Origin of the sequence: Allobosea sp. OK403, from assembly GCF_900113835.1 — a bacterium.
Classification (GTDB): domain Bacteria; phylum Pseudomonadota; class Alphaproteobacteria; order Rhizobiales; family Beijerinckiaceae; genus Allobosea.
This window is the reverse complement of sequence record NZ_FOQV01000002.1, coordinates 56,999-111,762: the sequence shown is the minus strand read 5'-3', so window position 1 is coordinate 111,762 and position 54,764 is coordinate 56,999. Positions and strand designations below refer to the sequence as shown.

Sequence of the window (54,764 nt, the reverse complement as noted above, 5' to 3'; positions counted from 1 at the left end):
CTGCGCCGATGGCGTCGCCGGCCTCGTTCGTCACCTTTTCGGGCGCCAGGAAGACGGTCGGCCGGCCCTCGCGTGGTACGATGGCGTAGCCCAGCGGCAGCGGGGTGTGCTCGACATCGCCGCCGCGGATGTTGAAGGTCCAGGCCAGCGCATGCGGGTCCGAGACCACGAGCGCATCGACCCTGGCCTTGGTGAGCGCCTCCTGGATGCGGGCGAGCTTGCTCGCCGTGCTCTCCCCGGCGAAATCGGCGCGATGGGCCTTGACCGGGGCAGCGGGCGGGGCAGGGCGGTCGCTCCAGAGCGCGTCGATCGGGTTCGCCTTGAGCGCGACCAGCGTGCCGCCGGCTGCCGCGGCGCCCTTCTCCAGCTTGATGACGCCGTCGACGGTGTGGAGCCAGGGATCGTAGCCGAGCTTGCCGCCTGCCGGCAGGTTTGCCTCGATCCAGCGCTCCAGCGGCGTGTCCTCCAGCTTCGTCGGTGTGACGATGGCGGTGTCGGTCTGCTCTGCCGACTGGATTGTGTAGCGCCCATCAACGATCAGCGCTGCCTTATCGGCCAGCACGATGGCGTTGCCGGCCGAGCCGGTGAAGCCCGTCAGCCAGGCGAGGCGCGCCATATGCGCCGGGACGTACTCGCCCTGATGCTCGTCGGCGCGCGGGATGATGAAGCCGTCCAGGCCTTGCGCCGCGAGCGCGCTGCGCAGAGCGGCAACCCTGGGGGCGACCTGGAAGGGATCGCTCGGTTCCGAGAAGGACTGGAAGCGGCAGGCGGCGGGCGATTCGGTCATGGCGGGTCCGGAAGCGGTGGTTTTGGCCATGGTCGCGGCTCGGGCCTGCGAAAGCCAGCGCAAAAGCGGCGTTCGCCTGTGCTTTCTCCGCAGGCCATGGCGGCCTCGCGATTGAGCTTGCTGCCTCTTTGTTATGCGAAAATCACGATCGTTAACGAAACAAGCCCAAGTGCATGCATTCTGTGCATATCTCGCATCTGCGAAATCCCCTTTTCGCAACTGCGAAGAAGGCCCACTTTAGTCGTATAAGAGAACGAGGAAGCGACCGGGACTGTCCTTCGTTTGAATGAGGAGATGGACCTGTGACCTATGTGTTGAACAACACCGCCGTTCTGCCCGCTTCCGAGGCTGCCGCTCCGAGCAGCCCGAGCTTCTGGCAGCGGCTCTTCGCGGCGCTGGTCGAGAGCCGCCGTCGTTCCGCCGCTCGTGAGCTGCGTGCGCGTTCCTACCTGATCAACGAGGCCGAGATCGTTCTGGGCGGTTTTCCGCAAACCGCTCTCAGCAACGACACCAAGCTGCCTTTTAACCGCTGATCCCAGCCATCCCTGATCTCGCGCGCCGGCTTCGCGCCGCGCTGCGCAACATTGGACAATGATCATGATCGCCATCGTCAAGCACGTCTATGAGTGGGCCATCGACACGGCCAAGTTCACCGCCGCCGTCTGGCACGATGCCCGCTCGATGCAGGCTGAGGCCGAGGCCAAGTACGGCCATATGGGCTTCTGAACGGGAAGGGCGCTCCTTCTGCTATGCCGGCCGTCTGACGTGGCGCGCTGCGCTTCCGGTGCTCACGGACAAAAGTCCGCTCCGCTCCGGTTCTCGCGCACCGCGCCATGCGACTCGGCCTAGCGAAGGATCGCACCTTCCCTCGCGCTTCAGCATTCTTCTCGCCTATCGAAGGCGGCGTGGCCTGGGGGCTGCGCCGCCTTTTTTCATGACTAGCGTCGCCCAGCCCTCGCGCAGCGACTGGTGGGCGAGATAGAGGCCCTGATGCCGGTAGGTCGAGACGACGCCGGCGACATCCATCGCCAGCAGGCCCGACAGGATCACCGTGCCATTGCCCGAGAGGGCCCGGGCGATCGAAGGCGCCAGGCGCTTCAGCGGGCCGGCCAGGATATTGGCAAAGACCAGGTCGAAATGGCCTGGCCGGTTTGCCTTGGCATGGCGCAGGCCCGGTGCGACATAGAGGTCGAGCCCGTGCGGGGCGTGGTTGACGCGGGCATTATGCGCGGCGACCTCGACCGCGACGAGGTCGATATCGCCGGCAACGACCTTGCGCTTGATCTGCTTGGCCAGCGCCAGCGCCAGGATCCCGGTGCCGGTGCCGACATCGATGGCGTTGCGCGGCCGGCGCTGCTTTAATTCGGCGTCGAGCGCCAGGAGGCAGCCCGCCGTGGTGCCGTGATGGCCGGTGCCGAAGGCGAGCGCGGCTGGAATCTCGATGCCGACATCGTTGATGCGCACCGCGTCGCGATCATGCTCGCCATGGACGAGGACACGGCCCGCACGCACGGGCTTGAGGCCGTCGAGACTGGCTGCGACCCAGTCCTGCTGGTTCACGGTCGCGAAGGGCGTGCTGTCGATGACGTCGCCGACGATCGGCCGCAGCATGTCGCGCACGGCCTCTTCGTCGGGGTGGGTGGCGAAATAGATCTCGACCTTCCAGGGCGCGTTCAGCGAGAGCGTGGTGACGCCGCTCTCGATCTCGAAGGCGGAGATCGCGGTTTCGGTCGGGTCGAAGACCTCGCCCAGAAGTTCCGTCAGCGCGCGCGCCTTCTCGCCGCTGGTGGAAAGTTCGAGGACGGTCGCGACCGTCGATGGCAGGAGACCTTCACGCATGGGCCGGCCTTAGCAGTCCAAGCAGGGATTGTCATCGCCACTGCCGTCATTGCGAGGAGCCTTGGCGACGAAGCAATCCAGAGGCCGTCGAGCGAAACCTTCTGGATTGCTTCGCTGCGCTCGCAATGACGGAGTGGCGGCGTCTCAATGCAGGCCGTTCAGCATGGCGAATACGCCGGCGAGATTGCCGTTCTCGGCGGCGAAGCGCAGCGGCTTGCAGCGCTCGACGATAACTTCGTGGGCGTCGGCTTGCGTTTCCAGGATCGTCATGACCTCGGCGATGAAATCGGCCAGCGGCATCGCCATCGGATCGACCGTCTGTTCGGGCCCGCGCAGCTCGGTCTGGACGTAAGGCGGGGCAAGCTCGATGACTTGGGTCGAGCTGCCCGCAAGCTGCGCCCGCAGCGCCATCGAATAGGAATGTATCGCCGCCTTGGTGGCGCTGTAGGTCGGTGTCACCACCATGGGCACGAATGCCAGTCCCGAGCTCACGGTCATCACGGTCGATTGCGGCTGCCTCAGCAGATGCGGCAGCAGGGCCGCGGTCAGCCGGATCGGCCCGAGCAGGTTGGTGACGATGGTCTCCTCGGCGATGGCGAGGTGGTCTTCCGTCGCGGTAACGTCTTCGTCCTTCATGATGCCGGCATTGTTGATGACGACGTTCAGCGCGGGGAAGCGCACGACCGCGTCACGAGCAAACGCCGCTATGTCCGCCTTGTCCTGGATGTCGAGCACGATCGATGCCATCCCCGGATTGGCCGCGGTGACCTCGTCGAGCAATTGCTCGCGGCGGCCGGAGATGACGACCTGGTTGCCCCTGGCATGCAGCGCCTCGGCGAGCGCCCGGCCGATGCCCGAGCCGCCGCCGGTGATGAGGATGGTGTTGCCTGTGATGTTCATCGCCAAGTCCTTTCGCAAATGCGCCTTTCATGGTTGCGCGGACAAGAGCTAGGCGCGATGCTCTCCAAACGAAAGAAGGCACCCAAAAGTTCTATAGGCACCAAAAGGAGAGTGTCAGATGCGCACGATACGCGACACGGTCGCGGCCATGCAGAAGCAGGGCGGCTTCTCCCATCCCGAAGTCAGCCCGGCGGTCGAGGCACTGGTACGCGATGTGATCGCCCAGGTCGCGGATAAATGGACGATGCTGATCCTGGAGGCGCTGGAGGAGCACGGCACACTGCGTTTCACCCAGATCGGTCGGATCGTCGGCGGCATCAGCCAGAAGATGCTGACCAAGACGGTGCGCCAGATGGAATGCGACGGGCTGATCACGCGCAAGGTCCATCCGGTGATCCCGCCGCATGTCGACTACACGCAGACCGAACTCGGCCGCGAGCTGACGGCGGCGTTCTGCGGGGTCTGGGTCTGGGCGGAGACCTATTACGCGCAGGTGGAGGCGGCGCGCGCGGCGTTTCGGGCGAGGGAGGGGCGGTGAGCGGCGGTCGGTTCCGTTCGGAAACGAGCCGTCATCCCGGGCAAGCGAAGCGCAGACCCGGGATCCATCGTAGAGTTCCGGAGCCCTCCGATGGATCCCGGATCTGCGCGGCGGAGCCTGTCCTTGGGCCGATCGAAGATCGGACCCGGGGGCCGCTTGTCCGGGATGACGGGCTGGTTCCGAGGCTAGGTGACATGCGCTAGGCTGACGTTCCGAGCCGAGTGTAGAAGCGAGATAGGTTGTGCTGTCGCATATCGTCTTGAGCACGAATGATTTCGAGCGAGGCTTTCGCTTCCATGCGGCACTGTTCGAGGCGCTCGGCCACAAGCTCTGGTTCTGCGATCGCGCCAAGCCCTTGGCGGCCTGGCAGCCGCGCGATGCGCCGCGCCCGTACTTCTTCCTCGCAACACCCTTCAATGGCGCGGCGGCCGATCCGGGCAACGGCCAGATGATCGCCCTGCTGGCGCCAAGCCGCGCGATCGTCGATCGCTGCCATGCCGAGGCACTGGCGCATGACGGGACCTGCGAAGGGCAGCCGGGCCTGAGGCCGCATTATCACGCCAATTATTACGGGGCGTATTTTCGCGATCCGGATGGCAACAAGCTTTGCGTGTGCTGTCATGAGGCAGAGGCGTAACCCCGAACGGGCCGGCCGAGCGCCTGCTCACCCCGCCTTCTGCACGAAACTATCCAGCACCATCTTCCGTCCGGCCTTGTCGAAATCCACCGTCAGCTTGTTGCCGTCGACGCTGGCGACGGAGCCGGGGCCGAATTTGACGTGGAAGACGCGCGCGCCGGCGTCATAGGCTGATGAGCCTGTCGATTTGGCGGTGAGTTCGCCTTCGATCAGCATCGGGCCGCGCTGCCGGCCGCCGCCGAAACTGCCTGAGCCGAAACCGCGTCCGCCGCTATCGGAGAAGCCCGAGCCGCCGCCCGAGCCGGCCTTGGCCTTGTTCTCCTGGGCACGCTGCCAGCCCGGCGTGTTGTAGGAGGAGCCGAAGCTCTCCATGCGGTCGAAGCGCGAGGCGCCATAGCCGCCCTGGCTGTAATTGGAGGCGGCCTGGACGACCTCGACATGCTCTTCCGGCAATTCGTCGATGAAGCGGCTCGGCAGGCTGGATTGCCAGAGGCCGTGGATGCGGCGGTTCGAGGCGAAATAGAGTTTGAGCCGCTTGCGGGCTCGGGTCAGGCCGACATGGGCGAGGCGGCGTTCCTCTTCCAGCCCGGCGCGGCCGCTCTCATCGAGCGCGCGCTGGTTGGGGAAGAGGCCTTCCTCCCAGCCGGGCAGGAAGACGGTGTCGAACTCAAGCCCCTTGGCGCCGTGCAGCGTCATGATCGAGACGCGCTCGGCGGTTTCGCCGGAATCGGCGTCCATCACCAGCGAGACATGCTCGAGGAAGGCCGGTAGGTCGGGGAATTCGTCGAGCGAGCGCACGAGTTCCTTGAGGTTTTCGAGCCGGCCGGCGGCATCGGCCGAGCGGTCTTTCTGCCACATCTCGGTATAGCCCGACTCCTCCAGCACGAGCTCGGCGAGCTCGCCCTGGGGCATGTGCTCGGCCCTGGCCGACCAGCGGCCGAAGGCCTCAACCAGTTCGCGCAAGGCGGTTCTGGCCTTGGGCTTCAATTCGTCGCTCTCGACCACCATGCGGGCCGATTGCAGCAGCGAGACCTGAGATGCGCGGGCGTGGTTGTGCAGGATCTGGATGGTGGCGTCGCCGAGCCCGCGCTTGGGCACATTGACGATGCGCTCGAAGGCAAGGTCGTCGGTCGGCGAGACGACGCAGCGCAGATAGGCCATGGCGTCGCGGATTTCGGCGCGCTCGTAGAAGCGCGGGCCGCCGATGACGCGATAAGGCAGGCCGAGATGGACGAAGCGGTCCTCGATTTCGCGCATCTGCGCCGAGATGCGCACCAGGATCGCGATCTCGGAGAGGTTATGGCCGTTGCGCTGCAGGCTCTCGATCTCGTCGCCAATCAGCCTGGCTTCTTCCTGGCTGTCCCAGGCGCCGGTGATGGTGACCTTCTCGCCCTCAACATCCTCGGTACGCAATGTCTTGCCGAGCCGGCCCTCATTGCGGGCGATCAGTTTTGAGGCGGTGGCGAGGATATGCCCGGTAGAGCGGTAATTGCGCTCCAGCCGGACGACTGTGGCGCCGGGAAAATCGTGCTCGAAGCGCAGGATGTTGTCGACCTCGGCGCCGCGCCAGCCATAGATCGACTGGTCGTCGTCGCCGACGCAGGCGATGTTGCGCCGGCCCTGGGCGAGCAGCCGCAGCCAGAGATATTGGGCCGTGTTGGTGTCTTGATACTCGTCGACCAGGATGTAGCGGAAGCGCTCGTGATAGGTTGCGAGAACGTCGGGATTGTCGCGGAACAGCGTCAGGCAGTGCAGCAAGAGGTCGCCGAAATCGACGGCGTTCAGGGTCTTCAATCGCTCCTGATAGGCGTGGTAGAGCGCGCCGCCCTTGCCATTGGCGAAGACGGCAGCCTCGCCGGGCGGGACATCCTTGGGCGCGAGGCCACGGTTCTTCCAGCTATCGATGAAGCCCGCCAGCATGCGGCCGGGCCAGCGCTTCTCGTCGATATCGGCGGCCGCGATCACCTGCTTCATCAGGCGGATCTGGTCGTCGGTGTCGAGGATGGTGAAATCCGAGCGCAGGCCAAGCAGTTCGGCATGGCGGCGCAGCAGCTTGGCCGAGATCGAGTGGAAGGTGCCGAGCCACGGCATGCCCTCGGCGACCGGGCCGACGAGATGGGCGATGCGCTCCTTCATCTCGCGCGCCGCCTTGTTGGTGAAGGTCACCGACAGGATCTGCGAGGGGTAGGCACGGTTGGTCGCGATGAGATGGGCGATGCGGGTGGTCAGCACGCGCGTCTTGCCGGTGCCGGCGCCGGCCAGCACGAGCACGGGGCCGTCCGTCGCCTCGACGGCGAGGCGCTGCTCCGGGTTCAGTCCCGCGAGATAGCCAGCGGCGGGAGCCGCCGCGGCGCGCGCAGCAAGGCCGCCGGGGCGGGGCAAGGGGGCGGAGGTGGTGTCGTGGTCGGACAAGGGGCGCAGCGCTCGATCGTGATTCGTTCTGGCGTCAATATAGGGTGTTGTGCGGCGGATTGCTGGACAAGACGGATGGGCGTTGAATGCACCGTCGAATCCTTAGTCAGGATGCGTGCCGATGACCATGGACACCGCCCCCCGCTATTCCACTTATGAGGTCACGAACCAGGCCCCGCCCTTGGCCGATTACGATGCCTTCGCGGCCGATCCGGTGCTGCAGGCGGCGATATCGGCTTTTGCTGCGGATTGGGCCAGAGACCGTCTGCATGAGACCGGGCGCTGCGTCGGCTCTGCAGAGGTGCAGGAGCTGGCTCGGCTCGCCAACCGCTTCACGCCGGAGGCGCGTACGCATGACCGCTTCGGCAACCGCATCGACCAGATCGCCTTCCATCCGGCCTGGCACGAATTGATGGGCCTGACCATCGGCCAGGAGACGCATGCCCTGTGCTGGAACCGGCCCGGGCCGGGCGCCCAGGTCGCGCGTGCGGCGCTGCAATATCTCTGGTACGGCGCGGAAAGCGGAATCTGCTGCCCGGTCAGCATGACCTATTCGGCGATCCCGATCCTGAAGCAGGATGCGGCGCGCTGGGCGGAATGGGGCTCGCTCATCACCTCCAACGCCTATGACAACCGGCAGGGACCGGCCGCGACCAAGACCGGCGCCACCGTCGGCATGGCAATGACGGAGACGCAAGGCGGCTCGGATCTGCGCCAGACACAGACGCTCGCCAGGGACAATGGCGACGGTACGCATTCGCTGTTCGGGCAGAAATGGTTCTTCTCCGTCCCGCATTCCGACGTCTTCCTGACGTTGGCGCGCACGGCAGAAGGCGTCTCCTGCTTCGTCGTGGCGGGCTGGCTGCCATCGGGCGAGCGCAACGGCATCGCGATCCAGCGCCTCAAGGAGAAATGCGGCAACCGCTCCAACGCTTCGTCGGAAATCGAGCTTCGCGGCGCGATCGGGCACATGCTGGGCGAGCCGGGGCGAGGTTTGCGGACCGGACTTGCGATGAACCACAACACCAGGCTCGACATTGCCGCCGCCTCTGCCGGGTTGATGCGGCAGGCAGTGGCGCAGGCGGCGCATCACTGTGCACACCGACGCGCCTTCCAGCGGGCGCTGATCGACCAGCCGATCATGCAGAACGTCCTCGCCGATCTCGCCATCGAGGCCGAGGCTGCGGCCTGGCTCGCCTTTCGACTGTTTGCGGCGGTGGACCGGCAGGAGAGTTCGGAGAGCGAGCGCTTGCTCGCGCGGATCGGCGCACCGATCGCGAAATACTGGGTTGCGAAGCGCACGCCGGCCGTTCTGGTCGAGGCGCTGGAATGCCATGGCGGCAACGGCTTCATCGAGGAGCACGTGATCGCGCGGCATTATCGCGAGGCGCCGCTGAACTCGATCTGGGAGGGTTCGGGCAACGTCATCTGCCTCGATGTGCTGCGCTCGCTCGAGCGGGAACCGGGCGCCCTGCCGGCGCTGCAGGACGAATTGCGCGCCGCCAAGGGCGCCGACCGGCGTTATGACGCGGCACTCGCCGCGCTGGACAGTGCGCTGCCCGAACTCGTCCGGCAGGAAGGCCAGGCGCGGCGGCTGGTCGAGCGATTGGCGCTGTTGCTGCAGGCGTCATTGCTGCTGCGCCATGCATCGCATGAGGTCGCGGACACCTTCATCACCAGCCGGCTGGATGGCGGCTGGTCAGGGCATTTCGGCGATCTGCCGACGGGCGTGGATGCGGGGAGCCTGGCGCGGCGGGCGGTGCCGGTTCTCAGTTAAGGCGCGGGTAGCGTGGGGAACCCTCTCCCGGAGGGAGAGGGCAGGGTGAGGGGTCGGCCATTAGACGCCTTGGCCGTGACCTGACCGCTGCCTCGCTGTGGGGGTAGTGCCAAACTGGTCGAGGGGCCTACACCTCACCCCTGCCCCTCTCCTTACAGGAGAGGGGTTCCCCGCGCCCTTTCGGTTTGCGGCTCAACCCTCTGCCGGCACGAAATCCATCGCGACGCCGTTCATGCAGTAGCGCAAGCCCGTCGGGGGCGGGCCGTCGGGGAAGACATGGCCGAGATGGCCGCCGCAGCGGGCGCAATGCACCTCGGTGCGTGTCATCATGAAGCTGCCGTCCTGACTCGTGCCGACTGCGCCGTCGAGCGGTTGGTCGAAGCTCGGCCAGCCGGTGCCGCTCTCGAATTTGGTGCCGGCCTTGAACAGCGGGTTGCCGCAACCGGCGCAACTGAAGGTCCCGGCGCGCTTCTCGTAGTTCAGGGCGCAGGAGCCGGCGCGCTCGGTGCCGTGGCCGCGCAGCACACGGTACTGTTCGGGGCTGAGCTTCGCCCGCCATTCGGCGTCGGTCAGCGTGACCTCGAAGGTCTCGGTTTGCGTCGTCTCGCTGCCGAACATGCTCATCAGGCCCATATCCGTCTTCCTTTCGTCGCGAGGCTCGATCCATCGCCCCTACTCGTTCGACGAGCAATATGGCGATTATGGCGCGGAATTCAGCCCGGCGCGATCTCAAACATGGTCACGATGTCGTCGCCCCTGGCCGTCGTTTCCTGGCGGGCGGCTCTCGGCGTCAGGCATTATCGCCCGCAATCGCGGCGATAACCGCGTCGGTGACCTGCCGCGTCGTCGCCTTCCCCCCGAGATCTGGCGTGTGGAAGCTCGCATCGGCGGTGACGCGTTCGATCGCGCGCATCAGCCTCGCGGAGGCGGCCGGCTCGCCGAGATGGTCGAGCATCATCGTTGCGGTCCAGAACGTGCCGATCGGGTTGGCGATGCCTTGGCCTGCGATGTCGAAGGCCGAACCATGGATCGGCTCGAACATCGAGGGGAAGGCGCGCTCGGGGTTGAGGTTGGCGGTCGGCGCGATGCCGAGCGAGCCGGCGAGCGCGGCGGCCAGATCCGACAGAATGTCGGCGTGGAGGTTGGTCGCGACGATGGTGTCGATGCTCTGTGGCTTGATCACCATGCGCATGGTCATGGCGTCGACCAGCATCTTGTCCCAGGTTACATCGGGAAACTCGGCCGCGACCTCGGCGGCGATCTCGTCCCACATCACCATGGCATGGCGCTGGGCGTTCGATTTGGTGACGACGGTGAGCAGCTTGCGCGGCCGCGACCGGGCCAGGCGAAAGGCATAGCGGATGATGCGGGCGACGCCCGAGCGCGTCATCATCGAGACATCGGTCGCGACCTCTTCGGGGAAACCCTTATGTACGCGGCCACCAACGCCGGCATATTCGCCCTCCGAATTCTCGCGCACGATCACCCAGTCGAGTTCCGGGCCGGATACCGAGCGCAGCGGCGACGTGATGCCGGGCAGGACGCGGGTCGGCCGGACATTGGCGTATTGGTCGAAGGGTTGGCAGATCGCGAGCCGCAGCCCCCAGAGCGTGACATGGTCGGGCACGTCGGGCGCGCCGACCGCGCCGAAGAAGATCGCGTCATGGCCCTTGATCTGCTCGCGGCCATCGTCCGGCATCATCAGCCCGGTGCGCTTGTAGTAATCCGAGCCCCAGTCGAAATGGTCGAACGCGAAGTCGAAGGAGCCCTCGCGTGCGGCCAGGGCCTGCAGCACCTCGACGCCGGCCGCGATGACCTCGACGCCGATGCCGTCTCCGGGGATCGCCGCGATCCTGTAGGTCTTCATGACGCCGCCTCCGATCCGATGTGAGCCGCTTGTCTTTGCGGCTCAAGCACCCTTGGAGTCAACATTGCATTGCAGCTTCCATGGAAGATGTTACGCTACCGGGAGCGGAGGGTGGAATGCAGGCTGGCTTGAAGACGATCGATCAGGCGAATGACCGGGCGCCGAGCCTCGTTGACAGCGCTTATGCTGCGCTGAAACAAGCCATTCGCGAGAGCGTTTTCGCGCCGGGCTACCAAGCTTCGGCTGGCGAGCTGGCCTTGCGCCTCGGCGTCAGCCGCACGCCGGTGCATGAGGCGGCGCTCAGGCTCCAGGAGGAGGGGCTTGTCCGCATCGTCCCGAAGCGCGGCATCCTGATCTGTGCGCTGGCGCCCGACGATATCCGCGAGATCTACGAGGTGCTGATCGCGATCGAGGCGAGCGCGGCTGAGCTCGCGGCCGGGCTTCCGGAGAGCGAACGGTTGCTGATGGCGCAGGATCTGGCGCGCGAGACCGACACCATGGCGCGAGCGCTGGACACAGGCGATCTCGCCGATTGGGGGCGAGCCGATGAGGCCTTCCACCGCATCCTGGTCGAGCGCTGCGGCAACAGCCGGTTCGTCCGCATCATCCAGACGGTGAACGACCAGTCGCATCGCGCCCGCATGCTGACTTTGCGCTTGCGTCCGCGCCTGCCGATTTCGACTGAGGAGCACCGCACCACCATCGACGCCATTCGCGACGGCGCGCCTGAGGCCGCCCGCGAGGCGGCCCGCCAGCACCGTGTCAGGGCGCGCGACGAATTGCTGCCGCTGATCGAGAGCATCGGCCTGCGCCATCTCTAGAGCGGGTGCCGATCCGGTTGGATCGTTCAATCGCCCTAGCTCTTTGTTTTAACGCGTTTTCTTCGCGCGAACCGGTGACCCCGTCGCTCGAAAACGCTCTGGGCCACCGCATCAGACCTAAAGACCGCGACGAACGCGGCTATCAACCTGGGAGGACATCCATGCGACGCCTGCTCCTGGCCGCTTTGGCCGCATTCTCGCTTTCCGCTGCGCCTGCGCTTGGCCAAGCCTATCCCTCGCGCTCGATCGCCCTGATCGTGCCCTTCGCGGCAGGTGGCCCGACCGACATCATCGCCCGTATCGTCGGCGAGCATATGGGCCGCACGCTGGGGCAATCGGTCATCGTCGAGAATGTCGCGGGCGCCGGCGGCACGACCGGCTCACTGCGCGTCGCGAGAGCCACGCCCGATGGCTACACCATCATGATGGGCAATCTCGGCACGCATTCGGCCTCGGTCGGGCTCTATCCCAATCTTGCTTATGATCCGCGCACCGACTTCGCTCCGGTGATCAACACGGCCGGCACGCCGATGCTGGTCGCGGCGCATAAGGACTTTCCGGCCAATACGCTGCAGGAGTTCGTCGCGCTGCTGAAGGCCAATCCGGACAAGTATAATTACGGCCATGGCGGCATCGGCTCGACCTCGCATCTGACCTGCGTCTATTTCCATCATCTGATCAAGGCGCCGGTGCAGCAGGTGCCGTTCCGCGGCTCCGGCCCGGCGATGAACGCGCTGATCGCAAAACAGCTCGACTATGTCTGCGACCAGACCGTCGGGATCGTGCCGCAGCTCAGCAATCTCAAGGCCTATGTGGTGGCGACGCCGAAGCGGCTGGAGGTCGCCAAGGACGTGCCGACGAGCGCGGAGGCTGGCCTGCCTGAATTCCAGGCGGTCGGCTGGAACGCGATCTTCGCGCCGAAGGAAACGCCGCGCGAGATCGTCGACAAGCTGAACGCCGCCGGCCGCGCCGCGCTGGCGGATGCAGGCGTGCGCGCCCGGCTGCTCGATCTCGGCTGCGAGATTCCAGACGAGGCCGGGCAGAGCTCGGCTGCGCTTGGTGCCCATGTCCGCGCCGAGGTCGACAAATGGACGCCTGTGATCAAGGCGGCAGGCGTCACCGCGCAGTAGATGCTCGTCACCCAACCGTCACGCGACTCCTCTAGTCGGCTCGCCATCACCATGGGCCGACCAAGGGGCTTCAGACGATGCAGACGGCGCGCGCGGTTCGGCGGGAGACGGCATCGGGGCTGACCTCGGCAGTCCATCGCAACAAGCCGCTCTCAAAGGCGGGCGTGCTCGAGCGCATGTTCACGCTCGCCTTTTCCGGCTTGGTCTATCCGCAGATCTGGGAAGACCCGGTCGTCGACATGGCGGCGCTGCAGCTCAAGCCCAGCGACCATGTCGTCGCCATCGCCTCGGGCTCCTGCAACATCCTGTCCTATCTCGCCGACGATCCCGGCCGGATCAGCGCGATCGATCTCAACGGCGCCCATATCGCGCTCGGCAAGCTCAAGCTCGCCGCTTTCGCGCGGATGCAGGGCCATGACGAGGTGCTGCGCTTCTTCGGGCAGGCGCAGTCGCGCAGCAATGTCGCATTCTACGACAGCGAAATCGCGCCGCATCTCGACCCGGTCTCGCGTGCCTATTGGGAGGGACGCGGCCTGAGCGGGCGGCGCCGCATCAATCTCTTCGCACGCAATTTCTATCGCTACGGCCTGCTCGGCCGCTTCATCGGGGCGGGCCATCTGCTGGGGCGCACGCTCGGCTGCGATCCGCGCATCATGCTCAAGGCGCGCAGCATGGACGAGCAGCGCGTGCTGTTCGACAGGCATCTCGCACCGGTCTTCGACAAGCGGCTGGTACGCTGGCTGGTGCGCCAGCCGGCCTCGCTTTACGGGCTCGGCATCCCGCCGGCGCAATACAAGGCGCTTGCCGGCGATGGCGATGACGGCATTCGCGGCGTGCTGCGCCACCGGTTGGAGCGGCTCGCCTGCGGCTTCGATCTCAAGACCAACTACTTCGCTCGCCAGGCCTTCGGGCGCGGCTATGAGCCTGGGCCGGACGCAGCCTTGCCGCCTTATTTGCAGCGCGGGAATTTCGCCGCCGTGAAGGCGCGGGCGGACCGCGTTGCCTATCATCAGAGCGCGATCACCGCCTTCCTGGAGCGCCAGCCGGCCGAGAGCTGCGACGCCTATGTGCTGCTCGACGCACAGGACTGGATGAACGACGCCGATCTCACCGCGCTCTGGTCGCAGATCACGCGTACGGCAAGGCCTGGCGCGCGGGTGATCTTCCGCACGGCCGCCGATGAGCGCCTGCTGCCCGGCCGCGTGCCGGATGCGATCCTCGGCCAATGGCATTATCAGGAGGCGCGCAGCCGCGAGCTCGGCGCGCAGGATCGCTCCTCGATCTATGGCGCTTTCCACCTCTACGTCCTGCCGGAGCGTGCCGCGTGAGCCTCGACCTGCCGCGCGGCGAGGCGGCCGGGCTGATGGACGCGATGTATCGGCATCAGCGCCATATCTACGACGCCAGCCGGAAATTCTATCTGCTCGGTCGCGACGAACTCATCGCCGGGTTGGCGCCGCCCGCAGGCGGCAGCGTCCTGGAAGTTGGCTGCGGCACCGGACGCAACCTGATCAAGATTGCGCAGGCCTATCCCGGCCGGCCCTGTTACGGGCTCGATGTCTCCGCCGAGATGCTGGCGACAGCGCAACAGGCCGTCACGCGCGTCGGGCTCTCCGAGCGCATCCATCTGGCGCAGGCCGATGCGACGGCGTTCGATGCGCAGGCCTTGTTCGGGCAGGCGGGTTTTGACCGGATCGTGATCTCCTATGCGCTCTCGATGATCCCGCCCTGGCATGGCGTGGTGCGGCAGGCATTGCGCTCGCTGACGCCGAATGGCGAATTGCACATCGTCGATTTCGGCAATCAGGCGGGCCTGCCCGCGCCGTTCAGGGCGGTGCTCAATCGCTGGCTCGCGCTGTTCCATGTCACGCCGCGCGGCGACCTTGCCGCGGTGCTGGGTGAGATCGCGCAGGCTGAAGGCGCGGTGGCGAAAACCACGCCACTTTATCGCGGCTATGCCGTGCAGGCGGTGGTGCGGCAGGGCTCAAGCTAGGCCGTATCTGACTTGAGCACCATCTGACTTGGGCACCACCCCGTCCGGAGTTACCAGGCTAGCCGTCTATTATCGATCGGCCTTTAAGGCCTGTGTTCCTGCGCCTTGACGGAAAGCTGCCTCAAGACCTCGAGGAAGATCTCGAAACGGTCCTGGCCGATATCCTCGGCCCATTCCGCGTGCAGTTGGCGCAGGCAGTTGAAAATTGTCGCGATGATCTGGCGTCCGTCTGCGCTGAGATAGATCAGGCGACGGTCGTTTCCCGCGCAAGCGCGCCGCTCGACATAGCCAAGCTCCTCGAGCTGGCTGACCAGGTAATTGATCGCTTGCCGCGACATTCGCCTTTGGCGCGCCAACTCCGATGGTCTGATGCCATCAGGAGGGGGATAGGAGAACACGGCGAAATGAGCTTCCTGGAAATTGCTGAAGCCGGCTTGATGGATGGCGTCCAGCATCCGGTCGCGCACGCCCTGCCAGGTCATACGAAGCAGAGCGCCAAAGAAGGGCGGTTGCGCCTGGGTTCCGCTATCAGACTGCGCTCGCTCGGAGATTGACATATTTGTAAAGTCGCTTTACGTTTTTCTGTAAAGCTACTTTACAAGAAGGGAGCCGGCGATGGAAGCGAATGGCCGCGATATTGTGCGGATCGGGCAGTTGGAACTGCGGTTCCTGGTGACCGGTGAGGGCGCCACCGTGTTTGAGTTCACCGTGCCGTCCCACGCCCGCGTGCCCGCACCCCACTACCACCGGGATGCGGATGAAATCCTTTATGGGCTTGAGGGCGTTCTGCTGATCACCGTCGATGGTCGCAAGCAGGAACTGGGCGTCGGCGATGCTGTCTTCATCCCTCGCGGCAGCATCCATCATCACGAGAACCTGACCGAGGGCACGGCGCGGGCCTTAGCCGTGATCACCCCGGGAACGATTGGACGCGGCTATTTCGAAGAGATCGCGGACGTAATCAACGTGCCGGGCAAGCCTGACCTGGCCAAGGCGAAAGAGGTCATGCTGCGCCACGGGCTCGTCCCCGCCTAGCTAAAGTTGTTGAGCCGATGCGCGATGTCGGCGTTGAGGCGACCGCGCGGACTTCCCGGAGGTTCGGGAGGGGCAACGGGTTCGGCCCGCTGACGAAATCCTTGCGTCCACGCCCTACTTCGGATCAGGCCTGCGGCCTGCTCCGCAATGGCGCACGGGCCCAGCTCAATGCCGGGTTTCGGTCTCGCGTTCGCCGGTCATGCCCTCGACCGTGATCGCGGTGCGCTTGGGCATGCCGATGATCCGGCCGATCGTGGCGGGCAGCGGCATCATGCTGTGGGAGGCCTTCATCAGCGCGAGATTGGCCAGGATGTCGGGCGGGAAGGGCGTGACCTTGCGGCTCGTCATGTCGACATGCAGCGAGAGGTTCTCGCTGGTGGCGGCGAGCCAGCCTTCATGGGCGTGGCGCATTTCGAGATAGTAGTGCAGCCGCTTGTCGTCGAAGGCGATGAGTTGTGCGGTGACGCGGACCTGGTCGCCCTCGGTCAGTTCGCGCTTGTAGAGGACATGGCATTCGGCTGTGAAGCAGGAGGCGTGGCGCGTCTCGAGATAGTCCTGGTTCAGCCCGACGAGCGAGAACACCTCGTCGACGGCCCTGTCGAACAGCACATGATAATAGGCCATGTTGAGATGGCCGTTATAGTCGATCCATTGCGGCTCGATCCGCATGGCCGATGAGACGAAGGGCGCAAAGAACAGCGCGGGAGCGCGGATATCGTCTTTCACGGTCGCCCTCCCTACTCAACGCCACACCGACGGGGGCAGCCCGTCCGCGACACCTAGATGATGATCAATCCGCAACCGCGTCATTGCGGCTGCCCATTCCGTGTCGGCATGGTCTACTATGCACCAATCCTGTTTGCCGTCAGCCCGGCGGTGAGGCAAGAGAGCATTCTTCGCCATGCTGGTGTCGAGATCGTGACCATCTGCGAAACCGAATAGTTCCAAGTCTAAGCGCTAGAACCGGATGTTGACAATGAGCTTGCCCGCCGCTGCCCTTCATGACACCCCCGCTTCAGCCGCAACGCTGCCGCCTTCGCCCGAGGCCGTCGCGGCCGTGACGCGCGCTCTGGCGGCCGCTTTCGGCAACCGGCTCGTCACCAGCCTGGCCGTGCGCCAGCAGCATGGTCATACATTGACTTGGATCCCGAACCAGCCGCCCGATGCCGTCGTGTTCCCGCAGAGCACGGAAGAGGTGGCCGAGATCGTCAAGCTCTGCGGCGTCCATGGCGTGCCGGTCATCGCGTTCGGCACCGGCACCTCGCTGGAAGGCCATGTCAACGCGCCCTTTGGCGGCGTCTGCATCGATATGAGCCAGATGAAGCGGATCATCGCCGTCCATGGCGAGGATCTCGACTGTGTGGTCGAGGCCGGCGTCACTCGCAAGGAATTGAACGAGAACCTGCGCGATCAGGGCCTGTTCTTCCCGATCGACCCCGGCGCCGACGCCTCGATCGGCGGCATGGCGGCGACGCGGGCCTCGGGCACCAACGCCGTGCGCTACGGCACGATGAAGGACAATGTCCTGGCGTTGACCGCCGTGATGGCCGACGGTTCGATCGTGAAGACCTCGACGCGGGCGCGGAAAACCTCGGCCGGATACGACCTCACCCGCCTGCTCGTCGGTTCGGAAGGCACGCTTGGCATCATCACCGAGGTCACGCTGAAGCTGCACGGCATTCCCGAGGCGATCTCGGCCGGCGTCTGCCCGTTTCCCTCGGTCAAGGCGGCGTGCGACGCGACCATCGTCACGATCCAGTCCGGCCTGCCGGTGGCGCGCATCGAATTGCTCGATGATGTGATGATCCGCGGCGTCAACCTGCACTCCAAGCTCGGCCTACCCGAAACCACCATGCTCTTCGTCGAGTTCCACGGCTCGGAAGCCGGCGTGAAGGAGCAGGCGGAGCGTTTCGGCGAGATCGCGGCCGAGTATGGCGGCGGACCGTTCGACTGGGCGACCAAGGCCGAAGACCGCTCGAAACTCTGGCAGGCGCGGCACGATGCCTATTGGGCCGCCAAGGCGCTGCGGCCGGGCTTCGATTCCGTCGCCACCGATGTCTGCGTGCCGATCTCGCGACTGGCTGAATGCGTCGAGGAGACCAAGCGCGACATCGACGCTATGGGCCTGATTGCGCCGATCGCCGGCCATGTCGGCGACGGTAATTTCCACACCCAGCCGATCGTCGATCTGAACGATCCCGAGGAGGTCGCGCGCAGCCAGGGCTTCATCGACCGCCTGGTCAAGCGCGCGCTCGCCATGGGCGGCACCTGCACCGGCGAGCATGGCGTCGGCCAGAAGAAGATCAAATATCTCGAGGCCGAGCATGGTGCGCCGGCACTCGCGGTGATGCGGACGCTGAAGCGCTCGCTCGACCCGCAGAACATCCTCAACCCGGGCAAGATCATCGCGCTGTGAAGCGCCGTAGCCGTGGAGGGCTGCTTCCCGGGAGCGAAATGTCGTGATCTTGCCGCGACGTGGCGGCATGATCGCGAGGCCTGACATGCTGAAGCCTGAAATGCCTGGATCCGAAACGACGAGGACACAGCCCGCCGTTGCGTGAGACTCTGACAGTCCTGGCCGGCCTGCTCGTGCTGGCGCTGCTTACCGCCTTGATCGGACCGGGCTTCGTCGACTGGCGAGGCTATCGGCCGCAGATCGAGGCGCGGCTCAGCTCTGTGCTCGGCGTCGAGACGCGCGTCGCCGGCGGCATCGGCTTGCGCCTATTGCCGTCGCCGCGCCTGACCCTGAGCGATGTCCGGGTCGGCGGCGCGCCCGAGGCGGCGAGCTCGGTCGCCGTCGAGCAGTTGACCGTCGAGCTGGCGCTATCGGCCCTGGCGCGCGGCGATTTCCGCTTCGCCGACGCGCAGGCGGAGGGCGCGACGCTCTCCATCGTCGTCGACGAGGCGGGAGCCATCCGCCTCCCGGCAAGCGTTGGCGGTGGCCTGCCGGCGCATACCAGCCTCGACAAGCTCAGCATCCGGCGTTCGGCGCTGATCTGGCGCGATGCCGGCAAGGCGCCGGTGACGTTGATGCCCGTCGCGGCCGAAGTCTCCGCCGTCAGCCTCGCCGGGCCCTGGCGGATCGAGGGCGAAGTCGCGGGTTCGTCGCTGCGCATCACCACAGGTGCGATCGAGCCCGATGGCCGCCTGCGCGCCAAGGCTTCGATCACGGGCGACGCCATCCAGATCGGCTTCGACGGCAATTTCCTGCTCCCGGCCGTTCAGGACGGCATCAGTGCCGGGCTGGAGGGAGCCTTCACGCTGGCACCTGGTGGCGCGCTCAGCCTGGCCGGACGCGTCAGCGGCAGCAGCAAGCAGCTCGACCTCGCCGGCCTGGTGCTCGACATTGGTGGTGGCGCCGTGCGGCTCGAAGGCGAGGGCCAGTTTTTTCCAGCGGGCGGGACAGGCTCGCTGGCGCTCAGGGCGCGTCGGCTCGATCTCGATGCGCTGACGAAGGCGCTCTCCGAACGTGCCGGTTTCGAGCACGCGCTCCACGCATTGCCCGGTCCGTTCGACGTCAGCCTCGACCTCGACCAGTTGATCTGGCGCGGCGAGGATTTCTCGGCTTTCGGGCTGCGTGGGCGGCTCGATGAAGGTGGCTTGAGCAGCGCTGCGGCTTCCGTCCGGGTCGCGGGCGCGCTGGTCGGGGCGACCGGGGCTGCGGATGCCAAGGGTATTGCCGGCCGTCTCAACCTCAAGGCCGAGGATGCCCGCCGTGTTGCGCTCGTGCTCGCACGGGCCGGGCTCGACCCGGCTCTGGCCGACCTCGTCGCGGGGCTGGGCCAGATCGACGCAGAGGCGGTAGGTGCCTGGGATGGCGGGCGGGTCGCGTTCGAGCGGCTCTTGGTGACGGGTTCGTCGGGTCTGAGGCTGGAGGGCTCCGGCGATATCGTGGCCGAGCGCCTGGCGGCGAAGCTTGCGCTCAATGGTCTCGACCTCAACATGCTGCCTCCGGCCGAGAGTCTGGCCGGGCTCGTCGGCGGGCGCGATCTCGCGCTTGATCTCGCCTTGACCAATGCCCGCTTCCGCAATGCGCCTGCGGGCTCGGCCAACCTCGATCTGCGCCGCGAGGGCGCGGTCTGGCGGCTCAGCCGGCTTGCGATCGAGGGCTTCGGCGGCGTCGCGGTCACGGGCTCGGGCGCCTTGCTGGCCGAGGGCGGCGAGATCTCCGGCCGCATCCGCGCTCCGCGCTTCGAGACATTGGCCGCGCTGGCCGGCCCGTTGCTGCCGGAAGTGGCCCGGCAGGCGCTGGCGCGCGCAGGCGATGGGCTCTCCCGGCTGGATGCGAGTTTTCGCCTGACGCGCTCGGCCGGAGGTGAGACGGGGATCGCGGCCGAGGGCATGGCACAGGCCGGCGCGCTTGCGGTCAATGGCCGGCTCGACCCTTCCGGCGCATGGCGCAATGCCGGTTTGCGCTTCGACATCAGCGACCGGCGCCAGGTCTTCGCGGCACTGGGTCTGCCCGCGCCGCAGCTCGGCGGTCCCGGCCGTTTCACCCTGGAGCAGCAGCCCGGCCGCTTGATGGGTTCGCTCGCGGGGCCCGGCCTTTCGCTGGTGCTGGAAGGCGAGGGGGGCAATGCCGCGCGGTTGAGCCTGCAGGCGGACCGTCCCGGCCAGATCCTGCCCGAAGGGCCGGCGCGATTGATGCCGGATGGGCTGTTCGATGCGAGCGGTCGCGTCGGCTTCAACCCCGACGGCGTCGCGCTCGACGATCTCGTTGCCAATCTCGGCGGCGTCAGCGCCAAGGGGGCTGTCGTCATGGCGCGCGATGGCGGGTTGTCGGGCCGGCTGTCACTGCCGGGCCTGGATCTGCGTGCCCTGCTCGGCGGCGCGCTGGGTGCAAGCCCGGCGGCGCCGGGTTCGACCTGGTCGACCGCCCGTTTTGGCCCTGTCATTGGGCTCGGCGATCTCAAGCTCGCGGTCGAGGCCGCCTCGCTCATCGCAAGCGACGGCGTCACGCTGCGCGACGCCCGCTTCACGCTCCAGGCCGACCGCGACGGGGCGAGCATCGAGGATCTGACGGGAGCCTATGGCGGCGGCACCCTATCGGGCCGCGTCGCGTTGCGCCGCGAGGGCGGGCTGGCGCAGCTTTCTGGCCGTATCGGACTGACCCAGCTCGATCTCGCGGCGCTGACGAATGGCGCGCTCGGCGGCAAGCTGTCCGGTCAGGTCGAGGCCGGCGGCTCCGGCGAAAGCCCGGCGCGGTTGATCGCTGGGCTCGGCGGAGCCGGCTCCGTGACGCTGACCGGCGCCAGCCTGTCGCGCTTCGATCCGGCAGCCTATTCGCGCGTCATTGCCGCAACGGGCGAAGACGCCTCCGAGAGCGAGACGGCGCGATTGCAGGGTCGTCTCGGCGAGGCGCTCGACAGTGGTGCCTGGGCGCTCGGGGACGTAACCTTGCCCTTCACGCTGGCCGGCGGGCTCGCGCGGCTGCAGCCATTCAGCTTCGAGCGCAGCGGCTTGCGCGCGGAGACGACCGGCCTCATCGACCTGCGCGCCCTGACCGCCGATCTGCGCTTGGGCCTGCGGCCGCTTGGAGGCCTGCCGAAGGGCTGGCCGACCGATGCGCCGCAGATCGGCGTCGCCTGGCGCGGGCCGCTCTCGGCGCCGCAGCGCGAGACCGACGTCGGGGCGCTGTCCAATGCGGTCGCCGCCCGTGCCCTGGCGCGCGAGATCGAGCGCGTCGAAGCTTTCGAGGCCGATGCGCGCGAGCGGGCGGCCAACTCGCGGCGGCTCCGGGCCGAGCGCGAGATGCGCGAGAACGAGCGCAAGCTCGCCGAGTTCATCAAGGCCGAGGAAGAGCGCAAGCTCGCAGAGGAGAAGCGGGCAGAGGAGGCAAAGCGCCTCGATGAGCTGCGTCGCATGGCCGAGGAGAAGAAGGCCGAGGACAGCAAGCGAGCCGAGCAGGCCCGGCAGGAGCTGGAGGCGCGTGGCCGGTCCGAGGCTGAGGAGCGCGCCCGAGCGGCTGCGGCTCGCGGGACGACGCAACCGCAACAGCCCGGCCCGCTGGTGCTGCCCAGTGCGCCGCGCGCGAATTTTCCGGAACCCGATCTTCAGCCAGCGAGGCCGGGCAACGCAGTGCCGCCCCTGCCACCTCCGATGGCGATTGAATCCGTGCCGCGGCCGCTTTCGCGCAGTGTCCAGCCAAACTGATTCAAGTTCTTCTCAGAGTGATTCAAGTCGTTGGCGATTTGATTCAATATTGCGCTGCAAGCCGCTAGGATTGCACGGCTTTTATATGTCGCGGCGCTTACGCCCCGGCGGCGAGCCGGCGGTAATGTGCGAGCACATGCAGGCGCAGCGCCGAAGAGAGGTTGTTGCCCTCGCGCCGGGAATCGATCTCGACGATCAGGGCTGCCATCGTGCGCCCCTCGGCTGCCGCGATCTCCTTCAGGGCGGTCCAGAACGGATCCTCGAGCGAGACGCTCGTACGGTGGCCGGCGATGGAGAGCGAGTGCTTGCGCTCGCGGCTCATCGCTTCGGGGCGTCGCCGTCGAGCCGGTGGCCGTCGAGTTCCCGGGTGGCCTTGTCGCGCTCGGCTTCACTCAGGCTGCGTTCGGCCTTGCTGCGGCCGAAGGCGATGCGGTTCTGCTGCGCCTGGTCCTCGGCGTCCTGCCGGGCGCGCTGCTTGCGGGCGCGGCGGAGATTGATGATCTCGGCCATGGCGCGCTCCGTGTTCAGGCGGGTCCGAGCATCAGCTCGGGCTTGACCGTCGCGTCGAATAATTCGCCGGACACGCCGGCGCGCAGAGCCTCCTCGCGCAACGTCGTGCCGTTGTGATGGGCGGCCTTGGCAATGCCGGCGGCCTGGTCATAGCCGATGGCGGGCGCCAGCGCGGTGACCAGCATCAGCGAGCGCGAGAGCAGCTCCGTCAGGCGGTCCTCATTGGCGATGATGCCTTCAACGCAATGGGCCTGGAAGCTCGCGGCCGCGTCAGCCAGCAGCCGGACCGATTGCAGGAAGGCACTGGCGATCACCGGCTTGAACACGTTGAGCTCGAAATGGCCCTGGCTCGCGGCGAAGCCGATCGTCGCCTGATTGCCATGGACTTGCGTCGCGACCATGGTCAGCGCCTCGGCCTGGGTCGGGTTGACCTTGCCGGGCATGATCGAGGAGCCGGGCTCGTTCTCCGGCAGGCTGATCTCGCCAAGTCCCGAGCGTGGGCCGGAGCCCATCAGGCGGATGTCGTTGCCGATCTTGAACAGGTCCGACGCCAGCGCCGCGAGCGCGCCATGCGCCGCGGTCAGCGCGCCATGGCTCGCCAGGGCCTCGAACTTGTTGTCGGCTGTGCGGAAGGGCAGGCCGGTCAAGGCGGTGACTTCCTTGGCGAAGAGCACGGCGAAATCGTGATGGGTGTTGAGGCCGGTGCCGACCGCCGTGCCGCCCTGCGCCAGCGCGTAGAGGCCACCGAGCGAGGCCTCGATGCGGCCGATGCCGAGATGGATCTGCGCGGCGTAGCCTGAGAATTCCTGGCCGAGCGTAACCGGCGTTGCATCCTGGAGATGGGTGCGGCCGATCTTGATCAGATCCTTGAAGGCTTCGGCCTTGGCCTGCAGCGCCTTTTCGAGGTTGCGCAGCGCCGGCAGCAACAGCCGGGAGAGTTCGAGCGCGGCAGCGATATGCATTGCCGTGGGGAAGCAGTCGTTGGAGGATTGGCCGCGATTGACGTGGTCATTGGGGTGGACCGGGCTCTTGGCGCCGAGGCCGACGCCGAGGATCTCGTTGGCGCGGTTCGCCAGCACCTCGTTGACGTTCATATTGGTCTGCGTGCCCGAGCCCGTCTGCCAGACGACCAGCGGGAAATGCCCGTCGAACTTGCCGCTGAGCGCTTCATCCGCCGCCTGGCCGATCGCGCCCGCGACACGCTGCTCGACCAGGCCGAGGCGCGCATTGACATGGGCGGCGGCCTTCTTGACCAGCACGAGTGCGTGGATGAGCGGCAGGGGCATGCGCTCGCGCTCGCCGCCGATGCGGAAATTCTCGAGCGAGCGCTGCGTCTGAGCGCCCCAATAACGATCGGCAGGCACGGCGATCGGCCCGAAGGAATCGGTTTCGGTGCGGGTGTCGGACATGGGGCGCCGTCAGGTTTTCGGGTGGGTCAGGTCTGCTTGTGCGTCAGGTCTTCTTGCGGAAGGAATCGAGGCTGACGACCTGCGCGCTGGCGGCCTCTTCACCCTCATCCGCCTCGGCCTTCTTGGCGCTTGCCTTGCCGGAGCTCTTGGCTGCCGGTTCGGCATCCCGCTCCGCGGGCTTGAGCTTGAGGGCGGGGACGCCGGCGGGCGTCACCTTGGCGGGCAGGGCGATGGGGGCGGGCGGGGAGACGCTCGGCTCGGAGCCGGCGCCGCGCGGTGCCTTGCCCGCACCTGGCGCATCGTCCTCGACAGTTGCGCCTTCGACGGCGTCCTGCGCCTCGAATTTCAGGCCAAACTGCACGGAAGGGTCGAAGAATGTCGTGATCGCGTCGAAGGGAACCAGCAGGCGCTCGGGCACGCCGGAGAAGGACAACCCAACCTCGAAGGCGTGCTCACTGACGTTCAGATCCCAGAACTGGTGCTGGAGGACGATCGTCATCTCTTCCGGGTGCTTGTCGCGCAGGCGCTGCGACAACCGCACGCCAGGCGCGGTGGAACGGAAGGTGACGTAGAAATGATGGTCGCCGGGCAGGCCGTCGCGGCCGGCCTCGGTCAGAATCTTGCGCACGACGCCCTTGAGTGCCTCCTGCACCATGAGATCGTAGCGAAGAATATCCTTTGCCATCGTGTCGAGAATCCGTTTCCGCTTCGCGCTTCCGGCGGGAACAGCCGGCAGGCCTGCATAAAAAAGTGGAGGCTTCTGTTGCCAGGCGCCTCCGAGCCCCGCCTTACGTCGCTAAACGGAAGGACTTAGGTTTGGGAACCAGCACCGCTTACGCGGCGACAGCAACCCGAGCATTGTTGTCGTTGGCAACTATGCGTTAGCCCTATAACGGCGGAACCATACCGGGCAAAAGAACGGCCTTTACACTCTCGTCGATCCTATTTCGCCCCCGCCGCAACCCTGCCACCTGAGTGACCTGGCGAGCCCGCGGTCCAAGATCCCGCAAGCCGCCCCAAAGCTTGCGCCGCAGGGCTGTGGTGGAGGCGCCGGGTACCGCCCCCGGGTCCGAAAAGCTTATTACGACGTCCGTTTATCGCCATAGCCGGTCTTGCGATCGGCACAGCGAATATAGGGGCTGCAGACGCGCGGGGAAAGAGAGGAACGCGAGCCATGCCGGCTTAATTTCCCGGGCCTTCGTTTCAGTCGAGAATCCGGCCGTCATAAGCGCTGATATCGAGCATGGTTTCGTTCCCGTCACGGTCGCGCCCGGCGATTTCCCAGCGACTGCCGGAACGCGCGATCTCCTCGACGTGGGTGATGCCGAAACGCCAGGCGATCTGGCGCGCGCCATGCTCGGAGAGCAGCGCCGGCTTGTCGGGAGGGGGCTGATTCGACGTCATGGACAGCGCTGGCCCCGCCATTGTCATAACCGCGCTCAGCAGCGCCAATCCGGTCATCCGGCCGCGAAAGTTCATCATATGTCTCCAACACAGGCCTCCAGCGACGCCCCATCGATCGAGGCGGATAAATCCCTGGAATTGTGGCCGGTCTGAAGGCGGCTGGGGCGTTCATGGTTCACGTCGTTTCCCGATCTCGTGAGCGGGACCGTCGGGTGGAGACTATGCCGCTCCAGGAAACCTTGCCGCTCAATGCGGCGCGGCGGCGGAGAGCGGGTCGTCGCGCTCGATCTTGACGACCTTGCCGTCACTGGCGCGCAGATCGATCTCGATGTCGGCGCCAATATTGTCGCTGCCATTGAGCTGCCAGAGGCAATCCTCGAGCTCGATCTCCTCGATCCGCACCATGCCGTTGTCGATGGCGATGCGACGGGCCTCGTTCATCGAGATACGCGACTCGGCGGGCTGATTCGGGGCAGGCGGCTGGGCGGCGGCGATGCCCGCTTGCAACATCAGCGTGCTTGCGAGCGCCCAGGCAGACGCAGCGCGATAAAGCGGCATTGCTTTCTCCCTAACTCGCTAGTGCTATTTTGCCGGAGAGAAACACGGCTTCATGGCTTTGTTCCGGCATAGCGATGGCGAAGCCGGTTCGGGAGGGTGCCGGGCGAGGGCAAGCCGGGCAGAAGGCCATGCCGAGAAAGCTTGGGACAGTCGCTGACGATGGTGCGGCGCGCCTGAAGCAAAGCGGCTAAACTGTCTGGCCTCACGAGATTCGCCATGCGCCAATATCACGACCTCCTCAATCGCGTCCTGACCGAAGGCGTCCGCAAGGACGACCGGACCGGCACCGGCACCTTTGCGGTGTTCGGGCATCAGATGCGCTTCGACCTCGCGGAGGGTTTTCCGCTCGTCACGACCAAGAAGCTGCATCTGAAATCGATCATCCACGAACTGATTTGGTTCCTGCGCGGCGACACCAATGTGCGCTACCTGCAGGAGAACGGCGTCACGATCTGGGATGAATGGGCCGATGAGAACGGCGATCTCGGCCCCGTCTATGGAAGGCAATGGCGCTCATGGCCCGCGCCCGACGGCACGACGATCGACCAGATCGCCTGGCTGGTCAGCGAGATCCGACGCAACCCGGATTCGCGCCGATTGATCATCTCGGCCTGGAACCCGGTCGACATTCCGAAGATGGCGCTGGCGCCCTGCCACTGCCTGTTCCAGTTCTTCGTGCTGAACGGCAAGCTCTCCTGCCAGCTCTACCAGCGCTCGGCCGATGTCCTGCTTGGCGTACCCTTCAACATCGCGAGTTACGCGCTGCTGACGCATATGGTGGCGCAGGTGACGGGGCTGGCGGTGGGCGATTTCGTCCATTCCTTCGGCGACACCCATCTTTATGTGAACCATGTCGACCAGGCCCGGCTGCAATTGACGCGGGAGCTGCGCCCCCTGCCGAAGCTGACGCTCAATCCGGATGTGAAGCGGCTGGAGGATTTTTCGTTCGCGGATGTGCTCATCGAAGGCTACGATCCGCACCCGGCGATCAAGGCGCCGATCGCGGTCTGATGCAGCCATCATCGGCCTTGCCTTTCGGGAAGGTTCTGGCCGCGGTTGCTGCCGGTTATGCCGGTGTGGCGGCATTTGCCTTTCTGGCAACGACATCCACTGGCCTCGCCGTTGGGTTTGACGCCCGCGAGGCAGCTTTCTTCCTGGCGACCGGGATTGCAACGCTGGTCCTAAGCCGGATCGCCGGCGACCGGTCCTGGCGCGAGGAGCTTGCAGTCTCATGGCCACGGGAACGGCGTGTGCCGCTTGCGTTCTTGGCTGCCCTTCTTGTGGTCCTGTTGATCGAGGCGGCGCTCGCTGTTTCGGGAATCTTTGGTTCGCTTGACGAACTCAAGGCCATATCGCCCTCGGAGCGGTCGCTATTGGGGCTTGCGAACGCTGTCCTGCTAGCGCCCGTCGTCGAAGAATTGCTGTTTCGTGGTTTGCTGTTCACGGCGTTGCGTAAGCGGCTCTCTGCTTTTCCCACGCTCGCGGCGACAACGCTGGCCTTCGGCCTGCTGCATATCGAGAACGGTCTTCTGCATGTCGTGTCGGTTCTCCCAGCCGGCGCTTTTCTGGGCTATGCGCGAGAAAAATCGGGCGGGGTCGGCTTGCCGATCCTCCTTCATGCTTCCATGAACGCGGCGGTTGTCGTCGCAGGGCTCTCGCTACGAGCTTGTCCATCCGCCCCACCCGTCCGGATGCAATGCCCGGCCTTCGCGATGGGCGCCATGATCCGGGTCTCACCCTTGCGCCGATGCCGGCACGATCGTTCTCGGGCGCGGGAATGACGGCACGGCCGCTTCAGGAAGGCCGAGATTGTTCGCCAGCAGGTGCCGCGGCGCCTTGGTGACCCAATCGGTCAGGGTGTTCTCGCGATAGGTTCCGCTGTCGAGAACGCCGACCATCTCGGCATCCTCGGAGCCGATATTCTTGATCGAATGGCCGCAGTTGCGCGGGATATAGGCGCACTCGCCTGGAGACAATTCGGCGGTGGCGACACGCTTGTCGGTTCCAAAGAGCGTGACCCGGGTGCGCCCCTTCAAGACGTAGTGCCACTCATTGGCGTCGGGGTGCCAATGCGGCTCGTGCATCGCGCCTGCTTTGAGCCTCAGCACCATCCCCGTCAGCGTCGTCGAGAGCGGGAATTCCTTTTCGGAGGCGATGTAGAGCTCGCCGCCAGCGGTCGCCACTTTGGGCTTATGGGCCATCAAAGCATAGCGGTGGCTGCGCTCGCGCGCGAGCGGCCTGGCCATGCGCGCATGTGGCCCATCGAGCGCCAGCACCCCGCCCTGCATGATGTAGGTCTCGGCCTTCGGAATCGCCGTGAATGCGTTCGCCGACACGCCCAGGGCCTGCGAGAGCGAGGCCGCATCGTAACGGCTCATCCAATCGCTGATCCCGAAGGTCCCGTGCTCGGAATACAGGCCGTCATCGAAGGCGAGGATGGCGTGGCAGGGCTTTGAGCCGAGCGTCTGGATGGCGTGGCTGTGACCTTGCGGGAAATACCAGAGATCGCCCGGTGCGAGATTGACGACCTCGGTCACGCCTTCCGAATCGAGGACGGTAACCTGGCAATGTCCGTCGACGATATAGGCCCACTCGGCGGAGTCATGCCAATGCATCTCGCGGGCGCCGCCCGGATTGAGGAAGAGATGCGCCCCGGCGATATCGGTTGCGATGGGCAGTCCGCGCGTCGTGATCTCGCGCGCCCATCCGCCGGACGTCGCCTTGATCGGGGCCTTGTCGAGAGAGGCGGTGAAGACCACGGGATCGCCGGGTTTCCGCGGAATCGTGGGCAGAAAATCCGAGGCCGGCGCGACATCATAGCCAGCCGCATGCCCATCGCTGGGTGCGGCTATCGCGCGGCCGGCTGCGACGGTCGTGGCCCCGAATGCGAAGGCTCTGATGAAAAGACGCCGGCTTGCATTAAGCATGGATGCCTCTCGTCGATGTTCGGGTTTTATCTATAAGTAATCGTCGAAGATGCCAGCCCTGTATCGTTTACGTAGATATAGAAGGCGATTAATTCCAGAATTTAAAGATTATTGCACTTGATAGTGATGCTATTTATGATTTTATTTTCGTTGATATCTGAAGTTGCGATTATTTCCACTCATTCAGCAGGGCTTATTTGTTGTGAATTCTGTCTCGTGCGCCAGTTTGGCAGCCAAACCTGCAACTTTCGACGTAGTGCCGCCGAGCCTGGCTCAAATCCGAGCTGTGTCTGGCAGAAATCGAGCAGCGCTTCTTCCAGCCTGGTCCGTGTGTTCCAGCCGCGTTTCCTGGAATCGAAGTCGCCGCGCTCATCGAGAAGTCGGTAGACCTCCGGCTCGATCAGCGTCCAGTCATGCTGGGATTTTCGGCCTGGCTTGGCCCCAGAGATATCGTTCACCTTTCTCCTCCGGCGTTCGGTCGCGTGGTCCAGATAGTCAGGCCTGATCGCCTCGCATGGCGGCCTTGGCTATGTCCATTAAGCATCCAAACTAATGCCAACACAAGCGGCGCCTGCCAAATTTCCGGCGCCGGAGAGAAAGCCAAGAACGGGCCCGATTTGATCGTGCCAAAGGCGCCTTGACGGGCATCCGCCGCCGAGGCCCTTGCAGCCGCGGCCCACAGCGATGCAAACCGATCAGGTGGGCAGTGACCGGATTCACGCGACGTTATGGTCGTGGCCGATGCGATAGTCATGGCCGACGCGATGATTATGGAGCGGCGGAGCCCGGTGGGGGGCTGGGGCCGGCCTAGTCAACCATGGCTGAGCAGGAAAGCCTCGACGGCCGCCCGGTCCGGAAAAGCCTCGAAAACACCCCAGCTGCCGGCGAGAATGGCGCCGCAAGCGTTCGCAAAGGCCATGGCTTTTTCCGATGGCTGCCCCTCGGTCAGGCTCACCGCGAGCCCTGCGGCGAAGGCATCGCCAGCTCCCAGCGTATCGATCGCAACAACCGGAAAGCTCGGCTGGTGGAGAGGGGGGTGCTTGCTGCGGCAAAAAACGGCGCCGCCCTGGCCGAGCGTCACCACGACGATTTCGGGGCCTACCGCCATGACCGCTTCAGCGAAAGCCTGGATTTCCGCGAGCCCATGGGCCTGGAAAACTGGGCTGCTCGTTCCCGTCAAATCCGACGCCATGGCCGCGGCCTCATGCGCATTGAGGACCAGAATGGTTGTCAGCGCGAGAAGCCGGTGATTCGGCTTGCGAAACGGCGAGGGGTTGAGAAGCGTTGTCTTGCCCGCTTCGCGGGCGATCTCGAAAGCCGCGATGATCGGCTCGTCGCCAATCTCGAACTGAGCCAGAGTGATATCCGCCTTTGCGATAGCGCTTCGCTTGTCCCGCACATCGCTCGCACCGAGGCGCGCATTCGCGCCGGGAAAGACGGCCAGGCAATTCTCGCCGCGAGCGTCGATGAAACCGATGCCCGCGCCTGTCGAACCGGGAAGCCGATGGAGCATCTCGCCAGGGAGCCGGGCGCGCTCCAGCGCAGGTGCGGCTAGTCCCGACAGCATATCGTCGCCAACCGCCAGGATGCCCTCCACAGCGGCGCCTAGTCGCCTGCCGGCAACGGCAAGGTTGAAGCCCTTGCCGCCGGGTTCCAGAGCAAAGGCGTGGGCCGTCAGGGATTCGCCGGGTTTGGGAAGTGTCTCGACCTTGGCGGCGCTTGCTGCGACGAAGCTGCCGACGACAAAGAGGTGAGCATCGTTTCGCATGAGCCGCTCGCAGATTGCTTTGACAATGATAATCGGGATAAGTCTCGATGCGAGGTCAATTTTTAATCAATTTCACAGTGGGTAAGTAGAGAATTGAGCGGCGCCGAAATGCCCAAGCCAGAGCCCAAGAGCTTTATCGATGTTCTCAAGCTCCGCGAAGATACGGCCATGCCGCTCTATCGTCAGCTCGAAGAACAGCTCGCGGCGATGATCGAGAAAGGCAGTCTTGCCCCTGGGGCAACAATGCCAGCAGAACGTCACCTTGCGGCTGAGTTGGGCTTGAGTCGAACAACAGTACAACATTGTTACGATGCGCTGCGGAAACGGCGGCTGCTCGCGGCTCATGGCCGCCTTGGCTACATCGTCCAGAAGCCGGAAACCGTGCTTGAGCCGGGCATGAATCGCCTCAAGGGCTTCACTCAGGAGATGGAAGAACTCGGTCGCACGCCCTCGTCGAAGATATTGGAGCGACAGGCCCTCAGCGACCGATTGATCGCCTCCATCTTCGGCCTGCCGTCGACCGCGCGGTTTCTGAAGCTCATACGCGTGCGCCTGGGAGATGGCATCCCGCTGTCGCGCGAAGTGGCGTGGTACAGCCTCGATGCCTGCCAAAGCCTTGAGCATGCAGACTTGTCGGGTTCCGTTTACGCCTACCTTGCCGACCATGGCGCCCCGCCCGATCATTGCGAGCAGACGATTGAGGCAACCTCGCCCGACATGGAGGAATGCTCGATATTCGGCTTCACCGAGCCGCTGCCGTCACTCTTGATCAAGCGCCGGACCTATGACCAGACTGGCCGGATGCTGGAATATGTCGAAGGCCTGTTCCGCGGCGACAGCTATGCGTATCGACTGAAGATGAAGATCTAAAGCGTTTTCGGGCGAAGCGGGCACCGGTTCGCGTGAAGATCGCGTTAAAGCAAAGAGCTGGAGCAATTGAACGATCCAACTGGATCGAAATTGCTCCAAGGATCGTTCCAGCCTCACTCTCTCAGGCCCGTGTCTGCCGATTTCCTGGATGAATTCCGGCTGGTGTTGGATGTGATGAAAGGCTTGGTGCGATGAAAGGCCTGGAATGACGACGACCAGCTCGGCGCTTTCACGTCGCCCACGTGACGAAATCCGCGATGGCCTGCGCGATATTTTTCCGGCTGCGGTCGCCGCCATCCCGATTGGCCTGTTGTTCGGCGCACTGTGCGTGGGAAAGGGCCTTTCACCCATCGAGGTCGCATTGATGTCGGCCACGGTCTGTGCCGGCGCCGCACAGTTTGCCGCGATCGAGATCTGGGGGCAGCCGGTTCCCGTCGTGGCGATCGTGCTGTCCACCCTCCTGGTCAATCTGCGTAACCTGCTGATGAGCGCCTCCCTCGCGCCGAAGACAGCCGCTTTCGCAACCTTGCAGCGATTGCTCGGGTTCTACGTCCTATCTGATGAGAACTGGGCCTTGAGCGAACGGCGCGTCCGGGAGAAGCCGCTGACCCCGGCCTATTTTCTGACGATGGGTGGGGTCCTCTACACAAATTGGGTCTTCTGGACCACGCTTGGCGCGTTTGCAGGCGCGTTCCTGGGAGACCCCCGGCGCCTCGGCGCCGATTTCGCGTTCACGGCGCTTTTCATCGGTCTTATCGCCGGTTTCTGGAGGGGGCGGAGTACCGCGAGCGCGGTGGCCGCCAGCGCCATCGCCTCGGCGATCGCTTTCGTGACCCTCGGCGCACCATGGCACGTCCTGATCGGGACGCTGGCCGGCATCGCGGCGGTTTATGTCGCTGCTCCCGAGGAGGCGCCATGACCCTCTCCGCGCCGACCATTCTTGCCATCATCGGTATGGCCATCGTGACATATGCCACGCGGATCGGCGGCCTGTTCTTTGCCGACAAGCTTCAATTCAAGGGTAAGGCCAAGGCGGCGTTCGACGAGATTCCGGCGGCGGTGCTCGTCTCCGTCATCGCCCCGGCGGTTCTCACGACCGGGCCAGCCGAAACGATCGCCGCGCTGATCACGATACTCGCCGCGCGGCGACTGCCTTTGATCGCCGTCGTCATCGTCGGGGTGGTCGCGGTGGTCATATTGCGACTCTTCATGAGCTAGAGCATTTCCGCGTTCCTCCGAATCGCGGAAATGCTCTAGCTCCTTATTTTATCGCATTTTCTTCACGCGAACCGGTGCCCGCTTCGCTCGAAAATGCTCTAGGCGGCATCGGTTGCGGGAATTTGGTAGCCGGCGAGCGCGGCTGGTCGGCGTTCTGTCATCGCGGCGTTCCCGAGGATGAGTTGGACCGTCTTGAGCACGGCGACGAGCTGGCTCTGCTGGTGTGCGCCGGTCTTCTGGAAAATGCCTTCGAGATAGGAACGTGCTGTCTTGAAGCGGATACCCTGTCGCCGCGCGGCGTCCTTGAGCGAGAGCCCTTCCGCCAGGGAGCACGCCAATCGCGCTTCCGTCGGTGTCAGGCCGAAGACGCTTTGCACCTGTTCGACGAAGCCAAAGGGCAAGTTCAGCGAAAGCCTCTGGGCAAAGACCACGGCATAGCTGCCCTCGCTGGCGGCCAGCCGCTCGGTCTGCGGCAAGGGGCAAATCGAGATCGCAAGCGCGTCGCCATCGCTCGCATGGGACCGGGAATGGATGAACGCATCGCAGCCCGCCTGAGCGCTTCCGCGCTCCTGCAGTCGGCAGGCGGCGGACACGGCCTGCTGGAGCTTGTCGACGTCGAGACCGCTGCGCGCAGTCAGAATGCCCCTGCGAACCTTGATCCCGGAGCGGGAATGCCTGGTGAGTTCCGTGGCGGCATGATTGGCGGCGATGACCCGCTTCTGTGCATCGACGACAAGCACGCCGAAGGGCAATTGCCCGATGATCGCCGCCGCCATTCGCGCCTGGCTGACGCTCTGGGAGAGTTCGGTCGCGCGTTGCACGTGCGAGGCCATGCGCATGAACCAGGCCATGTCCTCGATACTGAAGAGCGGTTGCTCCCGACCTCGCCCGACATGGATGCAAAAGCCGCGGCTTTCGGGCGAGCAAGACGTCTCGGCGATGTCGTCATCCTGAAGAAGTGTCGCCAGCCGCTTGAGGCGGAACCGGCAGAGCAGAAGCCTGCCGCCTCTCGAAAATGACGGGCTGCTCGACTGGTCGGAAAAGGCTCGGTCGACCGCCACGACATCCGCGTCAGGATCTCCCGTCCCGATCAAAATCTCGCGCAGATCATTCTGGGGCAGATCTCTCGCGGTACCGTCGCAAGACTTTGGCGCCATCTCCTCGCTGAAAATATCAAACGAGGCTTCAGAGCCGTCGAAGGCGACGCGCAGGCTTTCTATCGCAACCGGCCATTGCCGAGGATCGCGAGCTGCCTCGTATATGCTTCCGACAAGCGATGAAAACAGCTCAGACCTGAACGCCAAAATCGCTCCTCCGATCCGTCAGAAAGCCTTTTGGACTCTAAGAATTGAGACCAAGTAATATCCAAAAGAAATCCAATGCAAGCCCGAGATTTGGGCAATGGCTGACGGCTGCGAGGTCACCAGGCGCAGCGATGCGCCGATGTTCGCCATGGGGCAGGCGTCGTTGAAACGCGGGGAGGAAGTGGTTCGATCGCTCGCGCCGCCCAAGTCTCGCGCTCAAGGCGAGACATCAAGGCATCAAGACATCGAGACGATGGCTTCGGCTCGATCTTTCCTGGGACGCCGACGCCGGGAGGCGAGCATTTTGTTGCGGTATGCAGGCCCGCGAAAAATCGACCTGACCTTCAATCGCCCTTGACGCCCTCGGGGAGCTTGACTGCGCGCCTGCCGAGAAAGACCGGAGCCCAAGGTCCCAAGCCAGGACCCCGACGTCAGCCGATCAGTGGCGCCGCGACATGCGATATGCCGACAAAGATCAGGTAGGCGCCCAAGCCCGCATCCAGCGGACGTCGCAACAGCTGAAATGCCTTCTGGACCGGGGTAAAACAAAACATCAGGCTGACGAAACCGAACCAGCTGAGCGCTATGATGAAGACTGACATCGCCATGAGCGCCGGCCTTGTCTGAAGATCGGTCAAACCGAGCTCAAGCATTGATGTTGCGAAGAAAACAGCTGTCAAAGGATTGGCAACGGCCGTCACCAACGCCGTGAAGAAGTTTGTCGACGCGCGGCTTGCCTTCGAAGATAGGCTTGCCTCCGAGGATAGGCTTGCCTCCGAGGATAGCGGGGTGGCGGATCCGCGCATTGAACGTCGTAGTGCCCTTGCGCCAATCAGGACCAGCGTCAGAGCGAAGGCCGCATGAGCCACCCCCTGCCAGGTTTCGTTGCGTCCGGTCGATAGAAGGCCGGCAAATGCCAGCCCCGCGAGCAGACCCGCTCCCGTTGCGAGACCGACCGCCGCCGACAGAGCTCCTCGCAAGGAGCCGTGCACGCTCGACTGGATGACCATTGCGAAGTTTGGTCCCGGGACGGCCATGATGATCAGATAGGCGGATGCGAAGCTGCCAAGCTGCTGAAACAAGCCGAGATTCTGCACGATTCATGCCCATGCTCTCGCCGCAGCGGTCCTCCGCTAGCTTCAGCGCGGCGGCACGATGCGTCCGCGACTGTTTCGCGGAAACGGGCATATGCCGGTAGGCAACGCGTCACGATCCGAGTTTTGCCGGGATCTCCCATCAGGCGGCCAAAGGCGGTGGTCGATGAGAGGCTGAGGATCCAGAGGCTCTCTCGGGAGAGCTTGATTGCAATTTGCCAGTCCCACTCGCCTAACGGGCTTAACTTCAAGGGGCGCACTGTAGCAAGCCAGAAAACTTTGCTCCGGGCCTGCGCTAAACTTGTGGTTACGCCATCATTCTCTTCCTATGCTGCAGCGCCGCTCTCACGTTGCCGCTTCCAGCTTCGGATTGTCGCAAATAGGAAAATTCGCACGTTAATCGTAAGATAAAACACAGAGACTCAAGCCGCTAGGCTCTACGACGTACCGTTTCTCAATATATCTCGCGCCGTGTCTCCGTGTTGCTTGCCTATTTCTGTAGTTAGCAAGCGCGTTTAACAAGTGCTGCCACCAGGGGCGGGCATTTCGGGTGCTTGTCAATCCGTGGAAACGCGCCCGGCACAACATCGCTCATGTTATTATTCAGCGCCATCATGATGAAGGTGTGCTGACCATCATAACTACCTCCTTCTCTGGTTGGACTGACATGGCCGTCCTGTGGGCCACCTCTCACTTTTTGGTGCGCTCGAATGGCCGCGACGAGCGGGTCGTTAGCCGTCCCATTACATGCCTGCCCCAATACAATCTTGCTAAACACGTCCCGCTGTTCATCGGTTATCTTGGAATTTGGGTTTATAAGCATTGCATAATATCCAAATTGAACCAATTGCACGTCGTCCGTGCGGTTGGGTGAGGCAAGTCCCACATTTGCGGAGATGTTCCAGCTTAGTGTGCTGATTCCATTTCGTTTCAAGATCATGATGTCCATAGGGGCGCTCCAGATATGATTGAATGGCTCGGTTGACGCTGGCGAGCCCCAGCAGGAAGTGCATTGCCGACGCTTTCAAATGAGCCGCATCGCGCTCATCCGACCGAACTCATCTTGCAACGGAACTGGCGTTGCGGACTTCGGCTGGATCGCCAGGAACCAGCATTCTATTGGACGCTAATTGGACTTTAAATGGATATCAAGATCCTTATTCCGGTTGTCGCCGCTGCTTGCTTCAGTTGCGGACCTTGCTGCGAATGCGCCTCGCTACGGCTGCGCCCGGGCAACAACCCGCTCTGGACCGCGGTGCGAGGCGCTGGTCTGTCGATTGGCGTCTGTTCGAACTGATCTGATCCCCTGAAGCCGAGCCGCTCGATGAGGCAGACCGTCAGCGATCGAAGGCGGCGTCGATGGGAACGCGATAGCCGTTGACGAGGCGGTTGGTCTCGTTGGCCATGCCCACAACCGCCATAAGCTCGCCAAACATGGCCTCGCTCATGCCGGCCTTGGCTGCCGCCGCCGAGTGGCTGGCGATGCAATAGCCGCAGCTATTCGTCACGCTGACGGCGAGATAGACCATCTCCTTGACCAGCGGGTCGAGGGCGCCGGGCGCCATGACCTCCTTCACGCTCTCCCAGGTCCGGCGCAGCGAGACGGGGTCGCGTGCGAGATATTTCCAGAAGTTGTTGACGTCCTTGAGGTTTCGCGAGGTCATGATGTCGTCGAACACGGCGCGCACCTCCGGCGAGGCATCGGCGTATTCGATCGGTGTCGGCTTGCCCATGGTGGTTCCCTCCAGATGGCGATCTGTTCGTCGGAGCCGGTGGCGTCGCCAATCGCGACCGGCTTAGAGCGTTTTCGAGCGAGGGAACCGCGTTAGAACAAAGATCGAGCTGGTTCTGCCGATCGCCCCGCAATCCGTGGACGCGAGAGCCTTGCGCGAAAAAGTGGGTACCGGTTTTTCGCAAGAGCAATGCTCTCAACTCCTGGAATCGGTCACGCGGCGAGGTTCCGGCTCAGTCCTGCACGAAGCGCTGCGGCTTCAGCGCGGCGTGGAAGCAGTTGACCATGGTCACGGCGTCGAACACCGGCACGCGGAAGCGCTGCGCGATATCGGCGCTGAACGGCGTCAGATTGGTGCATTCGGAAACGATCGCGCCGATATCGGGATGCCGGGTCATCAGCGTGCCGGCCGTCGCCAGCACCTCCTCGCGCAAGACTTCGAAGGGCACGCTGTCGTCGCCGTCGCGGATCGAGCGGACGAATTCCGAGGTCGGAGGCATGCCGACGACCGGCGTGTCGGCGGCGACGCCCGCGGCCTCGAGATAGCGGCCCGTCAGGGCGTCGCCATTATAGGTCAGGATGCCGACCTTCTTGTTGCTGGGGATGATGCGCTCGACCATCGGCACCTGCAGCAAGGCGCTCGTCGCCACCGGCACCGAGCAGAAATCGGCGAGCTCGCGCTGATAGATCGACAGGAAGCCGCAGGTCGTGGTGATGCCGTCGACGCCGGCCTCGATCAGCTCCTGGGCGGCGGCCTTGAACGGCTCGAGCAGGCTGACATTGTGCATCTCCGTCATCCGCGACGGCACGGCATCGGCGACGATGCGATACTGCACCGGGAACGGCCAGGTGCCGGCATGGCCGATATCGCCATGGAACCGGCGGAAATGGCTCTTCACCATCAGGATGCCGAGGGTGACGCCGTAATAGGTCTTCTTCATGGGCTGCATGGGCGATGTCCTGGGATAGGCGAGGGGAGCGAAGGCATCCCGCTCATGGGCTGCGCCGGCGCAGATATTCGCCGGCGAAGAGAAGCAGCGTCATCACCACCAGCAGGATCGTGGCGACGGCTGCCAGCGTCGGATTGATCTGGAGCAGCATGTCGCTCCACATCTGGCGCGGCAGTGTCGAGACGGCGCCGCCGGTCACGAACAGGGCGATGGTGAGTTCGTCGAAGGATGTGATGAAGGCGAACAGGAAGGCGGCAATCAGACCCGGCCTGATCTGCGGCAGGGTGATGCGCCAGAGCGTGCGCAGCGGGCTGGCGCCCAGCGTCGAGGCCGCCTGGTCGTAGCGTTGGTCATAGGTGCTGAGCACCGCCATCACAGTGATGACGACATAAGGCACCGCCAGGACGGCATGACCGATGACGAGGCCGGTGATCGTCCCGACCAGTTCAAGCCGCGAATAGAGGTAAAACAGCGCCACCGCGATGACGACGCGCGGCACGATCAGCGGCGACAGGACCAGGGCGAGAACCGCTGTCTTGCCCGGGATCCGCCGCCGCGTCAGGGCGAAGGCGGCCATCGTCCCGATCAGCAGCGCCACCAGCCCCGACATCGTGGCGATGGCGAAGGAGTTGTAGGTCGCGCTGATCCAGTCCGGCGAGGAGAGATAGGTCTGGTACCAGCGCAGTGAGAAGCCGCGCGGCGGAAACTCGACGGCGGCGCCCGCGGTGAAGGAGGCGGGGATGACGAAAAGCGCCGGCAGGATCAGGAAGCCGATGACGAAGCCGAAGGCGAGCCGCAGCGCAGCCTTGCCGAGCACGCCCTGTGCGCTCCCCGGCATGGCCCGCTCCCAGCGCTCAGCGACCGCCGCGCAGAGATTGCCGAGGGCGCCTAGGATGGCGCCGCCCAGGCGCGCACCGACGCGCCCCAGCATCGAGGGGCGGGCGCGGCCGACCGATGCCGAGGCGCCAGCCAGCGTCGCCATGCCGACGACGCGGTCATAGAGCGCGAAGACCAGCAGCGCCGCCGCCAGCAGGAAGACGGCAAGCGCGCCGGCAAAGCCCCAGTTCAGCAGTTCCTGGACCTGCGTGATGATGACCTGTGTGATCATCGTCTCCCGGGCGCCGCCAAGCAGCGCAGGCGTGATGAAGAAGCCGAGCGAGGTGATGAACACCATGATGCAGGCGGCGCTGACGCCGGGCATGGATTGCGGGAAATAGATCCGCCAGAAGGTCTGGCCGCGCCGGGCGCCGAGCGTGTCGGCGGCCCGCGCCAGATTGGGGTCGATCGTCTGCATCACCGGCAGCATGGTCATGATCGCCAGCGGGATCATGGCGTGGCTCATACCGATCAGCGTCCCGGTCAGGTTGTAGATCAGCGCGACCGGAGCATCGGTGATGCCCAGGGAGATCAGCATGCGGTTGATCGCACCATTGCGCCCGAGCAGGATCATCCAGGCGAAGGTCCGTACCAGGAAGCTCGTCCAGAACGGCACGAGCACCCAGATCATCAAGCTGTTGCGTCGCTTGGCCGAGGCGGTGGCGAGGAGATAAGCGACAGGATAGGCGCCCAGGATCGAGACCAGCGTGGTCCAGAACGCGATCTTGAAGGTGATCGCCAGCACATTCGCGTAGATCGGGTCGGAGACGATGCGCAGATAGTTTTGGGCCGTCATCTCGCCTGCTGGCGTGCGGACCGAAAGGGTCAGCAATTGCAGCACCGGGTAGACGAAGAAAGCGCCCAGGAACAGGGCGATCGGCAGCAGCGGCCAGAGCGCGAGCAGCGGCGATAGCGGCCGGGAGAGCGCGGCTGGGTGCAGTGTCGTCGCCTCGCCGGTCACGGCGCGGCCGCCGGCAGCAGGACCGTGTCCTCGCCGCTCCAACTGACGAAGACCTCTTCGCCCTGATGGGGCACGCCATTGGCGGTGGTCAATTGTTTGGCGACGAGCATTCCGCCTTGGTCTGTGCGGACATGGATCTTGGTGACGCCGCCGGCGAAGACGACATCCTGCAGCCGGCCGCGCAGTGTATTGCCCGGCGGGCCCGCATCGCGCGTCACGCGCAGGCTCTCGGGCCGCACCATCCAGCACAGGCGCTCCTTAGTCTTGAAGCGCGCATCCGGCCGCGCCTCGAAGGTCGCACCGGCCTGGTCGCTGATCACGGCCTTCTCGCCCATCGCCTGGACGACGCCGTCGAGGATATTGGATTCGCCGAGGAAGCTCGCCGCGAAGATGCTCCGGGGCCGGAAATAGAGATCGTCGGGCGTACCGACCTGCTCGATGCGGGCATTGTTCATCAGGCAGATCCTGTCCGACATCGCCAACGCCTCCTCCTGGTCGTGAGTGACGTAGAGGACGGTGATGCCGATCTCGGTGTGGAGGCGCTTGATCTCCATCTGCATGTGGTCGCGCAGATTCTTGTCGAGCGCGCCCAGCGGCTCGTCCATCAGCACGATCGACGGGCTGTAGACGATGCAGCGGGCCAGCGCGATGCGCTGCTGCTGCCCACCCGAGAGCTCACGCGGGAACCGGTCGGCGACCTGGGGCAGCTTGATGACGTCCAGAACGCGGCGCACCTCGCGCTCCACCTCCACTGCGGGCAGGCGGCGCATATGCAGCGGAAAGGCAATGTTTTCGAACACCGTCAGATGCGGAAACAGCGCATAGTTCTGGAACACCATGCCGATCTCCCGCTTGAACGGCGGGAGCCGGGTGGAGCAACGGCCGTCGATCCAGACCTCTCCGGTGGTCGGGCTGGTGAGCCCGGCCACGATCGAGAGCAGTGTCGTCTTGCCCGAGCCGGATGGCCCCAGCAGGGTCAGGAATTCGCCTTCGGCCATATCGAGGTCGGTGCTGTCGAGCGCAGCGACGTCGCCATAGCGCTTTGACACCTCCACGATGCTCAGCTTCTTCGGCGACTTGTTCTCGGGCGACGTCTTGTTCTCGGGCGATTTGCCGGTGGCCATGGCGTGTCGGTCCGCAGCCGTCAGCGCAGCAGCCAGGCGTTGAAGCGGTCGAACATCTTGTCCTTGTTGGCGCCCCACCAGTCGTCGTTGATCTGGGCCATGCCCTTGAAGTTCTCGGGCGCGGTCGGCAGGAATTTCGCCCGCTCCGGCGCGATCTTGTCGAAGGCTGCAGGGTTGGTCGGGCCATAGGCGAGGGCGTTGGTATAGGCGGCTTGCCGCGCGCCGTTGGCGCAGTATTTGATGAAGCGCTTGGCGAGCGCGGCGCGCGGCGAGCCTTTCGGGATCGCCCAGCCTTCGAGCCCATAGAGCGCCTGGTTCCAGATCAGCTGGACCGGCGCGCCGCTGTCGATCGCGGCCTGAATGCGCGCATTGCTGCTGTAGAGCATGTCGACCTCGCCGCTCTGCAGCAACTGGGTCGTCTGGCCGAAGCTCGCCCACCAGACGCTGACATGCGGCTTGATCTCGTCGAGTTTCCGGAAGGCGCGGTCGATGTCGAGCGGGTAGAGCTTGTCCAGCGGAACGCCGTCGGCCAGCAGCGCCCCTTCCAAGACGATGATCGGGCTCTTGGGCAGCGAACGGCGGCCGGGGAATTTCTTCACGTCGAAGAAATCCGCCCAGCTGTTGGGCGCGGTCTTCATCGTGTCCGTGCGATAGGCGAGAAGGCTGGCGAAGACGTTGGTGCCCATCCAGTCGGGCTGGCGCGCTGCCGGGATGAGCGCATCCATTTCGGGCCCGCTCCAGTCCAGTGGCTCGAGCAGCCCTTGGTCCGAGAGCAGCTTGCGCGAGGATAGCGTCACCGACACCACATCCCAGACATAGGATTTCGCCTCGACGATCGCCTTGATCTGGCTGGTCGGCTCCGCCTCACGGGCGACATTGACGATCTCGATGCCGGTCTCGGCCTGGAAGGGTTTGTAGAAGGCTGCACCGAAGCCCGATTGATAGATGCCGCCCGGATCGGCGACGGTGATCTTCTCGGCGGCGAGCGCCGATGACACCGAGCCCATGCTCGCGGCTGCCGTGGTCAGCGCGGCGGTGACGAGAAAGTCCCGGCGCGTCGCCTTCGGGGGCACGTCTCGATCATCTGTCGTCGTCATGGCGCATCTCTCCCCTTCGATCGTCACTCAGGCAATGTGTGAAACGAGGCTGTCGGCGATAGCGTCCGCAAGCTGGCGATCGGCCCGGCACGATCTCTGCCGACACCGCTTGGCAAGCGGCGTGGCGTCGTGGGGGAACAATCATTCTCACGGATAGTCATTTTCCATATTGTCGACAATACGCAGGCGCGATAGTCTTGCAAGCGCAAATAAGCGGCTGCCAGCCAGAGCAGTTTCCGATCCAGCTGGATCGCGAACTGCTCTAGCTCTTTGTTCTAACGCGTTTTCTTGACGCGAACCGGTGTCCACTTCGCTTGAAAACGCTTTAGGCACTTGCTGGAAATGAGACCTTCATGAGCTTGACCCTCGCTCCGGACGGCCAGAGCCCCGCCTCCGACGAAGCCGTGCCGAGGCTGTCCCTGACTGTGGCGGCCCAGCCCCTGACGCAGCAGATCGCGAACCACATCCGCGATCAGATCATCCATGACGGCCTGAAGCCCGGCGAGCGCATCCGCGAGCAGCCGATCTCCGAGCAGCTGCGGGTCTCGCGCACGCCGATCCGCGAGGCGCTCCAGATCCTCGCGACGGAACGGCTCGTCGACATCCTGCCCAATCGCGGCGCCCTCGTGGCCAATCCCGGCGTCGAGGATCTGCGCGGCATGCTGAAGGTCTACAGCATGCTCGACGGGCTCGGCGGTGAACTCGCCTGCCTCAGCGCCCAGCCAGTGCAGGTGGCGGAGGTCGAGCGGCAATACAACCTGCTGCAGGTGGCGTTCGAGGCCAAGGACCGCTCCGCCTATTTCCAGGCGAACCAGGCCTTCCATCTCGGCATCGTCGCTGGCTCGGGAAATCCGACGCTGGTCGAGATCCACGGCCAATTGAACCTCAGGCTCTATCGCACCCGCTATCTCGCGGTCATGCAGATCAAGGACTGGACCTCGGCGGCCTACCAGCACGCCGACATCCTGAAGGCCTTCCTCGATCGCGACGGACCGCTGCTCAACCGGCTGCTCCAGGCCCATCTGGGCTTCGCCTGGCGCCAGGCGGAAGGCGTCGTCGAGACGCCGGCCCTCGCGAGCGCCTGAGCGGCTGCGTCTTTCACCAGCAACAAGGACAGGACATGAACGATATCCAGCGTATCGGCGCGAATAGCCGCCGCAGCCGCGCAGTGGTGCATGGTGGCGTCATCTACCTGACCGGCCAGGTCTGCGACGATAAGCGGGGGGACATCGCCCAGCAGACGCAAGAGGCTTTCGCCAAGATCGATGCCGCTCTCGCCGAAGTCGGAAGCGACAGGAGCAAGATCCTCTCAGCCACGATCTGGCTGAGAACCATGGACGATTATGACGGCATGAACGCGGTCTGGGATGCCTGGATCGACCGAGACAACGCGCCGGCGCGCAGCTGCGGCACGGTCGGCATGGCCGATCCCGACTTTCGCGTCGAGATCATCGTGACCGCCGCCGCCTGAGCGCCGTGATGACGAAGGCTGGATGCAGCAAGCGGGCTTGGGCGCTCGCATGCGATCCAGGACCGCCTTGCTCTTCATGGCGTTGGGCAAGCGGCTCCCGGCCTTTCCGACGCTTGTGGTAACGACATCGGCTTTCGGATTGCTGCATGCCGAGAACGGCGTTCGGCATGTCGCGCCGGTTCTGCCGGCTGGCGTTTTTCTGAGTTATGCACGAGACAAATCGGGGGTGCCGGCTTGTCGATTCTCCTTCCTGCTTCCATGAACTGCATGCTTCCAAGAACTTCACGCTTCCATAAACGCGGCGGTCGTCGTCGCAGGGCCTCTCGCCATGAGCTTGACCATCCGCCCCGCCCGTCCAGATGAGGCCGGCCTTGTCCTCGGTTTCATCAGGGAACTGGCCGAATACGAGAAGCTGCTGCATGAGGTCGCGGCGACGCAGGCCGACATCGCCTTGGCGCTGTTTGGCCCGAACCCGCGCACATTCTGCGACATCGCGGAGTGGGAGGGCGAGCCGGTCGGCTTCGCGGTCTGGTTCTACACCTATTCCACCTTCTCTGGCCGGCACGGCATCTGGCTGGAGGATCTTTATGTGCGGCCCGGTCAGCGCGGGCGCGGCATCGGCAAGGGCCTGATCGCGCACCTTGCCAGGCGCTGCGTTGAAGAGGGGCTGCCGCGCCTGGCCTGGTGGGTGCTGAATTGGAACGAGCCGTCGCGGGTGTTCTATCGCTCGATCGGAGCCGCCGCGCAGGATGAGTGGACAGTGAAGCGGCTCGAAGGCGAGGCTTTGGCGCGGTTGGGGCAGGGGGGCTGAGACGATGGCTGCGCTTCCTCTCGTCATTGTCGCAGCCATCGCTGACAACAATGTCATCGGCGACGACAACAAGCTGATCTGGCGATTGAAGACCGACATGCGGCGGTTCCGCCGCCTGACGACGGGTTGCCCTATCATCATGGGGCGCAAGACCTATCTCTCGATCGGCAAGCCGCTGCCGGGACGCGAGACGATCGTGCTGACGCGCGATGCGCATTTCAGCACTGAGGGCGTGCATGTCGCGCATTCTCTCGAAGGAGCGCTCGAGCACGCCCAGAGCCTGGGCCGCGCGATGGGGGCGCATTCGGTTATCATCGGCGGCGGCACGGAGATTTATGGTCAGGCCTTGCCTTTCGCCGACCGGCTCGAACTGACCTTCGTGCATGCGGCGCCGCAGGGCGATGCGGTTTTCCCGGACTGGAATCGCGCTGCCTTCGAAGCCCTCGCACGCGAAGAGCATCCCCACGGTCCCGATGATGAGCACGCCTTCACCTTCGCGACCTTTCGTCGCCGGCCATGAGCCGACTTTCTGTTGACGATGAATGACTTGCGCCGTTGACGAATCCATGTCCCATGCCCAAGTCAGCGCCACGGCCCCGCAAGGGCGCTGACAAATGGCCGGCATTCGCCTATTGCACGGCCTGACACGAGCGTAAGGGAACGGCGCAAGTATGCCTTGGAGCAACCAGAGCGGCGGTAGTGGGAGCGGTGGCGGCGGGGGTGGACCCTGGGGCAATCGCGGTGGAAGCGGCGGCGGTGGCGGCCCCTGGGGCGGCGGCTCGAATGGCGGCGGCAGCGGTGGCGGTTCGCCGCCCGATCTGGAAGAGATCCTGCGGCGCAGCCAGGATCGGCTCAAGAATTTGCTTCCGGGCGGCAATGTCGGTGGGCGCGGTCTCGTGCTCGGCCTGCTCGTCCTCGTGCTGGTCTGGCTCGCGACTGGCGTCTATTTCGTGCGCCCCAACGAGGTCGGCCTCAACACCGTCTTCGGCAAATATATCGGCAAGACCGGCGAAGGCGCCAACTGGAACTGGCCCTATCCCATCGGCGGCGTGATCAAGCCCCAGGTGACCAATGTCGTCACCACCGAGGTCGGCTTCCGCACGGTCGAGTCGGTGCGCACCTCGCGCCAGACAGACGTGATCGAAGAGAGCCTGATGCTGACCGGCGACGAGAACATCGTCGATGTCGACGTCATCGTGCAGTGGCAGATCGACCCCGTCGCGCCCGAGAATTACGTCTTCAACATCCAGGATCCGCCGGGTACGGTGAAGGCCGTTGCCGAGAGCGCGATGCGCGAAGTCGTCGGCCGCCGCAACATCCAGCCGGTGCTCACCACCGATCGCGGCGCGATCGAGACCGAGGTGCGCCATCTGATGCAGGAGACCTTGGACACCTACAAGGCAGGCGTCCAGATCCGCCTGGTACAGATGCAGAAGGTCGATCCGCCGCAGCAGGTCATCGATTCGTTCCGCGACGTCCAGGCGGCCCGCGCCGACCAGGAACGCCTGCGCAACGAAGCGCAGACCTATGCCAACCGCGTCGTGCCGGAAGCGCGCGGCCGTTCGGCGCAGCTCGTCCAGTCGGCTGAAGCCTATAAGGACCAGACGGTGGCGGAAGCGCTTGGTCAGGCGAGCCGTTTCAATGCGGTCTACGCGCAGTACAAGAATGCGCCGGCCGTGACTCGCGAGCGGCTCTTCATCGAGACGATGGAGCGCGTGCTCGGCGGCACCGACAAGGTGATCATCGACCAGAAGAATGGTAGCCAGGGCGTCGTGCCCTATCTGCCCCTCAACGAACTCCAGCAGCGGCGCACGGCGCCGGGCGCTCAGCAGGGAGGAGCGGTCCGATGAACGGTTCGATCCTGCGCGTTGGTGCGCTCATCCTCGTCGGCCTTGCCGCGGTTCTGCTTTATGCCGGCACCTTCGTCGTGCAGCAGACGCAATCGGCCATCGTGCTGCAGTTCGGGCGGGTGCGCACCATCGCCACCGCGCCCGGGCTCTACTTCAAGCTGCCGGCGCCGTTCGAGACGGTGACCTTCCTTGACAACCGCATCCTCGATCTGGACTTGCCGTCGCAGGAAATCATCGCCTCGGACCAGAAGCGGCTCGTCGTCGATGCCTTTACGCGCTACCGGATCTCCGATCCGCTGAAGTTCTATCAGGCGGTCAACAGCATCCCGCGCGCCAACTCGCAGCTTGCCTCGATCGTCAACGGCAATGTCCGCAGCGTGCTGGCTGAGGCGAGCTTCACCGCCATGGTCCGTACCGACCGTTCGCGCTTGATGAGCCGTATTCGTGACGATGTGAACCGCGAGGCGGCGCGCTTCGGCATGACCGTCGTCGATGTGCGCCTGCGCCGCGTCGACCTTCCGGCGGCCAACTCGCAAGCCGTGTTCCAGCGCATGCAGACGGAACGTCAGCGCGAGGCGGCCGAAGCCCGCGCGCTCGGCGCCCAGCAGGCGCAGGAGATCAGGGCGCGTGCCGACAGGGATTCGACCGTGATCGTCGCCGAGGCACAGCGCCGTTCGGACGAGGTTCGCGGCGAGGGCGAAGGCGAGCGCAACCGCGTCTTCGCCGAAGCCTTCGGCAAGGATCCGGAGTTCTTCGCGTTCTATCGTTCGATGCAGGCCTATGAGGCCAGCATCAAGCCGGGCGATACGCGCATGGTGCTCTCGCCCGATACCCCGTTCTTCCGCTTCTTCAATGGGCCGCAAGCCCAGCGGGATGCGGGCGCGACCACCACCGTGCCGGCCGCGCCGGCGCGGCCCTGATTCGAACCCGGGCGCCGCGTATGTGGGATTTCATCGCGGCGCTCGGCCTGGTTTTCGCCATCGAGGGCATCTTGTTCGCGGCGGTGCCGAACCTCGCCAAGGATGCCTTGCGCAGCGCAGCCGAGACGCCGGTCGACCGCATGCGGTTGATCGGAATTGGCTCCGCCGTGCTCGGCGTCATTCTGGTCTGGCTGGTGCGCGGCGGCGTTTAGGTAAGGCCTGCAAGCGGCGGGTGGACCGTCGTTTCAGTGCTGTACGGGCGCCTTCGCGTCTGCAGCCTTCCCGCAAGGCTCCGGCGCGGGTCGTGCTCCGCGAGCCTGTTATAACAGTGCGGATGCACAATGACGCGATCGTGCACCGCGATTCACGCTGCATCGCGCTTCCGCCGTATTTTCAGGTTCATTACTCGGGCCTATTCTGGCAGGCTGATTGCCTGCCCATTCTTCTCATGAGGACCCTGATGGCATTCAAACAGTCTCCTCTTCGGATCGCCCGGATTGCATTGGTGTGCAGCACGGCTCTGCTGCCGCTGGGTGCCGTCTCGGCTCCGGCGCAGGCGAATTCGCCCGTGCTGGCCGGCCAGGTTTCGCTGGCCGATCTCGTCGACAAGGTCATGCCCGCGGTGGTCAACATCTCGGCGGTGACGACGGGAGACGCCAAGGGCCGCACCCTGCCGCAACTGCCCCAGCTTGGCCCCGACACCCCCTTCGGTGACCTTTTCGAGGAATTCTTCAACCGGCGCGGCCAGGGCCGCGACGGCCAGAACCAGCAAGGCGAGCGCCAGGCGCCTCAGCCGCGCCGTTCGCAATCGGCGGGCTCGGGCTTCGTGATCGACGCGTCGGGCATCGTCGTGACGAACAACCACGTCATCGGCGACGCCAACGAGATCACGGTGATCTTTCCCGACGGGCTTCGTCTCAAGGCCGAGGTCATCGGCAAGGACGCCAAGGTCGATCTCGCGGTGCTGCGGGTGAAGCACGACAAGCCGCTGCCGGCGGTCAAGTTCGGCGATTCCGATGCGATGCGCATCGGCGATCCGGTGATGGCGATCGGCAATCCGTTCGCGCTGGGCGGCTCGGTTTCGTCGGGCATCATCTCGGCGCGCAACCGCGACATCAGCCAGGGGCCCTACGACACCTATATCCAGACCGACGCTGCCATCAACAAAGGCAATTCCGGCGGGCCGCTGTTCAACATGGCGGGCGAGGTCATCGGCATCAACACGGCGATCCTGTCGCCGACGGGTGGTTCGGTCGGTATCGGCTTTGCCGTGCCATCCTCGCTCGCGGCCAATGTCGTCGAGCAATTGCGTGAGTTCGGTGAGACGCGCCGCGGCTGGCTCGGCGTGCGCATCCAGAGCGTCGATGACGCTACTGCGGAGGCGCTCGGCCTTGGCACCGCGCGCGGCGCGCTCATCGCCGGCATTGACGACAAGGGGCCGGCCAAACCCGCGGGCCTCGAGGTCGGCGACGTGGTCGTCAAGTTCGACGGCAAGGAGGTCAAGGATTCGCGCGATCTGCCGCGCATCGTCGCCGCCACCCCGGTCGGCAAGGATGTGCCGATCAGCATCATGCGCAAGGGCAAGGAACTGGTGAAGACCGTCAAGCTCGGTCGCCTCGAGGATGGCGAGAAGGTCCAGCCCGCCTCGGCACGCACGCCGGCCGAACCGGCCAAGCCCGCCGTGACCAGCGCTCTCGGCCTCGAATTCTCACCGCAGACCGAGGAATTGAAGAAGCGCTACGCGATCAAGGACGGCACCAAGGGCGTCATCATCACCAAGGTCGATCCGAATTCGAACGCCGCCGACAAGCGCATTTCGGTCGGCGAGTTGATCGTCGAGGTCGGCCAGGAGCCGGTGAACTCGCCTGAGGACGTGACCAAGCGTCTCGATGCCTTGAAGAAGGACGGCAAGAAGTCCGCCTTGCTTCTGGTCTCGAACGCGCAGGGCGAGGTCCGCTTCGTCGCGGTATCGATGAACTGACGCTGGGCGTCATGGATTTGCAAAAGGGCGGCCGTCGAGGCCGCCCTTTTTTGTGTTGCCGCCTTGGGGGCTTTGTTCCGGAGCGTCGAGATTCCCGAGCTTCCAAGGTCAGGTGCTACCTGACGATCTCCGCGCCGGTATAACCCTGGGCATACAGCAGCGCCGTCAGATCGGCGTGGTCGAGCCTCGCATGGGCGGCGGCGGCAACCGCCGGCTTGGCGCGAAAGGCGGCGCCCAGGCCCGCCTCGCCCAGCATGGCAAGGTCATTGGCGCCGTCGCCGACGGCGAGCGTCTGTGCCGGGGCGAGGCCAAGACGCCCGCGCAATTCCAGCAGCGCATCGAGCTTGGCCTGCTTGCCGAGGATCGGGTTGGCGACCTCGCCGGTCAGCACGCCCTCATGCGCGAGCAATACATTGGAGCGGTGCTCGTCGAAGCCGATCGTTGAGCTGATCGGCCCGGTGAAGACGGTGAAGCCGCCCGAGACCAGCGCGGTGTAGCCGCCATGGGTGCGCATGGTGCGTACGAGGGCCGATCCGCCTGGCGTCAGGGTGATGCGGTCAGCGATGATCTCGCCGACAATGGAAAGCGGCACGCCCTTCAGCAAGGCGACGCGCTCGCGCAGGGCCGGCTCGAAGGCGATCTCGCCGCGCATGGCGCGTTCGGTGATGCCGGAGACCTTCTCCTTGAGGCCGACATAGGCAGCGAGTTCGTCGATGCACTCCTGCCCGATCATGGTCGAATCCATATCGGCGAGGAACAGCGCCTTGCGCCGCGTCGCCTCGGGCTGGACGACGATATCGATCGCGGCGCCCGCGAGCGCGAGGCGGATCTCGGCTTCGAGCTTGCGCGCGTCGTTCGCTTCCGCGAAGACGTCGGCGGCGATCTCGCCGTCGAGGCGCGCGCTATGCGTAAGGCCTGGGATGGTCGCCGAGAGATGGCTCAGCAAGCTGTCATCGACCAGCGCCTGGCCATGGGCGGAAACGAGCGTGGCGACGAGCATGTGGAAGGACCGGGCAGGGTGACGATCAGGGCGGTGCTCATCGCAGGTCCGACGGCCAGCGGCAAGTCCGCGCTGGCGATGGCGATCGCGCGACGCTTTGGCGGCACCGTGGTCAATGCCGATTCCATGCAGGTCTATGGCGATCTCCGGATCATCACGGCGCGCCCGACGCAAGCCGAGGAAGCGTCCGTGCCACATCGGCTCTATGGCCATGTCGATGGTGCGGAGAACTATTCGGCGATGCGTTACGCCGCCGAGACCGGCGCGCTGCTGGCCGAGCTCCAGCAGGCCGGTTCGCTACCGGTGCTGGTCGGCGGAACCGGGCTCTATTTCAAGGCGCTGACCGAAGGGTTCTCGGCGATTCCGCCGGTGCCGGAGGCCGTGCGGGCGGCGTTCCGTGCCCGTGTCGAGGGGCTGGAGACGGCAGCCTTGCATGATGAGCTCCGGGCGCGTGATCCAGCCATGGCGGAGCGGTTGCGGCCGAGCGACCGGATGCGGACCATGCGGGCGCTGGAGGTGTTGGAGGCGACGGGGCGTTCGCTAGCGAGTTTCCAGGGCGACCGTCGGCCGGGCCCGCTCGACGGCCTGCCGCTGCTGCGCCTCTTCGTGGCGCCTGAGCGTGAAGAGATCCGCGCGCGGATCGACCGGCGCTTCGAGGCGATGATGGCGCAAGGCGCGCTGGACGAGGTCGCGCGCCTGCGCGAGCGCCGGCTCGACGCGTTGCTGCCGGTGATGCGCGCCCATGGCGTGCCGGGGCTGATCGCCCATATCGATGGCGATCTCCCGCTGGCGGAGGCGATCGCGCGTGGCCAGGCCGATACGCGCGCTTATGCCAAGCGGCAGGTCACCTGGTTCCGCCACCAGATGGCGGGGTGGACGGCGGTTGCGCCGACCGCTGCGCTGGATGCGGCCTTGCAGGCGATCGAGGCTGCGTCCTGAGGCTCAGGCCGCGGCGACGAGGGCGGGTTCGGCCAGCCTGATGCAGTCGCGGCCATCGTTCTTGGCGCGGTAAAGCGCGCGGTCGGCGCGCTCGATGAAGGTGGTGAAGTTCTCGCCCTTCTGCCGCGTGGCGATGCCGAAGCTCGCCGAAACCTGCAGGGCCAGCGTCTCCGACACCGGCAAGCGCTTGGTTTCGAGGGTGTGCTGCATGCGTTGCGCCATGCGCCGCGCCGTCGCTGCATTGGCGCGAGGCAGGAAGACGGCGAATTCCTCGCCGCCGAAGCGGCCAACGAGGTCGCGATCCGAGCGGACCGTGCCGAGCAGCAGATCGGCGAAGGCGCGGATCACGGCATCGCCGGCGGCGTGCCCGTGACTGTCATTGACGCTCTTGAAGTGGTCGAGATCGACGATGATCAGCGAGGTATCGTCGCCGCTCGCATCGCAGGCCGCGATGGCATCGTTGGCCTTCTCGATGAAGGAGCGCCGGTTCAAGAGTGCCGTCAGGGGGTCTGTCTCGGCCAGGCGCCGCAATTCCTGCTCGCGCTCCTCGCGCTGGCCGATCTCCTGCGACAGGGCCCGGCGGGTCGCGCGTTCGCGGCCGATCTCGAGCGCCAGCGTCGCCGCTCGGCTCTGCAGGGTCTGGTTGGCGACCATCAATTCGGAGACGTCGGTCATCGTCATCACCAGCCCGTCGCCGAGCGGCGCGATGGCGATCTGCAGCCAGGTGACCTTGCCGCCATGGCTGAAGGAGGTCTCGATCATGTCGCTGCGGCGCAGTTCGATGGCGTAGAGGCAGCGTCGCCAGATCGTGGCGTCGGTGAGGAAGGGCAGGCTCTCGCGCGCATCGGTATCGTGCAGGTTCTCGTCGCCCCGACCCGCCATCACCGCCGCGCGTTGATTGGCGGTGATGATCAGCGTGCGGGTGATGTCGCCCTGGTCGTCGCGCATGACCCGCAGCGCCACGATGCCGGAGGGCGAGGTCTCCAGGACCGTGGTGAGAAGCTCCTCGTGGAACTGCAGTGGTCGGCTGAAGACGATGAGGAAGCGCTCGCCATTGCGTGCTGTGGTCGGCATCACCAGCCGCTCCCACAGGCAGACGCGAACCGTCTTGAGCGAGCGATGCACGGTATAGGCCGGCTTGCCGTCGCTGAGCGCCTGATCATAGCAGGCGGCGGTGAAGCGGGCGACCTGGGGCGTCATGCTGGAGATGCGCTCGCCGAGCCGGCTGCCGCCGACATAGCGCGTGATTTCGCGGCCGTAATGGACATAGGTGTAGTCGCCGTCCTCTGTGGGGGCGAGCACCATCACATCCTCACCGAAGCGCGGCAAAACCTCGTCGCAGAATGCTTCATGCGGCGCGCCAGCTTCATCCTGGGCATGCTGCGCGAAGCGGTGCAGGAGCTCCGCGATCTCCTTTGCATGGGCCCGCGCCACAATGTTCTCGGTGTGGACTTCCTGATACATGGCGTTCCTGAATCCAAGTCGGCGGACGCTATCAGCGCGTCCTTGAAAAAGTGTTCCCTTCGGTCAATCGATTTTCGGGGTTGGCGGCGGGGGGGGGGCGGCACAGGCCCGCTCGCGCGACTGCGGGAAGGCGGTTCGCGTTGCCGCTTGACCGGGCGCAGCGCCTCGGTTAGCGTCCGGCAATATCTGCAAAAGGTGGAAGCGCGATGCGCAAGCTTATTATCGTACGGGTGCGCTGGTAGGGGCCGGTTTCAACAAACCGCGCGTCCCCGACGCCAGCGCACGTCCAGGCCCCTCCGAGGGCCTTTTTTATTGCCCGCTTTCCCCCCGACCGACCTCAACATAGCTGCCGCAGGAGATCGTTATGAGCGAGATGATGACCGGAGCCGAAATGGTCGTCCGCGCGCTTCAGGACCAGGGCGTCGAACATCTGTTCGGCTATCCGGGCGGCGCGGTGCTGCCGATCTATGACGCGCTGTTCCAGCAGGACAAGGTCAAGCATGTCCTCGTCCGGCATGAGCAGGGCGCGGTCCATGCAGCGGAGGGCTATGCCCGTTCCTCTTCGGGCAAGGTCGGCTGCGTGCTCGTCACCTCCGGTCCCGGCGCGACCAACGCCGTCACCGGGCTGACCGACGCGCTGCTGGATTCGATCCCGATCGTCGTCATCACCGGCCAGGTTCCGACCCATCTGATCGGCTCCGACGCCTTCCAGGAATGCGACACGGTCGGCATCACGCGCTCCTGCACCAAGCACAACTACCTGGTGAAGAGCATCGCGGACCTGCCGCGCGTCCTGCACGAGGCCTTCTATGTCGCCGCCAATGGCCGCCCGGGCCCCGTCGTCATCGACATCCCGAAGGACATCCAGTTCGCGACCGGCGCCTATAGCCGCCCGCGCGACAACCAGCACAAGACCTACCGGCCGACGGTCAAGGGTGATCTGAACCAGATCAAGGCCGCGGTCGAACTGATCGCCAAGGCGAAGCGTCCGGTGTTCTACACGGGCGGTGGCGTGATCAATTCGGGGCCGCACGCTTCGGCGCTGCTGCGCGAACTCGCGCGGCTGACCGGCTATCCCGTGACCTCGACGTTGATGGGGCTTGGCGCCTATCCGGCTGCCGACCGGCAATGGCTCGGCATGCTGGGCATGCACGGCACCTATGAGGCCAACCTCGCGATGCATGATTGCGACGTCATGATCAATATCGGCGCGCGCTTCGACGATCGCATCACCGGCCGGCTCGACGCCTTCTCGCCGCGCTCGAAGAAGATCCATGTCGATATCGACCGGTCTTCGATCAACAAGAACGTCAAGGTCGATATCGGCATCGTCGGCGATTGCGCCCATGTGCTGGAGGACATGGTCCGGATCTGGCGCGAGACCTCGCCCCAGATCGACAAGACCGCGCTGACCGCCTGGTGGACGCAGATCGATGGCTGGCGGGCGCGCAAAAGCCTCGCCTACAAGAACTCGTCCTCGATCATCAAGCCGCAATACGCACTCGAACGGCTGCATGCGCTGACCAAGGACCGCGATACCTACATCACGACCGAGGTCGGGCAGCACCAGATGTGGGCGGCGCAGTATCTCCGGTTCCAGGAGCCGAACCGCTGGATGACCTCGGGCGGGCTCGGGACGATGGGCTACGGCCTGCCGGCGGCGATCGGCGTGCAGATGAAGCATCCGAAGGCCCTCGTCATCGATGTTGCCGGCGAGGCTTCGATCCTGATGAACATCCAGGAGATGTCGACGGCGGTGCAGTATCGGCTGCCGGTCAAGATCTTCATCCTCAACAACGAGTATATGGGCATGGTGCGCCAGTGGCAGGAATTGCTGCATGGCGGGCGCTATTCGGAGAGCTATTCGCAATCGCTGCCCGATTTCGTGAAGCTTGCCGAAGCCTATGGCGGGCACGGCATCCGCTGCTCCGATCCGGCCTCGCTGGATGACGCGATCATGGAGATGATCGACACGCCCAAGCCCGTGATCTTCGACTGTCTCGTCGCCAAGGAAGAGAACTGCTTCCCGATGATCCCGTCCGGCAAGGCGCATAACGAGATGATCCTGCCCGATTTCGAAGGCGACACCGGCGACATCATCGACGCCAAGGGCAAGCAGCTGGTCTGAACGCAGGCAGTCGGCAGTAGGAATGGGCGGCATTCGACTGCCTACTGCCCATTGCCTACTGCCGTTGTGGAGCATCACATGACGACAATCGGCCTGATCGGCGGCATGAGCTGGGAATCGACGGCGGTGTATTACCGCCTGCTCAACGAGGGCGTGCGCGCGCGCCTGGGCGGGCTGCATTCCGCCGACATCATGCTGCATTCGCTGGATTTCGGGCCGATCGCCGAGATGCAGGCGAGGGGTGACTGGGAGGCCGCCGGCGATGTGCTGGCCGACAGCGCCAGGCGGCTCGAACAGGCCGGCGCCGGCTGCATCGTCTTGTGCACCAATACCATGCACAAGCTGGCCGACAGGATCACCGGGGCGACACGCGTGCCGTTCCTGCATCTGGCCGACGTCACCGCCAAGGCGATCAAGCGCAGCCCGTCGCGACGGCCGCTGCTGCTGGCGACGCGCTTCACCATGGAGCAGGATTTCTACCGCGACCGCCTGCGCGCCTTCGGCGTCGA

General features: G+C 65.0%; 55 protein-coding genes and 1 other RNA gene (2 of these 56 running past the window's edge). 28 read left to right on the top strand and 28 right to left on the bottom strand.

The annotated features are described in order from the left end of the window. On the bottom strand, positions 1-787 hold the 5' end (the start) of the coding sequence (locus BMZ97_RS06370) for an aminopeptidase P family protein (protein ID WP_092168637.1). 1,046 nt of this gene lie to the left of the window's left edge; only the first 787 of its 1,833 coding nucleotides appear in the window; its start codon is at positions 785-787; the stop codon falls past the left edge of the window. A gap of 302 nt (positions 788-1,089) precedes the next feature. On the opposite strand from BMZ97_RS06370, the gene BMZ97_RS06365 reads away from it, so the two are divergent. Together BMZ97_RS06365 and BMZ97_RS31715 are read left to right on the top strand one after the other, a co-directional pair. Next, on the top strand, positions 1,090-1,320 hold the full coding sequence (locus tag BMZ97_RS06365) for a hypothetical protein (RefSeq protein WP_092166863.1): 231 nt from the start codon (positions 1,090-1,092) through the stop codon (positions 1,318-1,320). A 64-nt stretch (positions 1,321-1,384) separates the two neighbouring features. Continuing rightward, positions 1,385-1,513: a hypothetical protein gene (locus BMZ97_RS31715; RefSeq protein WP_280141727.1), complete on the top strand. Its 129-nt coding sequence runs from the start codon at positions 1,385-1,387 to the stop codon at positions 1,511-1,513. A gap of 165 nt (positions 1,514-1,678) precedes the next feature. Here BMZ97_RS31715 and BMZ97_RS06360 read toward each other — a convergent pair whose 3' ends face one another. Both BMZ97_RS06360 and BMZ97_RS06355 read right to left on the bottom strand, forming a co-directional pair. Further along, entirely contained in the window at positions 1,679-2,626 is a 948-nt protein-coding gene (locus BMZ97_RS06360; RefSeq protein WP_092166862.1) for a 50S ribosomal protein L11 methyltransferase, read from the bottom strand. A gap of 144 nt (positions 2,627-2,770) precedes the next feature. Continuing rightward, a complete protein-coding gene (locus BMZ97_RS06355; protein WP_092166857.1) occupies positions 2,771-3,526 on the bottom strand; it encodes an SDR family oxidoreductase in 756 nt (251 codons plus the stop codon). Between the two features lie 148 nt (positions 3,527-3,674). Between BMZ97_RS06355 and BMZ97_RS06350 the strand changes: the two genes are divergently transcribed. Both BMZ97_RS06350 and BMZ97_RS06345 read left to right on the top strand, forming a co-directional pair. Next, positions 3,675-4,064 (top strand): winged helix-turn-helix transcriptional regulator, encoded by a 390-nt coding sequence (locus tag BMZ97_RS06350; RefSeq protein WP_244546344.1) that lies wholly within the window; start codon positions 3,675-3,677, stop codon positions 4,062-4,064. Between the two features lie 259 nt (positions 4,065-4,323). Continuing rightward, positions 4,324-4,701 carry a VOC family protein gene (locus tag BMZ97_RS06345; protein ID WP_244546277.1) on the top strand — a complete coding sequence of 126 codons (378 nt, stop codon included), beginning with the start codon at positions 4,324-4,326 and terminating at the stop codon, positions 4,699-4,701. A gap of 27 nt (positions 4,702-4,728) precedes the next feature. On the opposite strand, the gene BMZ97_RS06340 is transcribed toward BMZ97_RS06345, so the two are convergent. Then, on the bottom strand, positions 4,729-7,113 hold the full coding sequence (locus BMZ97_RS06340) for an ATP-dependent helicase (RefSeq protein WP_244546276.1): 2,385 nt from the start codon (positions 7,111-7,113) through the stop codon (positions 4,729-4,731). Between the two features lie 121 nt (positions 7,114-7,234). Here BMZ97_RS06340 and BMZ97_RS06335 point away from each other — a divergent pair, with 121 nt between their 5' ends. Beyond that, positions 7,235-8,890 carry an acyl-CoA dehydrogenase family protein gene (locus BMZ97_RS06335; RefSeq protein WP_244546275.1) on the top strand — a complete coding sequence of 552 codons (1,656 nt, stop codon included), beginning with the start codon at positions 7,235-7,237 and terminating at the stop codon, positions 8,888-8,890. A 192-nt stretch (positions 8,891-9,082) separates the two neighbouring features. On the opposite strand, the gene msrB is transcribed toward BMZ97_RS06335, so the two are convergent. After that, on the bottom strand, positions 9,083-9,523 hold the full coding sequence (gene msrB / locus BMZ97_RS06330; protein WP_244546274.1) for a peptide-methionine (R)-S-oxide reductase MsrB: 441 nt from the start codon (positions 9,521-9,523) through the stop codon (positions 9,083-9,085). A gap of 157 nt (positions 9,524-9,680) precedes the next feature. Then, positions 9,681-10,757, bottom strand: a complete 1,077-nt coding sequence (locus BMZ97_RS06325; RefSeq protein WP_092166852.1) for a tartrate dehydrogenase — start codon at positions 10,755-10,757, stop codon at positions 9,681-9,683. A gap of 116 nt (positions 10,758-10,873) precedes the next feature. Here BMZ97_RS06325 and BMZ97_RS06320 point away from each other — a divergent pair, with 116 nt between their 5' ends. From BMZ97_RS06320 to BMZ97_RS06305, 4 genes are all read left to right on the top strand, one after another. Then, on the top strand, positions 10,874-11,578 hold the full coding sequence (locus BMZ97_RS06320) for a GntR family transcriptional regulator (protein ID WP_092166851.1): 705 nt from the start codon (positions 10,874-10,876) through the stop codon (positions 11,576-11,578). Positions 11,579-11,739: 161 nt separating this feature from the next. Continuing rightward, on the top strand, positions 11,740-12,708 hold the full coding sequence (locus BMZ97_RS06315) for a tripartite tricarboxylate transporter substrate-binding protein (RefSeq protein WP_092166849.1): 969 nt from the start codon (positions 11,740-11,742) through the stop codon (positions 12,706-12,708). A gap of 77 nt (positions 12,709-12,785) precedes the next feature. After that, complete coding sequence (locus tag BMZ97_RS06310; protein ID WP_092166848.1) at positions 12,786-14,036, top strand: BtaA family protein; 1,251 nt, start codon at positions 12,786-12,788, stop codon at positions 14,034-14,036. 44 nt (positions 14,037-14,080) lie between these two features. Next, entirely contained in the window at positions 14,081-14,701 is a 621-nt protein-coding gene (locus BMZ97_RS06305) for a class I SAM-dependent methyltransferase (RefSeq protein ID WP_092168625.1), read from the top strand. Positions 14,702-14,784: 83 nt separating this feature from the next. On the opposite strand, the gene BMZ97_RS06300 is transcribed toward BMZ97_RS06305, so the two are convergent. Further along, positions 14,785-15,183, bottom strand: a complete 399-nt coding sequence (locus BMZ97_RS06300; RefSeq protein ID WP_244546273.1) for a MarR family winged helix-turn-helix transcriptional regulator — start codon at positions 15,181-15,183, stop codon at positions 14,785-14,787. Between the two features lie 133 nt (positions 15,184-15,316). Between BMZ97_RS06300 and BMZ97_RS06295 the strand changes: the two genes are divergently transcribed. After that, positions 15,317-15,736, top strand: a complete 420-nt coding sequence (locus BMZ97_RS06295) for a cupin domain-containing protein (protein ID WP_092166844.1) — start codon at positions 15,317-15,319, stop codon at positions 15,734-15,736. Between the two features lie 165 nt (positions 15,737-15,901). On the opposite strand, the gene BMZ97_RS06290 is transcribed toward BMZ97_RS06295, so the two are convergent. Beyond that, positions 15,902-16,405, bottom strand: coding sequence for a thioesterase family protein (locus BMZ97_RS06290; RefSeq protein ID WP_092168622.1), 504 nt, complete (start codon positions 16,403-16,405; stop codon positions 15,902-15,904). A 307-nt stretch (positions 16,406-16,712) separates the two neighbouring features. Between BMZ97_RS06290 and BMZ97_RS06285 the strand changes: the two genes are divergently transcribed. Then, entirely contained in the window at positions 16,713-18,152 is a 1,440-nt protein-coding gene (locus tag BMZ97_RS06285) for an FAD-binding oxidoreductase (protein WP_092166843.1), read from the top strand. A 137-nt stretch (positions 18,153-18,289) separates the two neighbouring features. After that, entirely contained in the window at positions 18,290-21,889 is a 3,600-nt protein-coding gene (locus BMZ97_RS06280; protein ID WP_092166841.1) for an AsmA family protein, read from the top strand. 97 nt (positions 21,890-21,986) lie between these two features. Here the strand turns inward: BMZ97_RS06280 and BMZ97_RS06275 are convergent, their stop codons facing one another. The 7 genes from BMZ97_RS06275 to BMZ97_RS06245 form a co-directional block, all read right to left on the bottom strand. Beyond that, the gene (locus BMZ97_RS06275; protein WP_092166840.1) at positions 21,987-22,211 is read right to left on the bottom strand and encodes a ribbon-helix-helix domain-containing protein; all 225 of its coding nucleotides are present in this window, start codon (positions 22,209-22,211) and stop codon (positions 21,987-21,989) included. Then, the gene (locus BMZ97_RS06270; RefSeq protein ID WP_092166838.1) at positions 22,208-22,399 is read right to left on the bottom strand and encodes a DUF4169 family protein; all 192 of its coding nucleotides are present in this window, start codon (positions 22,397-22,399) and stop codon (positions 22,208-22,210) included. Before BMZ97_RS06270 ends, BMZ97_RS06275 begins: the two co-directional genes overlap by 4 nt. 14 nt (positions 22,400-22,413) lie before the next feature. Then, a complete protein-coding gene (gene fumC / locus BMZ97_RS06265; protein ID WP_092166837.1) occupies positions 22,414-23,808 on the bottom strand; it encodes a class II fumarate hydratase in 1,395 nt (464 codons plus the stop codon). A 43-nt stretch (positions 23,809-23,851) separates the two neighbouring features. Further along, positions 23,852-24,493: an SspB family protein gene (locus BMZ97_RS06260; protein ID WP_092166835.1), complete on the bottom strand. Its 642-nt coding sequence runs from the start codon at positions 24,491-24,493 to the stop codon at positions 23,852-23,854. A gap of 64 nt (positions 24,494-24,557) precedes the next feature. Then, positions 24,558-24,970: a transfer-messenger RNA gene (gene ssrA, locus BMZ97_RS06255) on the bottom strand. Positions 24,971-25,011: 41 nt separating this feature from the next. Beyond that, on the bottom strand, positions 25,012-25,260 hold the full coding sequence (locus BMZ97_RS06250; protein ID WP_175525449.1) for a PepSY domain-containing protein: 249 nt from the start codon (positions 25,258-25,260) through the stop codon (positions 25,012-25,014). A gap of 198 nt (positions 25,261-25,458) precedes the next feature. Continuing rightward, positions 25,459-25,770 (bottom strand): PepSY domain-containing protein, encoded by a 312-nt coding sequence (locus BMZ97_RS06245; protein WP_092166832.1) that lies wholly within the window; start codon positions 25,768-25,770, stop codon positions 25,459-25,461. A gap of 216 nt (positions 25,771-25,986) precedes the next feature. On the opposite strand from BMZ97_RS06245, the gene BMZ97_RS06240 reads away from it, so the two are divergent. Both BMZ97_RS06240 and BMZ97_RS06235 read left to right on the top strand, forming a co-directional pair. Further along, entirely contained in the window at positions 25,987-26,781 is a 795-nt protein-coding gene (locus BMZ97_RS06240; RefSeq protein WP_092166830.1) for a thymidylate synthase, read from the top strand. After that, positions 26,781-27,551, top strand: coding sequence for a CPBP family intramembrane glutamic endopeptidase (locus BMZ97_RS06235; protein WP_092166829.1), 771 nt, complete (start codon positions 26,781-26,783; stop codon positions 27,549-27,551). Before BMZ97_RS06240 ends, BMZ97_RS06235 begins: the two co-directional genes overlap by 1 nt. Here BMZ97_RS06235 and BMZ97_RS06230 read toward each other — a convergent pair. The 3 genes from BMZ97_RS06230 to BMZ97_RS06225 form a co-directional block, all read right to left on the bottom strand. Beyond that, entirely contained in the window at positions 27,504-28,697 is a 1,194-nt protein-coding gene (locus BMZ97_RS06230; RefSeq protein ID WP_092166827.1) for a cupin domain-containing protein, read from the bottom strand. The genes BMZ97_RS06235 and BMZ97_RS06230 overlap by 48 nt on opposite strands. Before the next feature lie 179 nt (positions 28,698-28,876). Next, on the bottom strand, positions 28,877-29,155 hold the full coding sequence (locus tag BMZ97_RS30640) for a hypothetical protein (RefSeq protein ID WP_139221168.1): 279 nt from the start codon (positions 29,153-29,155) through the stop codon (positions 28,877-28,879). A 353-nt stretch (positions 29,156-29,508) separates the two neighbouring features. After that, complete coding sequence (locus BMZ97_RS06225) at positions 29,509-30,465, bottom strand: ribokinase (protein ID WP_092166825.1); 957 nt, start codon at positions 30,463-30,465, stop codon at positions 29,509-29,511. A gap of 93 nt (positions 30,466-30,558) precedes the next feature. Here BMZ97_RS06225 and BMZ97_RS06220 point away from each other — a divergent pair, with 93 nt between their 5' ends. The 3 genes from BMZ97_RS06220 to BMZ97_RS06210 all read left to right on the top strand — a co-directional run bounded on the left by BMZ97_RS06220 (position 30,559) and on the right by BMZ97_RS06210 (position 32,553). Continuing rightward, complete coding sequence (locus BMZ97_RS06220) at positions 30,559-31,335, top strand: GntR family transcriptional regulator (protein ID WP_348272097.1); 777 nt, start codon at positions 30,559-30,561, stop codon at positions 31,333-31,335. Positions 31,336-31,540: 205 nt separating this feature from the next. Further along, positions 31,541-32,254, top strand: a complete 714-nt coding sequence (locus BMZ97_RS06215; protein ID WP_092166823.1) for an AzlC family ABC transporter permease — start codon at positions 31,541-31,543, stop codon at positions 32,252-32,254. Beyond that, positions 32,251-32,553 carry an AzlD family protein gene (locus tag BMZ97_RS06210; protein ID WP_092166814.1) on the top strand — a complete coding sequence of 101 codons (303 nt, stop codon included), beginning with the start codon at positions 32,251-32,253 and terminating at the stop codon, positions 32,551-32,553. The genes BMZ97_RS06215 and BMZ97_RS06210 overlap by 4 nt, the downstream gene beginning before the upstream one ends. Positions 32,554-32,651: 98 nt before the next feature. Here the strand turns inward: BMZ97_RS06210 and BMZ97_RS06205 are convergent, their stop codons facing one another. The 8 genes from BMZ97_RS06205 to BMZ97_RS06170 all read right to left on the bottom strand — a co-directional run bounded on the left by BMZ97_RS06205 (position 32,652) and on the right by BMZ97_RS06170 (position 41,691). After that, the gene (locus tag BMZ97_RS06205) at positions 32,652-33,386 is read right to left on the bottom strand and encodes a helix-turn-helix transcriptional regulator (RefSeq protein WP_139221167.1); all 735 of its coding nucleotides are present in this window, start codon (positions 33,384-33,386) and stop codon (positions 32,652-32,654) included. Positions 33,387-34,288: 902 nt separating this feature from the next. Further along, a complete protein-coding gene (locus tag BMZ97_RS06195) occupies positions 34,289-34,954 on the bottom strand; it encodes a LysE family translocator (RefSeq protein WP_092166809.1) in 666 nt (221 codons plus the stop codon). A gap of 499 nt (positions 34,955-35,453) precedes the next feature. Then, entirely contained in the window at positions 35,454-35,900 is a 447-nt protein-coding gene (locus tag BMZ97_RS30635; protein ID WP_139221166.1) for a hypothetical protein, read from the bottom strand. A gap of 388 nt (positions 35,901-36,288) precedes the next feature. Continuing rightward, positions 36,289-36,684: a carboxymuconolactone decarboxylase family protein gene (locus tag BMZ97_RS06190; protein ID WP_092166808.1), complete on the bottom strand. Its 396-nt coding sequence runs from the start codon at positions 36,682-36,684 to the stop codon at positions 36,289-36,291. Positions 36,685-36,916: 232 nt separating this feature from the next. Next, complete coding sequence (locus BMZ97_RS06185) at positions 36,917-37,633, bottom strand: aspartate/glutamate racemase family protein (RefSeq protein WP_092166807.1); 717 nt, start codon at positions 37,631-37,633, stop codon at positions 36,917-36,919. Positions 37,634-37,676: 43 nt separating this feature from the next. After that, positions 37,677-39,470: an ABC transporter permease subunit gene (locus BMZ97_RS06180; RefSeq protein WP_092166806.1), complete on the bottom strand. Its 1,794-nt coding sequence runs from the start codon at positions 39,468-39,470 to the stop codon at positions 37,677-37,679. After that, positions 39,467-40,594: an ABC transporter ATP-binding protein gene (locus BMZ97_RS06175; protein ID WP_092166798.1), complete on the bottom strand. Its 1,128-nt coding sequence runs from the start codon at positions 40,592-40,594 to the stop codon at positions 39,467-39,469. The genes BMZ97_RS06180 and BMZ97_RS06175 overlap by 4 nt, the downstream gene beginning before the upstream one ends. A gap of 20 nt (positions 40,595-40,614) precedes the next feature. Continuing rightward, a complete protein-coding gene (locus BMZ97_RS06170; protein ID WP_092166797.1) occupies positions 40,615-41,691 on the bottom strand; it encodes an ABC transporter substrate-binding protein in 1,077 nt (358 codons plus the stop codon). Between the two features lie 353 nt (positions 41,692-42,044). Between BMZ97_RS06170 and BMZ97_RS06165 the strand changes: the two genes are divergently transcribed. From BMZ97_RS06165 to BMZ97_RS06125, 8 genes are all read left to right on the top strand, one after another. Then, positions 42,045-42,776, top strand: a complete 732-nt coding sequence (locus BMZ97_RS06165) for a GntR family transcriptional regulator (protein ID WP_092166796.1) — start codon at positions 42,045-42,047, stop codon at positions 42,774-42,776. Between the two features lie 35 nt (positions 42,777-42,811). Continuing rightward, positions 42,812-43,162 (top strand): RidA family protein, encoded by a 351-nt coding sequence (locus tag BMZ97_RS06160; RefSeq protein ID WP_092166795.1) that lies wholly within the window; start codon positions 42,812-42,814, stop codon positions 43,160-43,162. Positions 43,163-43,490: 328 nt separating this feature from the next. Next, the gene (locus BMZ97_RS06150; RefSeq protein ID WP_092166793.1) at positions 43,491-43,973 is read left to right on the top strand and encodes a GNAT family N-acetyltransferase; all 483 of its coding nucleotides are present in this window, start codon (positions 43,491-43,493) and stop codon (positions 43,971-43,973) included. Between the two features lie 4 nt (positions 43,974-43,977). Next, positions 43,978-44,493: a dihydrofolate reductase gene (locus BMZ97_RS06145; RefSeq protein WP_092166792.1), complete on the top strand. Its 516-nt coding sequence runs from the start codon at positions 43,978-43,980 to the stop codon at positions 44,491-44,493. A gap of 151 nt (positions 44,494-44,644) precedes the next feature. Then, the gene (gene hflK / locus BMZ97_RS06140) at positions 44,645-45,823 is read left to right on the top strand and encodes an FtsH protease activity modulator HflK (RefSeq protein WP_092166791.1); all 1,179 of its coding nucleotides are present in this window, start codon (positions 44,645-44,647) and stop codon (positions 45,821-45,823) included. After that, positions 45,820-46,743, top strand: coding sequence for a protease modulator HflC (locus tag BMZ97_RS06135; RefSeq protein WP_092166790.1), 924 nt, complete (start codon positions 45,820-45,822; stop codon positions 46,741-46,743). The genes hflK and BMZ97_RS06135 overlap by 4 nt, the downstream gene beginning before the upstream one ends. Positions 46,744-46,763: 20 nt before the next feature. Next, positions 46,764-46,955 carry a DUF2065 domain-containing protein gene (locus BMZ97_RS06130; protein WP_092166789.1) on the top strand — a complete coding sequence of 64 codons (192 nt, stop codon included), beginning with the start codon at positions 46,764-46,766 and terminating at the stop codon, positions 46,953-46,955. Between the two features lie 236 nt (positions 46,956-47,191). Then, entirely contained in the window at positions 47,192-48,724 is a 1,533-nt protein-coding gene (locus BMZ97_RS06125) for a DegQ family serine endoprotease (RefSeq protein WP_092168616.1), read from the top strand. Positions 48,725-48,839: 115 nt separating this feature from the next. Here the strand turns inward: BMZ97_RS06125 and serB are convergent, their stop codons facing one another. Beyond that, entirely contained in the window at positions 48,840-49,724 is an 885-nt protein-coding gene (gene serB, locus BMZ97_RS06120; protein WP_092166785.1) for a phosphoserine phosphatase SerB, read from the bottom strand. Positions 49,725-49,802: 78 nt separating this feature from the next. Here serB and miaA point away from each other — a divergent pair, with 78 nt between their 5' ends. Continuing rightward, the gene (gene miaA, locus BMZ97_RS06115) at positions 49,803-50,663 is read left to right on the top strand and encodes a tRNA (adenosine(37)-N6)-dimethylallyltransferase MiaA (RefSeq protein WP_244546343.1); all 861 of its coding nucleotides are present in this window, start codon (positions 49,803-49,805) and stop codon (positions 50,661-50,663) included. Positions 50,664-50,666: 3 nt separating this feature from the next. Here the strand turns inward: miaA and BMZ97_RS06110 are convergent, their stop codons facing one another. Then, positions 50,667-52,127, bottom strand: coding sequence for a GGDEF domain-containing protein (locus tag BMZ97_RS06110; RefSeq protein ID WP_092166774.1), 1,461 nt, complete (start codon positions 52,125-52,127; stop codon positions 50,667-50,669). Between the two features lie 364 nt (positions 52,128-52,491). On the opposite strand from BMZ97_RS06110, the gene BMZ97_RS06105 reads away from it, so the two are divergent. Then, positions 52,492-54,255: an acetolactate synthase 3 large subunit gene (locus tag BMZ97_RS06105; RefSeq protein ID WP_175525447.1), complete on the top strand. Its 1,764-nt coding sequence runs from the start codon at positions 52,492-52,494 to the stop codon at positions 54,253-54,255. A 78-nt stretch (positions 54,256-54,333) separates the two neighbouring features. Further along, a protein-coding gene (locus tag BMZ97_RS06100; RefSeq protein ID WP_092166772.1) for an aspartate/glutamate racemase family protein crosses the window boundary here: on the top strand, positions 54,334-54,764 show its 5' portion. 277 nt of this gene lie beyond the right edge of the window; the window shows 431 of its 708 coding nt (coding positions 1-431); its start codon is at positions 54,334-54,336; its stop codon lies off the right edge, out of view.

What these genes read in the sequence shown, in the direction of transcription:
- BMZ97_RS31715 (WP_280141727.1), top strand. Translation starts at nt 1,385, where the DNA reads ATGATCGCCATCGTCAAGCACGTCTATGAGTGGGCCATCGACACGGCC.
- BMZ97_RS06360 (WP_092166862.1), bottom strand. Translation starts at nt 2,626, where the DNA reads ATGCGTGAAGGTCTCCTGCCATCGACGGTCGCGACCGTCCTCGAACTT.
- BMZ97_RS06355 (WP_092166857.1), bottom strand. Translation starts at nt 3,526, where the DNA reads ATGAACATCACAGGCAACACCATCCTCATCACCGGCGGCGGCTCGGGC.
- BMZ97_RS06350 (WP_244546344.1), top strand. Translation starts at nt 3,675, where the DNA reads ATGCAGAAGCAGGGCGGCTTCTCCCATCCCGAAGTCAGCCCGGCGGTC.
- BMZ97_RS06335 (WP_244546275.1), top strand. Translation starts at nt 7,235, where the DNA reads ATGACCATGGACACCGCCCCCCGCTATTCCACTTATGAGGTCACGAAC.
- msrB (WP_244546274.1), bottom strand. Translation starts at nt 9,523, where the DNA reads ATGGGCCTGATGAGCATGTTCGGCAGCGAGACGACGCAAACCGAGACC.
- BMZ97_RS06325 (WP_092166852.1), bottom strand. Translation starts at nt 10,757, where the DNA reads ATGAAGACCTACAGGATCGCGGCGATCCCCGGAGACGGCATCGGCGTC.
- BMZ97_RS06320 (WP_092166851.1), top strand. Translation starts at nt 10,874, where the DNA reads ATGCAGGCTGGCTTGAAGACGATCGATCAGGCGAATGACCGGGCGCCG.
- BMZ97_RS06315 (WP_092166849.1), top strand. Translation starts at nt 11,740, where the DNA reads ATGCGACGCCTGCTCCTGGCCGCTTTGGCCGCATTCTCGCTTTCCGCT.
- BMZ97_RS06310 (WP_092166848.1), top strand. Translation starts at nt 12,786, where the DNA reads ATGCAGACGGCGCGCGCGGTTCGGCGGGAGACGGCATCGGGGCTGACC.
- BMZ97_RS06305 (WP_092168625.1), top strand. Translation starts at nt 14,081, where the DNA reads ATGTATCGGCATCAGCGCCATATCTACGACGCCAGCCGGAAATTCTAT.
- BMZ97_RS06300 (WP_244546273.1), bottom strand. Translation starts at nt 15,183, where the DNA reads ATGACCTGGCAGGGCGTGCGCGACCGGATGCTGGACGCCATCCATCAA.
- BMZ97_RS06295 (WP_092166844.1), top strand. Translation starts at nt 15,317, where the DNA reads ATGGAAGCGAATGGCCGCGATATTGTGCGGATCGGGCAGTTGGAACTG.
- BMZ97_RS06290 (WP_092168622.1), bottom strand. Translation starts at nt 16,405, where the DNA reads ATGCGGATCGAGCCGCAATGGATCGACTATAACGGCCATCTCAACATG.
- BMZ97_RS06285 (WP_092166843.1), top strand. Translation starts at nt 16,713, where the DNA reads ATGAGCTTGCCCGCCGCTGCCCTTCATGACACCCCCGCTTCAGCCGCA.
- BMZ97_RS06275 (WP_092166840.1), bottom strand. Translation starts at nt 22,211, where the DNA reads ATGAGCCGCGAGCGCAAGCACTCGCTCTCCATCGCCGGCCACCGTACG.
- BMZ97_RS06270 (WP_092166838.1), bottom strand. Translation starts at nt 22,399, where the DNA reads ATGGCCGAGATCATCAATCTCCGCCGCGCCCGCAAGCAGCGCGCCCGG.
- fumC (WP_092166837.1), bottom strand. Translation starts at nt 23,808, where the DNA reads ATGTCCGACACCCGCACCGAAACCGATTCCTTCGGGCCGATCGCCGTG.
- BMZ97_RS06260 (WP_092166835.1), bottom strand. Translation starts at nt 24,493, where the DNA reads ATGGCAAAGGATATTCTTCGCTACGATCTCATGGTGCAGGAGGCACTC.
- BMZ97_RS06245 (WP_092166832.1), bottom strand. Translation starts at nt 25,770, where the DNA reads ATGCCGCTTTATCGCGCTGCGTCTGCCTGGGCGCTCGCAAGCACGCTG.
- BMZ97_RS06240 (WP_092166830.1), top strand. Translation starts at nt 25,987, where the DNA reads ATGCGCCAATATCACGACCTCCTCAATCGCGTCCTGACCGAAGGCGTC.
- BMZ97_RS06235 (WP_092166829.1), top strand. Translation starts at nt 26,781, where the DNA reads ATGCAGCCATCATCGGCCTTGCCTTTCGGGAAGGTTCTGGCCGCGGTT.
- BMZ97_RS06230 (WP_092166827.1), bottom strand. Translation starts at nt 28,697, where the DNA reads ATGCTTAATGCAAGCCGGCGTCTTTTCATCAGAGCCTTCGCATTCGGG.
- BMZ97_RS06225 (WP_092166825.1), bottom strand. Translation starts at nt 30,465, where the DNA reads ATGCGAAACGATGCTCACCTCTTTGTCGTCGGCAGCTTCGTCGCAGCA.
- BMZ97_RS06215 (WP_092166823.1), top strand. Translation starts at nt 31,541, where the DNA reads ATGACGACGACCAGCTCGGCGCTTTCACGTCGCCCACGTGACGAAATC.
- BMZ97_RS06210 (WP_092166814.1), top strand. Translation starts at nt 32,251, where the DNA reads ATGACCCTCTCCGCGCCGACCATTCTTGCCATCATCGGTATGGCCATC.
- BMZ97_RS06205 (WP_139221167.1), bottom strand. Translation starts at nt 33,386, where the DNA reads ATGGCCTCGCACGTGCAACGCGCGACCGAACTCTCCCAGAGCGTCAGC.
- BMZ97_RS30635 (WP_139221166.1), bottom strand. Translation starts at nt 35,900, where the DNA reads ATGGACATCATGATCTTGAAACGAAATGGAATCAGCACACTAAGCTGG.
- BMZ97_RS06190 (WP_092166808.1), bottom strand. Translation starts at nt 36,684, where the DNA reads ATGGGCAAGCCGACACCGATCGAATACGCCGATGCCTCGCCGGAGGTG.
- BMZ97_RS06185 (WP_092166807.1), bottom strand. Translation starts at nt 37,633, where the DNA reads ATGCAGCCCATGAAGAAGACCTATTACGGCGTCACCCTCGGCATCCTG.
- BMZ97_RS06175 (WP_092166798.1), bottom strand. Translation starts at nt 40,594, where the DNA reads ATGGCCACCGGCAAATCGCCCGAGAACAAGACGTCGCCCGAGAACAAG.
- BMZ97_RS06170 (WP_092166797.1), bottom strand. Translation starts at nt 41,691, where the DNA reads ATGACGACGACAGATGATCGAGACGTGCCCCCGAAGGCGACGCGCCGG.
- BMZ97_RS06165 (WP_092166796.1), top strand. Translation starts at nt 42,045, where the DNA reads ATGAGCTTGACCCTCGCTCCGGACGGCCAGAGCCCCGCCTCCGACGAA.
- BMZ97_RS06160 (WP_092166795.1), top strand. Translation starts at nt 42,812, where the DNA reads ATGAACGATATCCAGCGTATCGGCGCGAATAGCCGCCGCAGCCGCGCA.
- BMZ97_RS06150 (WP_092166793.1), top strand. Translation starts at nt 43,491, where the DNA reads ATGAGCTTGACCATCCGCCCCGCCCGTCCAGATGAGGCCGGCCTTGTC.
- BMZ97_RS06145 (WP_092166792.1), top strand. Translation starts at nt 43,978, where the DNA reads ATGGCTGCGCTTCCTCTCGTCATTGTCGCAGCCATCGCTGACAACAAT.
- hflK (WP_092166791.1), top strand. Translation starts at nt 44,645, where the DNA reads ATGCCTTGGAGCAACCAGAGCGGCGGTAGTGGGAGCGGTGGCGGCGGG.
- BMZ97_RS06135 (WP_092166790.1), top strand. Translation starts at nt 45,820, where the DNA reads ATGAACGGTTCGATCCTGCGCGTTGGTGCGCTCATCCTCGTCGGCCTT.
- BMZ97_RS06130 (WP_092166789.1), top strand. Translation starts at nt 46,764, where the DNA reads ATGTGGGATTTCATCGCGGCGCTCGGCCTGGTTTTCGCCATCGAGGGC.
- BMZ97_RS06125 (WP_092168616.1), top strand. Translation starts at nt 47,192, where the DNA reads ATGAGGACCCTGATGGCATTCAAACAGTCTCCTCTTCGGATCGCCCGG.
- serB (WP_092166785.1), bottom strand. Translation starts at nt 49,724, where the DNA reads ATGCTCGTCGCCACGCTCGTTTCCGCCCATGGCCAGGCGCTGGTCGAT.
- miaA (WP_244546343.1), top strand. Translation starts at nt 49,803, where the DNA reads ATGGCGATCGCGCGACGCTTTGGCGGCACCGTGGTCAATGCCGATTCC.
- BMZ97_RS06110 (WP_092166774.1), bottom strand. Translation starts at nt 52,127, where the DNA reads ATGTATCAGGAAGTCCACACCGAGAACATTGTGGCGCGGGCCCATGCA.
- BMZ97_RS06105 (WP_175525447.1), top strand. Translation starts at nt 52,492, where the DNA reads ATGAGCGAGATGATGACCGGAGCCGAAATGGTCGTCCGCGCGCTTCAG.